This window comes from Bacillus sp. CDB3, assembly GCF_002081505.1.
In the GTDB taxonomy this organism is placed as follows: Bacteria; Bacillota; Bacilli; order Bacillales; family Bacillaceae_G; genus Bacillus_A; species Bacillus_A cereus_AT.
On the sequence record NZ_ALBR01000084.1, the window covers coordinates 1 to 57671 of the forward strand.

The following is a 57671-nucleotide window of genomic DNA, read 5'->3' on the forward strand; positions in this document are numbered from 1 at the left end:
GATTTCCCGGAGTTATCCCAGTCTTATGGGCAGGTTACCCACGTGTTACTCACCCGTCCGCCGCTAACTTCATAAGAGCAAGTTCTTAATCCATTCGCTCGACTTGCATGTATTAGGCACGCCGCCAGCGTTCATCCTGAGCCAGGATCAAACTCTCCAATAAAGTTAGTTTGTCTAGCATCTAAAAATAAAAATTGACGTTTCACGTTGTTTGTTTCGTTCAGTTTTCAAAGAACTTGTCCGCCGCTTCAGAAGCGACTTCATCATATTAACATCTTCATTTTTCGATGTCAACTATGTTTTTTAATTTCTTTTTATCGTTTTCTGCGTTTCCGCATCAGCGACGTTTATTAATATACCATCATGGTTTTTAAATAACAAGTGTTTTTTATAAAAAAAACACAAAAAATTATCTAGCCTACTTTCTTCTATAGAAAGAACCATTATCCTTTCTACTGAAAACATTCATTTTGCTTGTAGACAACTTACTATACACTATCATCAACCAGACAGTATTCCACATAAATTCCTAATCCTTAGCCCTCTTCCTTTTAAATTTTACAATAACCATAACTCTACTCAAGAAGGACAAAGAACCATTTAAATGTAGAGTAACAAAAAACGAGTCCACTATACTAGAGCAAAACTTTAATTAATGCTTCTCTTCAACAATCAGGAATTTCACTTGCATAAATAACGAATTTCCCTTCAAAATATTAACTTAAGATTATTGTTAGAATTTTTTTACATTTAATTAATGAAAAATATCCATTTTTTGTTATATAGTAAGAGAGTGCCCACACAACTATAAATAAACCAATGGAGGAATTATCTTATGGATAGGTTAACAAAGTTTTCATTAAAAAACCGAGCCGCTATTATCATCATGGTTTTTCTCATTTCCATACTCGGCGTTTATTCCGGATCTAAATTACCTATGGAGTTTTTACCAAGCATCGATAACCCCGCAATAACTGTTACGACATTGTCTCAAGGGCTCGATGCTGAAACGATGACCAAAGACGTGACTGATCCTCTCGAAAAACAATTTCGTAATTTAGAACATATCGATGGCATCACTTCTTCTACACATGAAGGGTTATCACGCATCGACATCGCATATACATCCAAGGCAAATATGAAAGACGCGGCACGCGAAGTCGAGAAAGCAATTAATACAATTAAATTACCTAAAGATGTAACTAAGCCTGTAGTTAGTCAATTAAATACTTCTATGATTCCACTCGCTCAAATCACCATCCAGAAGCAAAACGGATTTTCAAAAGCTGACGAAAAACAAATCGAGAAAGAAATCGTACCACAACTCGAAAGCATTGATGGTGTTGCCAATGTTATGTTTTTCGGAAAATCAACTTCCGAATTATCCATCGCACTTGATCCTAACCAACTAAAAGATAAAAACGTAACATCACAGCAAGTATTAACAGTTTTACAGGGAAAAGAAACTTCCACTCCAGCCGGAGCAATTACCGTTAATAAGGAAGAATACAATCTTCGTGTCATCGGGGATATAAAAAATGTAAATGACATAAAAAACATCTCCGTTACACCTCAAGTAAAATTACAAGATGTCGCTCAAATTGAACTAAAACAACATTACGATACAATCTCACACATAAACGGAGAAGAAGGAACAGGATTAGTCATCATGAAAGAGCCGAGTAAAAACGCGGTTGCAATTGGAAAAGAGATTGATAAAAAGATTAAAGATATAAGTAAGGAATATAAAGATCAATATTCTATTAAACTCTTAGCTTCAACTCATGAGCAAGTTGAAAATGCTGTTACTAGTATGGGAAAAGAAGTAATCCTTGGGGCCATTGCCGCAACTCTCATTATCTTAATCTTTTTACGTAGCTTTCGAACAACAATCATCGCTGTCGTCAGTATCCCATTATCTATCCTATTAACACTATTTTTACTCCACCAATCTAACATCACACTTAACATTTTAACTCTAGGTGGCTTAGCCGTTGCAGTTGGACGTCTCGTCGATGATAGTATCGTTGTCATCGAGAATATTTTCCGTCGTTTACAAAAAGAATCTTTCTCTAAAGATATTATTCTCGATGCAACAAAAGAGGTCGCCGTCGCAATTACCTCTTCTACTTTAACAACAGTCGCCGTTTTTTTACCTATCGGTCTCGTATCGGGAGTAATCGGAAAGCTAATGTTACCTATGGTGTTAGCAGTTGTGTATTCTATACTTTCTTCCTTAGTTGTGGCATTAACAGTCGTTCCACTTATGGCTTTTTTACTGCTCAAAAAAACAAAACGTCGCAATTCACATTCTTCACCGCGATATGTCGCTACATTAAAGTGGGCTCTTTCTCATAAGTTTATCATTCTACTCACTTCTTTTTTATTATTTGCAGGATCAATTGCAGCCTACATACTACTTCCGAAAGCGAACATAAAATCTGAGGACGATACAATGCTTTCCGTTAACATGACATTTCCAGCTGATTATGATTCTGAAGCTAAAAAACAAAAAGCCTTTGATTTCGAAAAGAAACTCCTCTCTAATTCTGATGTAACAGATGTTATTTTGCGAATGGGATCTAGCGCAGAAGATGCACAATGGGGACAGACAACTCAAAACAATCTTGCAACTATATTTGTAGTCTTTAAAAAAGGATCTGACATCGACCAATATATTAAAGAATTAAAAAAGGAACATACAGCTTTCGAACCAGCTGAACTTGATTATATAAAAACGAGTTACTCTGACTCCAGCGGCGGAAACAACTTACAATTTAATGTAACAGCTACTAACGAAACAAATTTACAAAAGGCCGCTAACATCGTCGAAACAAAACTAAAAAGCATGGACTCTCTTTCCAAAGTAAAAACAAATATAGAAGAATCTAAAAAAGAATGGCAAATTCATATCGATCAAACAAAGGCTGAGCAACTAGGTTTAACACCAGAATTAGCAGCACAACAAGTATCATTCCTTATGAAGAAATCTCCTATTGGGGAAATCTCAATCAATAATGAAAAAACAACTATTATGATAGAACACAAAAAGGCATCCATTAACAAACAAGAAGATATTTTAAACACAAACATACTATCACCTATTAACGGACCAATTCCTTTAAAAGACATTGCAACTATTTCAGAAAAACAACTTCAAACGGAAATCTTCCATAAAGATGGGAAAGAAACGATTCAAATTACTGCAGAAGCTTCAAGTGAAGATTTAAGTAAAGTAGGCACAGAAGTAAACAAAGCGATAGCTGACTTAGATTTACCTAACGGGGCAAAAGTAAATATCGCAGGTGCTACTGAATCTATGCAAGAGAACTTCGCTGATTTATTTAAAATTATGGGGATTGCAATCGGGATTGTATATTTAATTATGGTTATCACATTCGGGCAGGCGCGCGCTCCTTTTGCAATTTTATTCTCCTTGCCATTAGCTGCTGTCGGAGGCATTTTAGGATTAATCATTTCCAGAACACCAGTTGATGTAAATTCCTTGATTGGCGCATTAATGTTAATCGGAATTGTCGTTACAAATGCTATTGTATTAATAGAAAGAGTCCAACAAAATCGAGAAAACGGTATGGAAACAAGAGAAGCACTATTAGAAGCCGGCTCCACTCGATTACGCCCAATTATTATGACAGCCATAACAACAATCGTCGCTATGCTACCACTTCTATTCGGCCAATCTCAAGCGGGCAGCATGGTATCAAAAAGTCTAGCTGTCGTTGTAATTGGCGGCTTAGCCGTTTCAACCGTTCTTACATTAGTAGTTGTTCCTGTTATGTATGAACTATTAGATAAAATCGGGAGAAAAAGACGCTCCCGCAGAAAAATAAGTACTTCAACAGAAACACCTGATATTTAAACCAAAAGGCGTTATCTTCATAATTGAAGATAACGCCTTTTGTATTCCTCTACCTATCCATAAAGTGAAACTTTAATCAGTGGGGTTTTGTCCACCCCCCACTGATTATTAGCCCGCAACAATCGGGCGTTTACTGCCAGTTCAGCTCCCGTCTAGCTTCTTTGCTCCAGTTGAATTTTGAGGTGGGAGTTTTACCGCCCACAAATAGCGGGATAAATATAATCCATCACTTTTTTACCATACTTCTTTAGTGGTTCTCCAGAATCCACAATAAGATATTCCCCATGTAAAGGCCTTTTACTGCCCGCCAGGCATTTTTGAAATGCTACCTCTGATTCTACTTTTGTAATTTGACTTATCTTACGTTCACGCGTTTGTAACCTACGATTAATTTCTTCTATATTATTAAGATAACATTCAATATATTTATATGTAGCACCATGTTTCTGACATAAATCTATTCCTTTTTTAACCATCCCTTCGTAGAGACACGGACTATCTAATATCACACTGTGCTCTTGCTCCAACAAAAAATCGATCAGTTCCCACTCAATATCATAGGAGATCTTCCCAACCACTGTTGATTCTACACCTTTTTCCTTTAATGATTTTAATAAAGCTGATTTCACGACGTCATGATCTACAATAACAGCACCTGTTAATTTAGCGATATACTTAGAAAGTGTCGATTTCCCAGATCCAGGAAACCCCGACATTTGCAGAAAAAACACTTTCAAATCCCTCCCTATTTTCATCCGAATTTCTATATATCAAGTTACCTATTCGGTCACTCTTCTTCTTTTCCTGCCAACAACAAAATGACCATAAAAAACTCCCTGTTTTATAAACAGAGAGTTTTCATCTTCGACCTATGCCGCTTTTACCTTCTTCGTCGTTTTACTTTTTCTTTTCGTTCCTGTAAAACGTTTGTGTAATATAGACGCTACCAAGCGTGAAATAACATTGAATAGTAATACCATAATAATTAATACAGCTGCAGATTTTGTCGCAATCAACTTCGCATCCGGAATTACTCCTTCAGAATTTAGCTTCCAAATGTGAACCGCTAATGTTTCGGCTGGTCTAAATGGATTTAAAGGATGCGAAGGACTTGAGAAGTCTGCTGCTGAATTTAAAATCGGAGATGTTAAACCCGCCGTGTAAATCAATGCTGCCGCTTCCCCGAATATACGACCCGCCGCTAAAATAATACCTGTAATAATTTGCGGTAATGATGACGGGATAATAATACGAGCGATCGTTTGCCACTTCGTTGCACCTAATCCAAGACTTGCCTCTTTTACATTATGAGGAACTTCTGAAATCGCATTTTCACAAACACGTGTTAAACCCGGTAAGTTTAAAATCGTTAAAGCAAGGGCACCACCCATTACTGTGTATCCCCATCCCGTCATTGTAACGAACACTAACAAACCGAACAAACCAACAACAATAGAAGGTAAAGACGCCATCGTCTCAATACATAAGCGAACAAAACTTAAAAAACGACCTTGTCTTGCATACTCCGCTAAATATATTCCAGCACCTAACCCAAGAGGAATTGATATAACAAGTGTTATAACAAGCATGTAGAAGGAGTTGAATAACTGCGGACCAATTCCACCACCAGCTCTTGTATTACTTGGTTCTCCGAATAAGAAACTAGGATCCCAAAATCCCCATCCCTTTTGCAGAATTTCAAACACTAAGAACACTAGCAAAGCTACAACTAAAGCCGCAACTGCATAAAAGATACCTGTCCAAACTTTATTTACCGTTCTTGCATTCATTATTATCGCTCACCTCTTTGCCCAATCGCTCGAATTACTAAAATAAACAGGAATGAAATAACAAGTAAAATCATCGCTAAAGTCCATAACGCATTGTTCCAAGCTGTTCCGTTCAATGTATTCGTCATATCCATTGTCAGAATACCCGTTAACGTTGCTGTCGGACTATATATTCCTTCTGGTAATTTAATCGTGTTCCCGATTACCATTTGAACCGCTAATGCTTCACCAAAAGCACGCGCTAAACCTAAAACTATACCTGTTAAAATCCCTTGTTTTGCAGCTGGAACAATCACTCGGCTAATCGCTTGCCATTTCGTTGATCCTAAACCGTAAGAAGCTTCCAAGTAATCAAATGGAACAGAGCGAATTGCATCAGAAGCGATACTAGCAATAGTAGGTAAAATCATAATACTTAGCACAATAATACCTGCAATTAAACTAAAACCTACTCCCCCAAACGAATCACGTAATAGCGGCACTAAAATCGTAACCCCTAATAATCCGTATACAACCGAAGGAATACCAACTAATAATTCTAAAACCGGCTTCAATCCTTTATTTCCAAACTTCGGCGAAATTAAATTCATGAATATAGCAAGAGCTATAGCAATTGGCGCACTAATAATAACCGCACCTAACGAAACCACTGTTGAACCTACAATAAAAATCAAAGCCCCAAAGGTTCCTTCGTCAGCATTTGGATTCCATTTTGTCGATGTTAACATCTCAGTAAACGAGATACCACTTTGTGTAAAAGATTGAATACCTTTACCGCAAATAAACGCAATAATAGCTAATGTAATTAAAACAATAAAAATACCACAAAACGTAACAAGCGATCTTCCTATATATTCACTTTTTACGTAATTAATTTGTTTTTTCCCCTTCATCACAGGTCAGACCCCACTTCATAGATTGAAATGAACAGGACTGGCCTTGCAGCCAGCCCCATAAAATTTTATTACTTATTTAATTTAGACATTGGGATGTAACCCATATCTTCTACTTGCTTTTCAAAATCCTTACCTTTTACATAGTCAATGTAAGCTTTCGTTGCTTCTTTTGCCTCACCTTTTGTTACCATGTACTCGTAAGACCAGAATGGATATTTACCAGACGAAATGTTTTCAACTTTCGGTTCAGCACCATCAATTTTCACTGTTTGTAGTGCCCCTTTTTTATCGCCAACCATGTAAGACATTGCTAAATAACTTACTGAGCCTGGCGTAGAATTGATTGCTTGCTCTACTGCACCGTTAGAATCTTGTGTTGTACCAGTTCCATCATTAATTTTCGCGTCTTTCATAACTGTCTTTTCAAATGTAGCACGTGTACCAGATGAAGCTGGACGGTTAATTACGTTGATTTTTTCATCTTTCCCGCCTACCTCTTTCCAGTTTGTTACTTTTCCAGTGAAGATATCTTGTACTTGTTGTACTGTTAAGTTATCAACTTTTACATCTTTATTTACGACAAGCGCGAATGCAATACCCGCAACCTTGTTATCTACTAATTCTTTCGCTTTTTCAGCATCTTTTATTTTATCTGAAGCCGGAACATCGGAATTACCAATTTGTACTGCACCCGATGCTACTTGGTTAATCCCAGTTCCACTACCGCCACCTTGAACTTGAATAGAAACCTTTGAATTTTTCTCCATGAATTTCTTTCCAGCTTCCTCCGCAAGAGGTAGAAGAGCCGTAGAACCAGCCGCTGCAATCGTACCTGATAATTCTTGTTTTGCATCGCTACCTTTAGCAGCTTCCTTATTATCCGTACTTTCTGCTTTTCCACATCCAACTAATGCACCTGCAACAACTAAAGCCGCTAAAGAAAATTTAATACCCTTTTTCATAACCATGTCTTGTACCCCCATTTGGATTATCACTTTTCGAATTCATCTTCTTTCGAACACAAATTCATTGTAGGACAACAATATTATGTGAGTGTTAAGCAATTTTTAAGTTTAAGTAAATAGGGGTAACATCCCGCAAAAGCTAGACACTCCAACATTTATAGTTGAAAAACCCAACAAAATCCACACTAAACATGCATTATTGTAAATTTAATCTTAACAATGTAAATCTAATGTAAATATTTTTCTGCATTTTCCCCTTTAGATTAAAACTACATTTACAATCACCCTATATTTTTAAGTTTTTACACCCTTACTTTATTTACATTGAGAAGAATTTCAGTAATTTTTTTCGGTACAACTAAATAAATTGGAACAATTCTAAAAATAATTGAATATTTTTAAAGTACTAATTGACAGCATCATCCAATGTGGTCTACTATATTACTAACAAAAAGTTTACCTAAGGAAACTTTTTAAACTTAAACTAACAATATAGAGATGAGGTAACTTTTATGGTATCGGCTAATATAAAACCACTTTCTGAATTTAAAACAGGAGAGTTTGTACAAATTGAGAAGATACAATTAGAAGGAACTATGAAACGACGTTTATTAGACTTAGGATTTGTCCCTGGGGCAACGATTAAAGTATTACAACGCAGTCCACTTGGAGATCCGGTCGCTTATCAAGTAAGCAACACAACTATTGCACTACGCAAGGAAGAAAGTTCCCTTATTTTCGGGGTATTAATAGGAGATGATTTCAGATGAGCAAACATCGCATTGCTTTAGCTGGCAACCCGAATACCGGGAAAAGTACATTATTTAATACTTTAACAGGCTTAAAACAACATACTGGAAACTGGACGGGAAAAACTGTTTTAAAAGCTGAAGGGGAATATGAACATAACGGAAGTAAATATACATTAATAGATTTACCTGGAACTTACTCACTATATTCAAATTCTGCGGATGAAGAAGTAGCAAGAGATTATATTATATTTGAAAAACCAGAAGTAACTGTAGTTGTTATAGATGCAACTGCTATGGAGAGGAATTTAAATTTAGCACTCCAAGTGATGGAAATGACGAACAACGTAGTCGTTTGCATTAACTTAATTGATGAAGCTGAGAAAAAAGGCATCGTTATTGATGAAAAGAAATTAGCAAAATCGCTCGGTGTACCTGTAGTTAAGATTTCTGCTCGTAACCGAGTAGGTATTGGGCATTTGCTAAATGTCATCGCTAAAGTAGCAAATAAAAAATTAATTCCAACACCAATTAAAATTTCTTACAGTGAAAAAATCGAAAATATGATTCAGGAATTAGAACCGCAAATTTATAAAGTGTTCGGTGATACGTATCCAGCACGTTGGATTGCGTTACGTATATTAGATGGAGATAAAAATTTCTTAACTACACTTCAAAAACACCATAATGAACCACTTGTAAGGGAGGTCGTAATTAATGGAATCTCACTCAGCCAGTAAGGCTCTTCCTTTAGACTATATTATTCAACATGCACAAGCACTCTCAAAAGAAGATATACGAGATGATATTGTCGGAGATATTTATCGAACATCTGCAAGCATATGTAAAGAGTCTGTTCAATATACAAATACTGATAAATTGTACCGTTCTGAAAAACTAGATAAAATTTTCACATCTCCCATCTGGGGATTCCCAATTATGCTCGGTATTTTATCAATCATTTTTTATCTTACAATCGCAGGCGCTAACGTACCATCTGATATGATTGCTGAGTTCTTCGGATGGGCAGAAGGATATTTAACATCTTGGTTCCAAGCAATGCATGCACCTGAATGGTTACATGGCATTTTAATACTTGGTTTATTCCGCGGTATCGGTGCTGTTATTAGCGTTATGTTACCACCTATGGCAATCTTTTTCCCTATGTTCGCGCTATTAGAAAACTACGGATACTTACCACGTGTCGCATTTAATATGGACCGATTATTTAAAAGATCTGGCGCACACGGTAAACAGTCTTTAACAATGGCAATGGGATTTGGTTGTAATGCAGCTGCCATTATGTCAACACGTATTATTGAATCACCACGTGAACGTATGCTTGCAATCTTAACGAACAACTTCGTTCCTTGTAACGGTCGCTGGCCTATGTTAATTTTAATGGCTTCATTATTTATGGCTGCTGGTTATACAGGTAGTATGCAAACTTTAGTTACTGCTGGCGTTGTAGTTGGAATGGTTGTAATTGGTGTTATTATGACATTAACTGTTTCTTGGGTACTATCAAAAACAGCTTTAAAAGGTGTGCCAACTCACTACACTCTTGAGTTACCACCGTACCGTAAGCCAAAAGTTTGGAATACAATTGTACGTGCAACACTCGATAAATCAATTTATGTATTAAAACGAGCTATCGTTGTAGCTGCCCCTGCGGCTGCATTAACTTGGTTACTTGCTAATATTTTCATCGGTGACACAAGCTTACTTATGTATTTTGTAAACTTCCTAGATCCGTTCGCTAAAATGTTAGGACTTGATGGATTTATTTTAGCTGCATTCATTCTTGGACTACCAGCGAATGAAATTGTTATCCCGATTTTATTAATGTCTTACTTATCAACCGGAGCTTTAACTGAAATAGATGATTTTAACCAAATTAAAAATCTATTCTTAGAAAATGGTTGGACTTGGTTAACAGCGTTAAACACAATGTTGTTCTCACTTCTTCATTTCCCATGCGGAACAACACTGGTTAACATATATAAAGAAACAAAAAGTGCAAAATGGACATTCTTATCGTTTGCAATCCCTACCGTTATCGCAATTATTGTTACATTCCTCTCTACACAATTGGTACATTGGTTAGGACTTTTATAAAAAACAAAGCATACATAGAAGGTATCCCCCTTCACATATGCTTTGCGCGAAAGAAACCTGAAAATCATTCAGGTTTCTTTTTTTCTTTCCACGGCTGCGCTCCATACGTTGTAATTTTTTTATGAATAAAATATATAGTCCCCGGAAGAACCGCCATTAATATCGTGCAACTAATTCCTAAGCCAGTAAACAACTTCCATCACCTTATTTCACTCTTTTCGGTAAGGCTGAACCTGAATGCTCAATTGTCGGATGAACATGAACAGTAACCTCCGCATTACTAAAGTAATTTTCACCTTGATCCCAATTCTTATCTATCTTCTTCCATTCTTTATAATTATGCCGCTTATATACTTCCCCTAACTCCAATACATCTACCTTATATTTTTTTTGAACAAGTTTAATCGATTTTTGGATGCGCTTCTCCATTTCCTCCGCAATGTTTTTCTTTAATCGATTTTCGTTCATAATTTGTTTATGATCACTAAAATGCAACTCAGCTAAAGTCCCGTCCAAATATAAATGAATATCAAACTTCGGTTTTGTAGCATTTTTCGTAGCTACTTTAATCTTTCGGTGCATCTTATGAATTTCATATGTAATAAGCTGACTCTTTTTACGTATAGTAAAAAAACCTCCAATTTTTTTACCTATTATATAATTCATTCCTAATGTTTCTTCCCCACTCAAAATACCTACACACTTATTATCCTTCCCGCGAAACAACGCTGCCCCGTTCATTTGTACCCCTTGTTTTGTTAGTTCGAGAATAGGTAATACGAAACTTCGGTTAGAAATCATCTTTTCCTGTACTTCACCAATTCTTGCAGCCTCAATCATTTGAGCATTTTTCGGAGGATGTTCAGCTAACATATCAATATACTGCGCCGGTAAGTTCTCAGGCTTGGCACTCTGCTTTAAAATAGCTTCTGCATTTTTCTTAGAAACGAACAAACGAATATTTCTTCTCATCTCATGATCGCGAATATATACATCTAACGTATTTTGTAAAACATATGGATTCGCTAGTAAATCTTTAGAAAAAATTATCACTTGTATATGCGGAAAGAATAATGAGCGACTAATTTTTTTAGCAATAATTCGTATTTGCTCAAAGACACTATCTGCTTTCGCACTAACATTAATATAATTTTCACTATCTCCACCGCCTTGGCCACCTTGTCGCGCTAACTTACTGGGAAGTACCATCTGATACGTCCCTTTCATAATTGGATTTGATTTCTTTGCCTTCACAATATCGTAAGCTGCACCTACTACAAATCCTCTTTCTTCTATTTCTTCTAGCTCAGAGCACCCACTTATAGATCCAACTAAAACCATAACCATAATAATATTAAGAAGGTGTTTCATTTCTACCATTCCTTCTTTTTATTTTATATACAATAAAAACTAACAAAGGCGCTAGCACGACAAACCCCATATCTATCCAAGCTAAATAAGTCCCATAACTTGACAATCCCTTCAAATTACTAGGTATCATATTCACCATAAAAATAATCGGGGCACTTACAAAAATGAAAATATGTTTCTTCACTTTCGGAAACATAGCGCAAAATAATAAAGATGCGACGTCATAATACATTGCTGTAGTGTTATAAATAGTAATAATCCAAGTAGTAAAAAAAATGGCATCAAATCTTTCTAAAAAACCTCCACCAATTTCTATTTCTTTGCCTAATTCAATTGTAGGATATGTCAATCCACGGGTTGTCATATACGTAAAAACGCTAATACAAGTTACATAAATTAAAATGTATGACAGCACATTTACCATCACTGCTTTTGCAACTGCCATTGGCGCTTTTTTCGCTGTCTTATCGTTCAACAACACAGCATAAAACAGAGCTACCTCAAATCCGATAAATGTGAAAATAGAATTTTTAACTCCTACAGCATATTGACTTACGTTCGTTTGAAAAGCCGGTAGTAAATTGTTTATTTCCATTAAGTTCACATTCAATAAAGAAAGAAGCACTATCGCAATTAAAACAATTGGTAAGAATAGAACATTTAATCTTAATAAAGCTGCTCTCGATCCTGCTATTCCATAAATAACAACTAATAAGAAGAAGAAAGACAATAGCTGCACTGGTGTATCACTAAATAAATATGTTTGTGAAATAACCGCAATCATTCGCGATTCATATGCTGTCAAAGCTGCAAACGTTAATACTAAAATGCTACTAATTGTGTATGCAACAGGCTTCGTCAAATGCGCACTTGTATATTGAACAAAGTTTTGTTTTGGGAATAAAATAGCTACCCTCGTTACAAACCAACCTAAAACCGCACATATCACTCCACCCAAAAGCAAAATAATCCAACCGTCGGAAAATAAAGTTTGCATAGCAATATCTCGAGGCATAGATAATGCACCTATACCGATAATTGTTGACGATACCGCAAAACCAAGTTCCCGAGACCCAATTTCTTCATCCCCATATTCAAATGGCTTCAATTACTCTCGCTCCTTTGGATGTAGTGTAGAGTCTTTCGTTTGTAAATATTCTGGTCTCTCTTTTAACATTGATTTTGGTAGGCGAACCAATTCTTCTTCCCAATCTTTATAAAAAGCAGGAGCAATAGGTGTTGTATACGGTACCCCAACACTCTTTAAATTTGTAATATGGACCGCAAGTGCAATAAGAGCTAAAATAATCCCGTACAATCCAAAAGCAGTCGCGGCTAATACAAAAACGAAAAGTAAAATCCTAAACGTAATCGTAATGCTATATACAGGAAGTGAAAATGTAGCAATTGCGGTAACCGCAATAATAATTACTAAAAACGGATTTACAATCCCCGCATTTACTGCCGCTTCTCCAATTACAAGACCACCTACGATGCCAATTGTTTGTCCCATCGGTTTCGGAAGCCTAATCCCGGCTTCTCGTATTAATTCCATCGTTAATGCCATCATTAACGTTTCTATATAAGCAGGAAACGGCACCCCTTCTCTCGCTCCCGCAATGGAATAAGCTAGTTTAGATGGAATAAGCCCTTGATGATACGATACAAGCGCTACGTACATGGCAGGTAATAAAACTGCAGCGATACCTGATCCCATACGTAAAACTCTTAGTAACGTTCCAATTATCCAACGCTCATAATGATCTTCTACAGATTGAAAAATATCAACAAACACTAGTGGAGCTATAAGAGCAAATGGTGATCCATCTACTAAAATGGCCGCTTTCCCTTTCGCCAATGCAGCCACTATATTATCTGGTCTTTCTGTATTTAAAAACTGTGGAAACGGCGACAAATTATTATCTTGAATTAATTGCTCAATCGTTCCTGTCTCAAAAATGACATCTGTCACTATTGATTGAAGACGCCGATTTAGCTCGTTTACGATGTAAGGGTTAATAATATCCTCTATATATACTAGGGTTACTTCTTTCTGCGATCGCTTCCCCATAATATAAGAGTGAAACCGTAACTTCGGATCACGTAAACCACGGCGAATTAACATTTTATTCACATTAATATCTTCATTTAACCCAACCCTCGGTCCACGTATTAAATCTTCTGTCACTGGCGGTTCTAAACTTCTTTTTTCCCAAGCTCTACTATTAATTACGATAGCGGTTTGAACATTATCAATTAATATAACTGTATCTCCTGCTAAAACCGCATTTATAATATCTGGAAAAGTCGTCTTCTTACCGACTTCTGCAATAGAAATAAAACGATCCAATAATGTCTGAACCACAGCTGCTTCATTTGGTATTTCTTCATATTGAAGTGTACGAACTACATATTTATAAACATTATCCTTATCTGTCAATCCACATAAAAAAACAACCGCACAACGTGTAAAACTACCAGCAAGAGCAACTTCTCTAATTGTTAAATCATTAGGTGAACCTAACTCATTTCTAATTTCCTTCATAACTTCAAACAAGTTACCTTTTAGCTCTAACAATTTCCCCACCTAACTTCCTTTTTAACAAGTTTTTAGTTAGATTCCGCTAATAGAAGAAAATATATACAAAAAAGAGCTATCTCTTTTCGAAGATAGCTCTAACATACGAATTACTTTTCTACTATTATATTGTCGGTCTTTACAGATACATTTCTTGTGAATCCACTAACTACAAACATCACAATAATGTTAACTAACAACGCGACTATACCTACATTTAAATCTTTCATATACTGCGGGACACCCCGGAACATTGTAGCTATAGTAGAACCAGATAAGGTGATATATGCGACGATTAACAACCCAATTCCCATCCCCGCAATCGCACCTTGTTTCGTAATAATTTGACGAGGAAACAAACTACATACAAGCGCAGGGAAAAGTTGCGTAACTATACTGTATCCCATTAAAAGAAGAGCCCCTATCGTTTCTCCCCCTTTAAATGTAAACAATACTGCAACAAGCGTTACAACAGGTACAAATAACTTAGCTACTTTTGCAACTTGTCTATCTGAAGCAGATGGCACCATTGTTCGGTAAATATTTTTTGCTAACAACGTAGATGCCGCCATAACAAGCATGGAACCCGGAACTAATGCCGTTAACACTCCTGCACTACCAATAATACCAATAAACCATGGATCAAACGTTTGAAGAGCCAGACGGAATAACGAAAGATCTACATCCGCTCCCTTTAACCCTGGAACTTGCAATATAGCAGCAAACCCTGCAAAGAATACGAAAAGCAACACTAAAGAATAAAGAGGCATAATCGCCGCATTTTTCCTAAATACTTTTTCATTTTTTGCAGAGAAAGCCGAAGCGAATGTATGGGGCCACATATAGAAACCAAGAGCCGTTAATATAATAGTAGAAACAAACCAAGAAATACTCATTCCTTCTTCAGGTAAAGATAAAAAACCTGGTTTCGCTGCTTCTACAGCTTCGAACATCGGCTGAAATCCTCCATAATAATGGTACGGTAAATATATACCTAAAAACATAACGATAAATAGTATCATAATATCCTTCAAAGCAGCTGTCCAAGCCGATCCATGTATACCTGAAACCATTACATATATAGTTATAACAATAGCACCAATCCATACTGCAATAACTGGTGATACTCTTCCATAAGATGCTTCCGAAACGATGATCCCTAATCCCTTTAGCTGTAAAACGAGATATGGGATGATAGAAATTACACCAATAATTGAAACAATTATCCCAAGCGTCTTACTGCTATATTTTTTCGCAAAAAAATCGGACTGCGAAACGAGGTTGTGCTCTTTTGCATATTTCCAAATTGGAGGCAATAAGAAATACGATAAAATATAAGCTAATGCACCATACCCTAAAATATAAAAAGTAGGAGCTCCTTTACTATACGCCCAGCCACTTCCTCCTAAAAATGTGAATGTCGTATAAATTTCGCCTGCCATAAGGAGAAAAACGAAAATAGTTCCAAACCCTCTTCCTCCAACTGACCATTGCTCTAAATTCATATCTTTTCCACGTTGTGCTCGAATCCCTAAAAATAGTGCTAAAAATAAGAATAAAATAATGATAAGTAATGCTGTCATTTCACATCCCCCTTATTAGCAGGATCGAACACGTACACAAGCCCCATACAAAGAGACGTAATGAGCACTGATAATAATACCCAAAATAATAGAAAGGGCATCCCAAGTACGTAAGGAGTGACCGAATTTGCAAATACTGGTCCAATCACTAGACAAAAAACTGGAATAAGTGCTAGCACGTGTATTTTCTTCATCTCATTCTCCTTTACTTATAAAATTCATAATGGATGATACAAAGACTTCCATTCCAATTGGTAATGCATCTTCGTCAATTGTAAAACGAGGATGGTGATGCGGATATATAATTCCCTTCTCTTCATTGCCTGCCCCTATAAAAAAGAACGTCCCTGGTGCCTTTTGTAAAAATGCCGAAAAATCTTCTCCTGCCATCGTTGGTTGTAAACGAACAACTCCTTCTCTTCCATACAGCTGTAATGCCGTATGTTCAATAAGCTCTGTAACTTCATAATCGTTCACAACTGGGCGATATCCATACTCATAAGAAAATGTATACTTAGCACCATAAGATTCTGTAATATGTTTGACAATCCGTTCAAGCTTCTCCTTTGTTTCCTCTCTTAATTCATGCCTTAAACTTCTCACTGTCCCCTCAATCTCCGCTTGTTCCGGGATAACATTATGGGTTGTCCCAGAATGAAATTGCGTAACAGATACTACGAGAGAATCTAACGGGTTCGTGAGGCGAGATACAATTTGCTGGATTTGCGAAACAACTTGTGCACCAATGGCGATACTATCAACTGTTTCGTGCGGAATTCCAGCATGCCCACCTTTTCCCTCTATCGTAATTTTAAAAACGTCCGGTGCCGCCATCGCAGGACCATAAATTACACCTATTTTCCCAACCTCTAATGACGCCCACAGATGAGCACCAATAATGTAATCCACACCTTCCATCACTCCCGCTGCGACCATTTCTTCTGCACCACCCGGAAAGTTTTCTTCTGCATGTTGAAATAAAAAGCGAATCTCTCCTTTAACTTTCTCTCTTTCCTCTACTAACTTATGTACTACACCAAGCAATATTGCCATGTGACCATCGTGACCACACGCATGCATTACACCTGGATATGTAGAAATAAAATCAAATTTATTTTCTTCATGAATAGGAAGAGCATCCATATCAGCACGAACCGCGATGGTTTTACCAGGCCGCTTACCAATTAACCTTGCCATTACACTATATTTAGTAGGTCGCGAAACTTCTAAATACGGGATTTTCCGAAGTATGTCGAATACAAATTGAGATGTTTTTTCCTCTTGAAAAGATAACTCTGGATACTTATGAAAATGCCTTCTCCACTCAATCAACTGATTCTTTAATAAAACACGTTCCTTTGCGACATCCATTTCTCTTCTCCCCTTCTTCACCAAGTTAAATGTTATTATAGCGTGAATCTTTAACTTTTAAAAGAATCTTCAGAATTTTCTATATTATAAACTTAAAAATAAAAAGCCATCCAAAAGATGACTTTTTCATTATTACAAAATAGTAATCGCTTGTTTTCCCATTTGCTCCCAAGCTTTCTCAAATTCTGCTCGCGGAACAGCCAAACGTGGATTGTTTTTAAGAGGGTCATTTACATATACAAAGTTTTGATCATATCCAATTACTACTGCACTATGTTCATAATATGTAATTTTCACTTCGCCAGAGCTTGTATTCCATGTTTCAAAACTACTTTCAGCTAGTGGTTTAAACGTTGTATTAATAATGACCCATACTGGAGAACCAGAACTAATTACTTTATATATATCTTGCATATCTCTACCTGTTAAATTAATTACTTTTTCAGGAACATACTTTTCTGCTAAATTAAAAATCGGTTGATTATATACACCGTATCCCGGCTCAGCTTTCGTATAAATATTTCCAACGAATCCCTCATAAGGATTTCCATGCAAACCATTTTGTTTAAATGGGACGCGATGAATTTCACTAGCAAGTTGCATCTTATCTACTTGTATACCTTTGTATTGTAGCAACATAGCCAAACTTGTAACTTCACATCCACGAGGTAATTCTGGTAACTGCTTTATAAACGGAACATTTTCAATCATAGCCGCTTCTTTCATTTCAGATAAAAATTCTAAACGGAACACTTGCACCTTTTGCATAATTTTATCTTTCCCTATAAAAAACGCGGCAGCAAATATAATTCCAAAAACAAAAAGATATTTTAACTTTTTCATTTTAAACAAAACTCCATTAATTATTATTTTACAGACATACCTCTTATCATTGTACCTTTCTTCTTACTAGTTTGCTAGAAAGATTCTGTGAATTATTATTCATAGATATCATTTTAAAATTCTAATTATTTTTAATAAAAAGAAAAAACAATATACTTTTTCAGAATTTTTTGCTAAAATAAAAATCATTAACCTGGTGAAGGAATTAAATTTCTTTCACTAGGTTAATAAACATTCTAAGGTATTTAGTCATAGTTATCTTTTACATACTCAGTTCACAACAAAATAAGCCGAGTATGTTTTTCATCCCCCACTAATGATTAAAAGCCCAGAATGAAATCAAGTTAACACATACAAGAAAATATGGGGTGAGGGGCATATGAACCAACAAGTAGAACAAACAGATTTAAAACGAACAATGAAAAGTAGACACCTATTCATGATCGCACTTGGTGGAGTCATTGGAACGGGATTATTTATGGGTTCTGGACAAATCGTCCATAATGCAGGACCAGGCGGAGCTATTCTCGCATTTTTAGTCGGTGGTTTCGTTATGTATTTAACTATGTTATGTCTTGGCGAATTATCAGTAGCTATGCCAGAAGCGGGTTCCTTCCAAAGTTACGCAAGCAAATTTATTTCACCTGGTTTTGGATTTGTTGTCGGTTGGATGTATTGGTTAAATTGGGCTGTTACAGTTGGAGTAGAGTTAACAACTGTTAGCATTTTAATGAAACGGTGGTTTCCAGACGTTTCTTCTTGGATTTGGTGTGTTACTTTTGCAGTAGTACTCTTTCTTGTGAACGCTTTATCAGCAAAGGCATATGCAGAAGCTGAATTTTGGTTCGCTAGCGTAAAAGTGGCAACGATTGTTATCTTTATCGTTCTTGGAGGAGCGGTTATGTTTGGTCTCCTCGATTTTAATGGAAAGCCAGCTCCAATGCTTCACAATTTCACTGAAAATGGCGGTCTATTTCCAAACGGTGCATTAGCTGTTCTTCTTACGATGATTACAGTTAATTACTCATTCCAAGGAACAGAGCTTATCGGAATTGCTTCAGGAGAAAGTGAAAATCCTGAAAAAACAATTCCAAAAGCAATCAAAAATACAATTTGGCGTACTCTATTCTTTTTCGTCTTAGCAATTTCAGTTGTTGTCGGCTTACTCCCATGGCAAGAGGCTAATCTAGTTGAAAGTCCATTTGTACTTGTATTTGATGTGGCTGGTATCCCTTATGCAGCGGACATTATGAACTTTGTTATTATTACAGCTGTATTATCCGTAGCTAACTCTGGTCTATACGCAAATTCTCGTATGCTTTGGGCGATGGCAAAACAAGGAATGGCTAGTCCAGCTTTTACGAAGTTAACTAAAAGAGGTGTACCACTAAATGCGTTAATTTTCAGTCTGATTTTCGCAAGCCTTTCTTTATTAACAAGTATATTTGCAGCAGATACTGTCTTTTTAATTTTAACTTCTATTGCAGCAATGGCTGCTGTTGTTGTTTGGATGTCGATTGCAGCTTCACAGTTTTTCTTCCGTAGAAATTTCGTGAAAAACGGCGGCGACATAAATGATTTAAAATACCGTACACCACTTTATCCAATAGTTCCAATCGTAGCTTTCTCACTCAATTTCATTACATTTGTTAGTTTAGCTTTCATTCCAGATCAGAGAATTGCTCTTTATTGTGGGATTCCATTTATGATTATTTGTTACATTTTATACCAAGTGAAATATAAAAAAGCTGTCACATTTGAACAGAAAAAAAATATAACTCAGGGAATAAACTAAATATACAAAATATTCAGCTATCTTTCTTATAATAAGATAGCTTTTTTCTATTTCTTGGATATCTTGGTATAACTTTATTTATCTTAAAATTTCCACAATCATGTTTTTCTCTGGAAAATAGTTTACAATGTTATCAAGTTACAAATGATATTCACCTTAAAAAGTGTGCATTTGTGTCTATTTTTTAACAATATGACAAAAACTATTGCCTTCTATAAATTAATAGGTTTATATTGTTTTATTGGCATAGTTTCAATCCAAGGAGAAAGGAGATTTTCAATCGTGCAACTAAAGAAAACGTTTTGGAAGTTGGCTTCACTTCTTCCGTTATCATTACTTCTGTTCCTCGGTGGCTGTGATAAAAAACTCGCAGTATTAAATCCGCAAGGACCTGTTGCAAAAGCACAGTATGATTTAATTGTTTGGTCATTCTTGCTTATGTCATTAATTATCGCAATTGTATTCATTTTGTTTACAGTCATCTTGATTCGTTATCGTGAAAAACCAGAGAATATGGACTATGAGCCACCTGATCAACACGGTAACACATTATTAGAAATCATTTGGACGATTATTCCTGTTATTATCGTTATCGCATTATCGATTCCAACAGTTAAAGCAACTTATGCTTCGGAAGAGGTTCCGCAAGAGTCCAAACATATTAAACCAGTTGAAATTTATGTTACATCTGCAAACTGGAAATGGTTATTTAGTTACCCGGAGGAAAAAATTGAAACCGTTAACTATTTAAACATCCCAGCTGGTGTACCAATTCAATTTAAGCTTACTTCTGTAGGTCCAATGAATGCTTTCTGGGTACCAGAACTTGGTGGTATGAAGTATACAATGGATGGCATGATCATGGACTTATATTTACAAGCTGACAAACCAGGTTCTTACCTAGGTCGTAGCTCGAACTTCTCAGGTGAAGGATTTACTCACATGGAATTCGAAGTTGAAGCAAAAACAAAAGAAAAGTATGACAAGTGGGTAAAAGAAGTACAACAAACTGCTCCTAAACTAACAGAAGATAAGTACAACGAAATTGTTAAACCTGGTGTAGTTGGTCGTATGACATTCTCTAGCCACCACTTAAGTTATGTAGATCCAAAATCACTTGAATATTGTGATTACAACTACTACAAAAACAAAAAATAATAGCTATTATTCCAACAGATTGGAGTGAACACAGTGAAGCTTGATGAATTTTTTGTCACAGGTGACCCGATTATTTACGGAGCTGACGCATCTATCGTTCTTGTGACATTAGCGATTCTTTTCGTACTAACAAAGTACAAAAAATGGAGATGGCTTTGGGATGAATGGTTAACAACTGTTGACCATAAAAAAATAGGGGCCATGTATATTATTTCTGCCGTTATAATGTTATTCCGTGGTGGTATGGATGGTTTAATGATTCGTGCCCAGTTAACATTCCCAGATACAACATATTTAAACGCTGAACACTATAACGGAATCTTTACAACACATGGTACAGTAATGATTCTTTTCATGGCAATGCCATTCGTTATGGGATTAATGAACCTTGTAGTACCATTACAAATTGGTGCTCGTGACGTTGCATATCCGTTCTTAAACGCTTTAAGTTTCTGGTTATTCTTTATCGGAGCAATGTTATTCAACATCGCTTTCGTAATCGGTGGTTCTCCAGACGCTGGGTGGACTTCTTACTTCCCAATGGCGGGTACAGAGTTTTCTCCTGGTGTAGGAAATAACTTCTATGCAATCGCCTTACAGATTTCAGGTCTTGGTACGTTAATGACAGGTATTAACTTCCTAGTTACGATCTTAAAAATGCGTACACCTGGTATGAAATTAATGAAAATGCCAATGTTTACTTGGTCAATCTTAATTACAACAATTATCATTATTTTCGCTTTCCCAGTATTAACAGTTGCTCTTGCATTAATGACATTTGACCGTCTATTCGATGCTCACTTCTTTACGATGGCGAGCGGCGGTATGCCAATGTTGTGGGCCAACCTATTCTGGGTATGGGGTCACCCTGAAGTATATATCGTTATTTTACCGGCATTCGGTATTTTCTCTGAAATCATTAGTACATTCTCACGTAAACGTCTATTCGGTTACAGTGCGATGGTATACTCGATGGTTGCAATTTCTTTACTAAGTTTCGTCGTATGGCTTCACCACTTCTTCACGATGGGTGCAGGTCCAGCGGTTAACTCATTCTTCTCGATCTCGACAATGGCGATTTCGATTCCAACCGGGGTTAAGATCTTTAACTGGTTGTTTACACTGTATAAAGGACGTATTCGTTTTACAGTTCCAATGCTTTGGTCATTGGCATTTATTCCAAACTTCGTAGTTGGTGGAGTTACAGGGGTTATGCTCGGAATGGCAGCAGCTGATTATCAATACCATAACAGCTACTTCCTAGTCGCTCACTTCCACTACGTATTAATTGCGGGTACAGTATTCGCTATGCTTGCTGGATTCACATTCTGGTATCCAAAAATGACAGGTCATATGCTAAATGAACGTCTAGGTAAATGGACATTCTGGATCTTTATGAGCGGATTTAACATCTGTTTCTTCCCAATGTACTTCTTAGGATTAGACGGTATGACTCGTCGTATGTATACTTACTCTGAAAGCCTTGGATGGGGTTGGTTGAACCAAATCGCATCTGTCGGCGCAGTAATGATGGGTATCGGATTCGTACTTCTTTGTTACAACGTAATTTGGAGTGCACGTCATGGTGAACGTGACGTTACTGGAGATCCATGGGACGGCCGTACACTTGAATGGGCAACTCAATCTCCTGTACAACATTACAACTTCGCGAAACTTCCTGAAATTAAAGAAGCTGATGCTTTCTGGTACATGAAACAACGCGGAGAAACAGTTACACCAGCTGCAGAAGACATCAAACCAATTCACATGCCAAGTAATTCTGGTGTGCCTATTATTGCGTCTGGATTCTTCGGTCTTGCAGGTTTTGCATTAGTATTTAGCTGGTTCTGGCTTGCAGCAATCGGTGGAGTTGGTATTTTAGCTTGCTTAATCTATCGTTCATTCGATTATGACGATGGTTACTATGTAAGTGTTGATGAAATTAAAGAAACAGAATATATAGCATGAGAGGTGAAATGACATGGCGGCTTTAGATAAAAGCTTACCTTTGGAATATCAATCCGAGCAAAGCAGATTGAATATCCTAGGATTCTGGATTTTTCTTGGGGCTGAAATTATGCTGTTCGCAACACTTTTCGCCTCTTATCTAGTCCTTGCTGGTCGTACGGCAGATGGCCCAACACCAGCGCAACTGTTTGAAGTTAAAACACTTTTAATTCAAACGCTATTACTTTTAACAAGTAGTTTCACATGTGGTATCGCAATTCACGAAATGCGTAAACACAACCAAAAAGCAATGCTTGGATGGTTCATCTTTACATTACTTTTAGGTGCAGGTTTCCTATTCTTCGAGATCGAAGAGTTCATTATGTACGTTGGTGAAGGCGCAACAATTCAAACAAGTGCTTTCTTATCTGGATTCTTCGTTCTTCTTGGAACGCACGGAGCCCACGTAACAGGTGGTATCATTTGGGCAACTTGTGTTATTATCCAAATTTTAAAACGAGGTTTGACACCAGTTACAGCTCGTAAAGTATTCATTATCAGCTTATACTGGCATTTCCTTGATCTTGTTTGGGTCTTTATTTACACACTAGTTTACTTGAACGGGATGGTGGCGTAAATGGCTCAAAATAACAATCAAGCAAACGGGCATGCCCATAGCGGATTCCCATGGTCACACGTTTTCGGATTTATTTTATCGCTTGCACTAACGTTTCTAGCGTTATACGTGGCACTTTACACAAGCCTGCCTCTTTCAACGATATTAACAACTATCATCATAATGGCAGTTGCGCAAGCATTATTACAATTAATTATGTTCATGCACTTAAAAGAAGGAGAAGGAAGAATTCAAGTTCTTACAATGATATACAGTTTCTTCGTTGCAGCAGCAACAGTTGGTCTTACTGTATGGATTTTCTTCTCAATGTAATTTGCATGAAAAAGACTGCTGAGGAATCTCAGCAGTCTTTTTTTATCCTCTCCCCCTATTACATCCACATTACGGAATTAACAACAGAATCATGAAAAATATACTTATTATGACAAATGTTGAGAAAACTCTTTCTTTATGAAATCGAATCCATATGCGTTGCTTTTCTACCTATTATATGGCTAAATAGGTACTATATTTATTTGAAGGGAGAGAACGCAATGGAACATCATACTTCTGTTCTATCACTTATGGTTGTCGTTGCAATCGCGTTTTCGTTCCCCTTTTGTTACAACGCTTTAAATTAAAAGCACTTCCTGTCGTTGTTGCAGAAATTATCGCAGGAATCTTTGTAGGTAAAAGTGGATTTAACATCATTGAGCCAGATATGTGGCTTCAAGTCTTATCGACACTAGGATTTATCTTCCTAATGTTTTTAAGTGGTTTAGAAATTGACTTTTCTATCTTTAAACAAAAAGGGAAAAAGAATACAACAAACGAACCGAACACATTCCAAGCAGCAAGCATTATCTTCTTATTTATTTTCATTTTATCTTATGCCCTATCGTTACTATTCGTATGGCTAGGATTCGTAGACAATGCAATGTTCATGACTTTAATTATTTCAACTATTTCCTTAGGTGTTGTCGTACCAACATTAAAAGAAAACAACTTAGGAAAAACCGCAATCGGGCAAATCATTTTATTAGTTGCTGTTATTGCCGACTTAGTTACAATGATTTTACTCGCTGTATTCGTCGGATTAAATTCTGAAAGCGGCCAAAGCATGTGGCTTCTACTTCTTCTATTCGGCGCCGGTATTGTAATTTACTTGGTCGCAAGACGCTTTAAAAATATTCCATACCTAGAAAGCTTAAAAGCCGGTAGTGTACAAATTGATACACGAGCTGTTTTTGCACTCATCTTAATATTAGTTGGATTGTCTGAATCTGTTGGGGCAGAAAACATTTTGGGTGCCTTCTTGGCAGGTGTACTCGTATCTCTATTATCACCAAATGACGATATGGTTGAGAAACTCGATTCCATCGGATATGGTTTCTTCATCCCTATTTTCTTCGTAATGGTTGGTGTAAATTTAGAAGTATGGTCTATTTTTAAAGAGCCTTCTAGTATGCTAATGATCCCAATTCTAATTGTGGGACTCTTTATTTCAAAACTGTTACCGTCACTCGTTTTACGAAAATGGTACCCACGCAATATCGTACTCGGAAGTGCTATTTTGTTAACATCAACACTTTCTTTAGTTATTGCGGCTGCACAAATCGGTGAAAAGCTAGGCATCATTAGCCCAAGTTTATCAGCATCCCTTATTTTAAGCGCAGTTATTACTTGTATTTTTGCACCTATATTATTTAAAAAAAATGTTCCCAAAAGTAGAAACACCAAAACCAAAAGTTTCTATTATTGGTGCGAGCAGAATTACCCTTCCGTTATCACTTGATTTAAAACGAGAAGATTATGACGTAACACTGTATATGATACGCCAAAATAAAATAAATGATGAGGAAGCGAAATCACATGACTTCCCTATCGTGAAATTAGACGACATCACAATCGCATCATTAACTGAACAAACAGCATTTAATGCAGACCGTCTTGTTGTTGCAACAAGTGATGATGAACAAAACTTATTATTAGCAGAACACGCAAAAGAACTAGGTGTTGAACATGTTATTGCAAGTGTAGAAGATCCGCTTCTACAAGAGAAAGCAACACAAGAACATATCGCCGTATTCTCAACAATTAACTCTACACGTATTCTATTACGTGCACTTATTGATAAACCAAGTCTTGTTCGCTTAATTACAACAGCAAATGAAACAGTTCGTGAAGTCGAACTACGCAGCAATAAATATAATGGTGTTGCACTACGCCGCCTTCCGTTTTTAGGCGACGTACTCGTCATTCAAATTTACCGTGGTAATAAAGCATTAATACCGCATGGTGATACGAGACTACAACACGGTGATACATTGCTTGTCACAGGTTCAAAAGAACATATCGATACACTGAAAAGCATTTTTTTCCATTTCATATGGTAAAATGTTACTATCATATATTATGAGGATGGATCACATTATGTCTATTGTAACTTTAGCTCTCTTATTATTAGCGGAAATACTAGTTGCCATTATTCTCATCGGTGTTAGCATTGAAATTTGTAGTTACGGATGGAAAAAATCGAATGGAATAAAATACTCTTGCCTCTTACTTGCACTCCTTCTCGGCACTGCTAGCATACTAGGACTTCTCATTGCACCCGCATATTTCTTCTTACAACTTATAGAAAAGGGCCTATAAGAAAGGATGATATTATGATTACAGTGAAACATATTGATGCATCTGAAACATACTTATTACGCAAAAAAATTTTACGTCCTGATCAGTCATTAAAAAATTGTAAATACCTTTCCGACTACGAAATAGACTCCTTTCACTTAGGTGCGTTTCTAAACGATAAACTTATTAGTATCGCTTCCTTTTCAAAAGAACTATACCCAGACTTACAAACTGGTATCCATTATCGCCTACGAGGAATGGCAACATTACCTAACTTCCGAAACCAGCGTGCTGGCACTTCCTTAATCCGTAAAGCTGAACAAATCCTCCAAGAACGTGGTGCAAGCACTTTATGGTGTAATGGCCGAATCACTGTAACAGACTATTACAAACGATTAGGTTTCCATGAGCATGGTGAAATCTTTGAAATTGAACCGATTGGCCTTCATAAAGTACTGTATAAAAGGATATAAGAAAAGCTTTCCGCAATATGGGAAAGCCTTTCTTATATTTCAATCTTCACTTTTTATCTTTTTCATATATATGTATATAAATAAACTAGGAATTAAAAAGCAAGCCAACATAATAAGTCCTGTTATACTAATTTCCTTTATCGAAATATCAGGCGTTGCCACGATACAAATAGCTAAAATTCCAATAACAATACCTACTGGAATTAATAATAGCTTCATAAAATAACTACGCGATACTCCCCCTGTATGCTCATACACTTCCACCGAATTTTTTAAGTTTAAAAAGTTAATAACTACGATTCCGCCCATAAATACCATTAATAAATCTGAAACACTTTCATATCCTGCACCTTGCAAAACGTAGCGATAAAAAACAATACCTAGTATGACGATATTTTGTAAGATGAAAGCTAGTCTAATATGTTTTAACCCCTCAATCATTAAACGTTCATCTTTCACGATTTTCACCCTATCACTCCTTTTCCTCCCAAAACAAATCATTCAATGTTTTATCTACTGCATAACAAATTTTCAAACATAAATCTAAAGACGGATTGTATTTCCCCTTCTCAATTAAACTAATCGTTTGCCTTGTAACGCCTACTTTTTCTGCTAATTGTTGCTGTGTTAAATCTAACTGAACACGTGCGACTTTTATTTTACTTACAGCCATTCATGTTCCTCCTCTACCTTTATTGTAACATATATATTCCATTAAGTAATTTATATTTTACGTAATTGATTTAATTTTCACCTTACTCTACATTAACGGATAGTAAAACGCCCGATTGGTGAGGGCTGATAAGCAGTGGGAATGAACAAAAGCCCCACCGTTTATAGTTTCACTTTATTATACACAAAAAAGGGCCTCTCATAAGAAGCCCCCTTTCTATATCTATATTATAAGAATAAATGACATCCAAATAAAATTGTGAATAAGTATAGTAACGGATGTACTTCCATCCCTTTTCCCTTCGCAATTTTTAAAATTGGATACACTAAAAATCCGATTGCAATTCCATTCGCAATACTAGATGTTAACGGAATACCAACGAAAATTAAAAATGCCGGTAATGCATCTTCGAATTCATTCCAATTAATATCACGAATGCTTTGTGCCATTAAACTACCTACTATAATTAAAGAAGGAGCTGTAATAGCTGCTACACTTGATAAAGAGGCAATAACAGGGCTAAAGAATGCCGTTATAATCGTTAAACAAACGACTACAATACCTGTCAATCCAGTTTTACCACCTGCAGCAATTCCTGCTGACGATTCAATTGTCGCTGCTGTCGGGCTTGTCCCAAAGATAGAACCTGTCGTCCCACCAATTGCATCCGCAATGAACGCCTTACCAAAGCGCTTTTCAGTGTTATCTGTATTTAAACCTGCTTGTTTAATTAAACCGAGTAAAGCACCTGTTGTATCAAATAAAAGTACAAGTAAGAATGAAAAAATAACTCCATATAACCCGTATTGAATTACATCCGAAAATGCATTGATAGGGTTTGAAACAATGATGCCTTCTGGCAAATGTGGCATTGCGACAATGTTATTTTCAAACTTTAATTGCCCTGTAAAGAAAGCAATAATCCCTGTCACAATCATACTAATAAACAATGCTCCACTAACACGTAATACCATTAATACCGCCGCTAATATTAAACCAATTAGAGTTAAAATAACGGCTGGAGAATGGAAGTCACCAATCGTAACTAAGTTAGATGGATGATCAACGATAATTCCAGATAGACGTAATCCAATAAAAGCAATAAATAACCCAATTCCACCTGCAATCGCATGTTTTAAACTGTCAGGAATTGCGACAATTAGCTTTTGCCTAAATGAAGTGAACGATAATAAAAGAAAAATGATACCTGTTACAAATACTGCCGAAAACGCAATGACATATGTAATCCCCTCTGCCTGTTGAACAACAGAATAAGCAAAATACGCATTCATTCCCATAGCTGGAGCAATAACAATTGGATAGTTAGCTAAAAACGCCATACATAGCGTTCCAACAACTGTCGCAATAATAGTTGCCGTAAATGCTTGATCAAATGGTACACCTGCATCAGATAATATTTTCGGATTGATGACAAGAATATACGCAAATGTAAAAAAAGTTGTGATGCCAGCCAAAATTTCTTGCTTCACAGAAGTGTTATACTTTTGTAATTGAAACATACTTATGTACCCTTCCTACACCTGAATTATTATCACACATTCTTTTCTTATTAGTATGTGAGAAAATGTAATACTTAATCTTAACAATCAATAAAAAGAAGAGTCAATATATTCTCTAATAGTTAGAATTTTAAGTTTAAATCTGACAAACTCAGATATAGTACAGTGTATTTTGATTATTTTTGTAGCATAACAGATAGAAATGTTTTATAATTTGAAATAGTTAAATATTTAGTAAACGCATTCAAATATCGTTCACTCTACAGGGGGTATTCTTCTTATGCAGCAAACAAACAAATCTGAAACTTTAAACCGTGGTTTAAAAGAACGACATATTACCTTAATGTCTCTCGGTTCAGCTATTGGCGTTGGATTATTTTTAGGATCGGCTTCTGCTATTAAACTAGCAGGTCCTTCCATTTTACTAGGCTATATGATCGCCGGACTCGTTATTTTTTTCATTATGCGCGCACTCGGAGAAATGGCAATTGAACAACCGGTTGCTGGCTCTTTTAGTAAATATGCAAATGATTACATCAGCCCACTAGCCGGGTATATTACAGGCTGGAATTATTGGTTTTTATGGGTTGTTACTTGTATGGCGGAAATTACAGCGGCAGGAATTTACATGCAGTACTGGTTCCCAGATATCCCGCGTTGGATCTGGGCGTTACTAGCTCTTTTATTAATGAGTGCTTTCAACTTCTTATCTGTAAAAGTATTTGGAGAACTTGAGTTTTGGTTTGCTCTCATTAAAATTGTCACAATTATTTGTATGATAGTAGTCGGTGCTGGGATTATTTTATTCGGATTTGGAAACGGAGGCGTTGCAACTGGCATTTCAAATCTTTGGGAGCACGGAGGCTGGTTCCCAAATGGATTCTCTGGATTACTACTTTCCTTACAGATGGTATTATTCGCTTATTTAGGAGTCGAACTTATCGGGGTTACAGCTGGTGAAGCTCAAAATCCGAAAAAAACACTTGCAAAAGCAATTGATAACGTATTTTGGAGAATCTTATTATTCTACGTTGGAGCTCTATTCGTTATGATGGCAATTTATCCATGGAACGAATTTGGTGAGAAAGGCAGTCCATTCGTACTAACGTTCCAGCAAATCGGTATTGCAAAGGCAGCAGGTATTATTAACTTTGTCGTTTTAACAGCTGCTCTTTCTTCTTGTAACGGTGGTTTGTTTAGTACAGGCCGTATGCTATTTACATTAGCACAACAAAAGAAAGCTCCTGAACGATTCGGCCGTTTAAATAAAAACGGTATTCCTAGTCAAGGAATTATAGCAACAGCAATCGTTTTACTCGTTGGTGTTATATTAAACTATCTTGTTCCTGCAAAAGTGTTTACATGGCTAACTAGTATTTCAACTTTCGGCGCGATTTGGACTTGGGGAATTATATTAGTCGCGCAAATTAAATTCCGTAAAGGATTACAGACTAATAAAAAGGATAAGCTAGCATATAAAATGCCTTTACACCCATTAAGTTCATATTTCTCAATCGGCTTCCTTGTACTTGTACTAGGTATAATGGCCTATTCAGAAGATACACGAATCGCATTAATCGTCGGTCCAATTTGGCTTATCGGCTTGGCTATCGTGTATTATATGAAAGGTTTTCATAAGATTGATGAATCATCTAATTCAAAAATTAGTTAAGTCCACGATCTCTTCCTAATTTACTAGGGAGAGATTTTTTCATTATTCGCGCAAATATTTCTCAATTAAATTAACGTTATCTTTACACTATTTAATATTTTCTACCTTTATTTCCATAGAAAAATCAATTACATTATTAAAGCACATATATTTATTTTTAGGGGGATTCTTCTATGAAGAATAAAAAATGGATTCAATTTTCTTTAGCAACAGCAATCACACTTAGTATAAGGAGTTCCTACATTCCGTCTACTTATGCCGAAAGCTCCGTAGACCCAGCTCCTGAAATTGCTGCAAAAGTTGTAAACCAAAACAATGGGAAGAAAGTATTATTTGATAATACGCACGGGCAAACGGCTGGGACAGCTGACTGGGTTATTGATGGCGGTTTTTCTGATTTCGGAAACGGCATTGCCCAAAACGGATATTATGTAAAAGAACTTCGTAAATCAACATCTATTACATACGAAGATTTAAAAAATTACAATGTATTTATCGTTCCCGAAGCAAATATTCCTTATAAAAAATCTGAGCAAGATGCAATATTACAATACGTGAAAAACGGTGGCAGTATTTTCTTCATTGCCGATCATTATAATGCAGATCGTAATAAAAACCGCTGGGACTCCTCAGAAGTGTTTAATGGATATAGACGCGGGGCATGGGATAATCCAGCAAAGGGCATGTCTAATGAAGAAACAACATCACAAGCTATGCAAGGAGTAGAAAGCTCCGATTGGCTATCCGATAATTTTGGCATTCGCTTCCGTTACAATGCACTTGGTGATGTTTCAGCTAAAAATATCGTCTCACCTGCACAATCATTCGGAATTACAGAAGGCGTTTCATCTGTAGCAATGCATGCCGGCTCTACTCTTGCGATTACAAATCCAAAACTAGCGAAAGGTCTTGCGTATCTTCCAGAAAATCCATCAAAATGGAATAACGCTGTTGATAGCGGCGTTTATAACGGCGGTGGTGTTGCAGAGGGGCCTTATGCTGCAATCGCAAAAGTTGGTCTTGGAAAAGCAGCCTTTATTGGTGATTCTTCCCCTGTTGAAGATGCATCGCCAAAATATGTTCGCGAAGACTCCGGTCAAACAAAGAAAACTTATGATGGTTATAAAGAAGAAAACGATGCTGTTCTATTAGAAAACATAGTGAATTGGTTAGCGAAGCAAGAAACATTTACAAGCTTAGATCAAGTAAGTGGTTTACAGCTTGATGCACCTACAGCTCTACAAACATTTGAACAACCAAGTTTATCAACAGAACCACAACCAGAACCTTGGAGCGCACCAAGTCAAGGTTACCAGTGGTTCAATACAAATACTTTTAAACCAGGTTCATACGGCTATAACGGTGCAGTGACAACGAGTGATTACGTAATTACGCACCCTAGCATTCTACCAAACAATGAAGTGTTCCAAATGAAGATTCAAGTAAATAACTTATTACCAAATACAACGTACAATAATTATTCTTTAGGTATTTTCATAACTGGCGGAACACAGGTAGCAAAAGTTCAAAATACAAATGGCACTTGGCCGTCTTCTTTCGGATATAGCAGTACATTCTCTTTCATAACAAATAACCAAGGATCTGCTGAAAAAATTGTGAACGTACAACTTGATCCAAATACAACTGGACAGGCCACACTTCGTCTACGTCAAAACACAACAGCGAAATATAGTGAAACTGTAACGATTAATAAAAAATAATGAAGAAGGCAATCCACATATGGATTGCCTTCTTCTCACTTCTCTTCTTTTGAGAAAAACATTCTTGAAATAACGATACCTATACTACCAACGATTAAGAATAACACAGCCCTGATCATCATAGACACCTCTGGTAAGTCAAGAAGGAATAACTTCCCTACTGTCACTATTAATACGACTAAGCCCGCATATAATATTTCGTTCATATGTCTATTACGGCCAAACCAAACTGCAAATAAAGCATATACCATCCATAATAATGATACAGATACGCTAATTATACTTCCATCTGTAGAAAGAACTTCACCGATCCTAGTAATTGTAATAAATACAATAACCATTAACGAGTAGAGCGCTATAGAATAAACATATTTACCTAAACTCGCTAACACTTCTTTTGCTTGTATCATGCAATAATAGAACGTTCCTATTAAAATAATATGAGCAACAAACCCTGCTGACATGAACTCATCAAACGGTCTAAAAATCGTCTGTACCATTCCAATCGCATAAATCGTTGCACTTACATACAACTTAATATTTTGCTTTACTTTAATAGCAGTAACCATACCGAGGAAACCTTGTAACAATAATACGATCGCTGCATTCACCAAACTATACTCGTATAAAATCGCTAAACTAAATGACCCCATTGCAAAGCCAAATATTAGATTTGTAAATACAGAATGTTTATTCTTCCTATATTCAAGTACGAACATAGCAGCATGCACAAATGCACTTATAACTAATCCCCACGTTGTAAATTCAGGAATTTGGGAGATAGCTAAAATAAAGAAAACTGCATTTGCACTAAATATCGCCAATCTTACTTCTTGTATAAAATTCCTCTCCGAAAACATATGCCAAAATAACAGCAAATGAATTGTACCGTATACAACCGTTAACTGTACTTGCACATTCTCTACCAATATTGACATAACAACAAAGAAGACAAATAGGACAATTGCCGCAACGACATAAGAAATCATATACAAGTACTTATAACGGTTTCTTAATGCATACCATAATAGGCTAATTGTTAATATCGTCTCATAACTAAAGAAAATATACGTATTAGGAGTCGTACTATTTAACAAGAAAGGAACAAAAAATGCTCCAACCGCCACGAAAATAGCAAGGTATTCCGATCTATATCTTTTCGCTAAATAAATCCCTAAAATAACCCATACAATATTACAGATAAACGCAATACTTGCAGGAATAAACTCATATAAATAATGTGCCGCAAACGTTGTTAAAACAATTCCCGTAATACTTCCTCCTGCTAATACTAGCCCTAATGCTTGCCGCTCTCTTTTAATTTGTATATCTCCTACGTAATACAAACCGGCAGATAGTACTATACCAAACACAACCCGTATCGCTGGTGTTAATAATCCAGCATCTACTCCTGCTTTAAATAACCAAATAACGCCGAGTAGCATAATACCGACAAATATGCGTGGTAACCATGTTTGACAAAACTTTATAATATTAAATGGTTCTGGCTTAAATGCAGATATATCTACTTGTTTCACCTTTGGCTCTTGTATGGACTCCCTCGTCTTAACTACATCTTCTTGTAACTTTTTATTACTTACCGTCTCAATGTATTCTTTCTTTTCCTTATTAACATTTTGTTGAACCTTTTCAATTTCCCTTTGCTTCGCTTTCAAATCATAAAGTGTCTCTTGCATCGTTTCAATTGCCGTTTCGAGTGCTTCTATTTTCTTATTTAAATCTCCCTTCATACGCTCCCCCCTCATTACCGATCATTATTAAACCTATATATTACCAATTATCCTTATCATACTATTAGTCTATTCATGTTCGATACCATTTTTCCCAAAAAAAGAAAGGTGTTTTCCGAAATAGGAAAACACCTCTTACTTATTTTTTCTTATTTATAGCAATACTAACAATTACACCGAGGCAGGAACCTACAAGTGCTGGAGCGATCCAACCTACACCTTCTGTATAAAACGGAAGAATTTTTAGTAGTGGTGTCCATTTATTCATCAGTACACTTTTATTTAAAATATCAATCGCACTAAATAACGCTACGATTCCAATCGTGACCGAATATACGTATACATACTTTCCAATATACTTATGAAATAACCCTAAAATAATAAGAGTTAGGGCAACTGGATAAATAAATCCAAGAATCGGTACTGATACTTTTAAAATTTGCGTTAATCCTAAATTAGCTAAAATCATACTCACAACACTTAATATAAATGCCCACGCTTTATAAGAAACTTTCGGAAATACACTTGCAAAAAACTGACTACAAGACGTAACCAGTCCAATTGAAACACATAAACACGCGATAGTAAAAATAAGGCCTAATAATACTACTCCGCCTTGTCCAAATAATGTCGTCATAACTTGCGCTAACACTTTCGCACCGTTATCAAATGTACCTAATGAACCACTAATTGAACCAACATATCCAAGGATGACATAAATAATAGATAGTAATAGTCCTGCCCCAATTCCAGCAATACTCATATATTTCGCTAAACCTTTATCATCTTCAATACCTTTTGCACGCAAAGCATTTGCAATAACAATCCCAAATATTAGAGCTGCTAACGCATCCATCGTTAAATATCCGTCTAAAAACCCTTGGAACATCGGTGCTTGTCCATAGTTCCCTATTGGCTCTTTCACATCTCCTACCGTTGTAAACATACTCTTTATAAAAATAAGTGCAATCATACATAATAATAACGGCGTCAAAACTTTTCCGAACAAGCCCATTAATTTAGACGGCGATAAACTTAACCAGTAAACAATACTAAAAAAAAGAGCCGTGTAACATAACAAAACTAAGCTACCTGCTTGTGGGAAGAACTGACCTGGTCCCATTTCAAAAGCTAAACTTCCTGCACGTGGTATACCAAGACCTGGTCCAATAAATAAGTACACAATACATGGAAATATAATTGCAAATGAGGAATGAACTCTACCCGCTAACGTTTGAAAACTCCCTGCTTTCGCAATAGCAATAACCCCTAATATCGGAAGCCCTGTTGCTGACATAATAAAACCTAACAATGAAATCCACACATGCTCTCCCGCTTCGTATCCAAGGAAAGGTGGAAATATAAGATTTCCAGCTCCAAAGAACATAGAGAATAACATCAGACTAATAAGCAAAATTTCTTTTTTCTGTAACAATTTCATTTCTTTCTCCTTCTTCAATTTCATCTCGTATGAAATCTATTCCACACATAGGAAAAACGCGATAATCCGCTTCCTTACAAAGAAAACATAGTCCATAGTCTACCACAAAAGAAACACCCATTCTATAAATATTTCCCTTTTCCAATTTCTTCTGAAAAATCAACCTTTATTGACTTCCAATAGTTAATAAAGTAAAATATTAAATATACAAAACTATTCACTTTGTTTTTGTTTGTGTCAGGAGGAAAATTACATGGAATCAACGATACAACTAGAGAAAGAACAACAAAGAAAAAAGAAACATCCTCCCGGTTTATACCTACTCTTCTTTACAGAAATGTGGGAACGGTTTAGTTACTATGGATTACGAGGATTATTAACATTATATTTAACAACAGCTTTAGTAAGTGGTGGTCTTGGGTTTAGTCCCGCTTGGGCACTCTCTATTTACGGGTTTTATACTGGTGCTTGTTATTTCACACCATTAATCGGTGGATACTTAACAGACCGTTTTCTAGGTAGACGAAAAGCCATCACAATTGGTGGTATCACAATGGCGCTCGGTAACCTTACACTATTCGCCTTGCAAAACCAAGTCGGCCTATACCTCGGATTAGCGCTTATTATTATCGGTAATGGATTCTTCAAACCAAATATCTCTACACTTGTTGGAGAATTATACGAAGAGAACGATCCAAAACGTGATAGTGCATTTACAATTTTCTATATGGGTATTAACGTTGGTTCATTTTTAGCTCCACTCGTTTGTGGATTTTTATCAGAAAATTTATTCAAAACAACAGTTGATGGCGTTGTACATTTCGGATTCCGTTACGGCTTCTTAGCTGCTTCAATCGGAATGATTATTGGACAAATTTTATTTACAACACTATCTAATCGCTTCCTTGGTGATATCGGTAAAAAACCATCTCGCGATTTGCAAACGGCTGCTGGACAACAGACAGTAGGAGATACACCGTTAACAAAAAAAGAAAAACAACGTACCGCAGTTATCGTCATTTTAACATGCTTTGTTGTCTTCTTCTGGGCTGGCTTTGAACAAGCTGGTAGTTCGTTAACATTGTATACAAACAAATTTGTAGACCGCTCTGTGTTCGGATGGGAAGTTCCAACATCCTGGTTCCAATCGGTCAATCCGTTATTTATTATTTTACTTGCTCCAGTCATTTCAGCATTATGGGCAAAACTTGCAACTAGAAAAAATGGTGACATGAAAATCCCAACAAAAATGGGACTTGGTATGATCCTACTTGGTATCGGTTATATCATTCTTGTTATCGCTACATTAAAAACAGGTAGTGATGAACATAACATTACAGAAAAAGCAAACTTACTATTTATCGTCTTTACGTATCTTTTCCATACGTTAGGTGAACTATTCTTATCACCTGTTGGACTATCAATGGTTAGCGCACTTGCTCCAGTAAAACTTGCTTCTTTATTAATGGGAGTATGGCTAGCAAGCTCGGGAATCGCCAACATTATAGGCGGACAACTTGCAAGCTTCACAACTTCACTTGGATATGCTGAAGTATTTACAGTAATCGGAGCTGCAGCGATTATTTTAGGTTTTGTTTTATTATTAATTTCTAAGAAATTAGTGAAATGGATGGATTAAAAAAAGATGAGGAATTTTCCTCATCTTTTTTTACGCTTTCTTTCCCTTTTCTATTGCTTGTTCATACAAGCCTTTATATTCACTTGGCACGAAACTCTTATAGAAGAATGAAAGCCAGCTGTCCCCTTTTTTATATCCTTCTTCTCGAATTTCCGCTGCCTTTTTATTTGATTTAAATCCTTCAGTAAACCATTTCTTTAATGTTTCATTCTTTTCATACTTAGCAGGAACTTTTAAGTCGTAGTTTTCAAATGCATATGTATATCCAGCTTTTTCCGCTGCCTTTTTAGCAGACTTATATCCCTTTTCATACGCGGTTTCATATGCTTTCACATATACATCCTTTTCAGTATTCCCAGGTTTCTTTTCAGCTAATTCTTTACCAGCCTTTTCACCAAGTTCCGCTTGTTCTTTTTCAATCTTTTCGGTTCTCTCTTTATTACCTACTTGGAAACCTTCTGCAAAGTTCACCTTAAACTCAGGAGTAATTTGACTATCGTCCATTGTCTCTTGTGCTAACCCTTGCTCCTTACCTTTTTCAAAATGCGCTTTTTTCTGTTCTTCTAAAGACCAAGCTGCAGTATAAGCAGTTGTAAATGCTTGTTTATATGTATCAGATTTTCCAGTTAAATGCCCTTCTGCATTATTTTTCTCTGCTTTAAAATCAGCCTCTCCACTTTTTTGACCTTCAAGCTGCCCTTTTTCCATGTCAGCTTGACGCTGGGCTTCCTCTTGCTTACGTGCCTCTTCTGCTTTTCTTTGCTCTTCGGCTACACGTTGTCTCTCTTCTTCAGCTTTGCGTTGTTCTTCTGCAGCACGCTGTCTCTCTTCCTCTGCTTTACGCTGTGCTTCTGCAGCACGTTGCTTGTCAGCCTCAGCATTGTGCTGCGCTTCTGCTTTTCTTTCAGCTTCTACAGCACCATTATTATTTTGGCTAGGAGCTGGACTCGTTGTACCACTACTAGAAGCTGGTTTATTGTGATAATGATATTCCCCGTACTGCAATCCCCATTTTTCACAATTTGTACGACACGTATGTCCACCATTAGCATCTGTACGTCCTGGATGTGCATAAACAGAAATTGGCGCTACCAATAACGCTACACTTGTTGTTAAAAGAAGTTTTTTTACTTGCTGTTTCACTTTTGTTCCTCCCAAAATCTAGAATCATTACTTTATTATACAAAAATAGAAAAATACTTAAATACCAACTAAAATATTCTTTTATTTCCCAACATTGGATAAAAAAGAAGGTTCACTCTTTAAAGAGTGAACCTTCTTTTTTCTTTATTTCTTCGCCTTCGTTCCTACTAGATCACCCGTAATAACAAAACGCTTAGAATTATCTTTAACAGATACACATGTAATAAGCGTTATCTCATCTTTCCCATGATCCTCTACAACTTCCCATTTATCAGGAGTCACTTCAGATACACCGGTAACAGTATACTCATACTCATTTGCATTGTCATACAAATAAATTTTATCGTTCTTTTTTAAAGTTGATACATCACTAAATAAAACACCTTTTTTTGACATATTATGCCCTGCAAGCGCATAATTCCCTTGTCCCATTACTTGATTTTCTTTTACAGTTGCCGCACCTGATAATAAATTCTTTTCAGTCGACGCTTTTAAAACAGGAAGTTCTACTGAAATACTTGGAATCGAAATACGACCGATTACTTGTTTCTTATCTAATGATGCATTCGCTACTTCTGCCAAGTCTGGTTGATTAATTTTCGAAGCATCTACAAATTCCGTCTCATGCTTTTCATAATCCATCTTTTGAACAGCTTGTACATTTTCAGTCTGTTTCTTTTCAGCCTGATATCCATCATAAAATGGCTTTCCGATTAATACACCACCTACAACAAATAGAAGGATTGCTACTATACTATAAATTCTTTGCTTATTCATATACAATTCCTTTCCGTTACAAAATCTTACTCTATATAAAATGATAAGACAATATTGCTATATGTACAAGTGTAAGCTGAAAAGAAACCTTCTTGCTTCAGCAAGAAGGTTTCTTTTTTAGACTAATTTATTTCTGTACAGGGATACATAAAAGACTGTCATTTGAATAAAAAGCATGAAAAATAAAATATATAATGGGTATCCAGGAATATATAAATTAGCTACAGGAGAAAGTGTTAAAAATCCAATAGCAATAACTATTCCATACCAGAATGAAACAAATGTTGTCCGGCATGCCTTTTGTGTAATTGCTTTTTCCCGCTCGTCTTCTTGTGGAAATAATAACGGGTACATCCAATAAGAAAGAGCTTTATGTTTCTTCTTTTGAACTTTATAAAAAACCGTCGTTATAATAGCTACAATTGTTAACACTCCTAATGGCATCATATTGATTGTTACTTCAAACGGTAATTTCTCAGTTTCAATAATATTTGCTAGCTCTATCCAAGCATAATAGAGCTCAATAAACGCCCAAAAAGCTATCATAAATCTCAGCACATTTAAGATATAAGAAACCCCAATTCTATTCATCCTCTTCCCCCTCCTTATTTAAAACAAACACATCTTCCATCTTTAACTCGAATACATCACAAATCGTAAGTGCTAATAACAACGAAGGAACATAATCCCCTTTTTCAATTGCAGCGATCGTTTGTCTCGTTACTCCAACCTTTTCTGCTAATACACTTTGTGTGAAATTAAAACGAGCTCTTAATTCCTTCACTCTGTTTAAAATGGTCAAATTTACCACCTCTCACCATTATTGTATGATATTCTTAACAAAATATAAACTCAACTTAACATTGTTTCCGCAAAAAAATCCAACTTCACTTGTTGTGAAGTTGGATTTTTATTTAGTTTAAAATTGTAATTTTAACAGTTCTTCTACCCCAAGCATTAGCTGTTGCAGAATCTGGCATTAATAAATCGATAATATGACCTTTAATTGCACTACCCGTATCTCCAGCAATTGCTGTTCCATAACCTTCTACATATACAGTAGATCCTAATGGAATAACTGCCTCATCTACAGCAATTAATTTCATATTGGGATTTGCAGTCAAGTTATGCCCCATCTTAGATTTTACAGTTTCACCCGCTTTATAACCATTTTCAGATGGATCAGCTGTATAAGCAGTTGCTGTTACATAAAATTCTTTTCCACCTTGAGCTGGTTTAGGGTCTGGCTTAGACTCTGGTGTTGTATTTTTTGCTACAGGCTCTGCCGGCTTAGCTGCTGCTGCCTTCGCTTTCGCTAGCTCTTCTTGCTCAGCCTTTGCAGCTGCTTCCGCTTTTGCACGCTCTTCTGCTGCAATTCTCGCTGCTTCTTGTTCACGAGCAATTGTTTCTTGTACTGTTTTCATATTTGACTCAATTTTAGCTTTTTCTTCTGCTGCTAAATTAAGTTGGCTTGCAATCGTATTATATTTAGCTTGAACTGCTTGTAAGTTATCTTGACGCTTTTTCAAGTTATCTTGCAACTCAGCTTGTGCTTTTGTTAATTTTTGTTTATCTACTACTAAAGATGCTTCTTTTTCGTCAATCTCTTTTTTATCTTCTTCAATTTGACGAAGATCTTGTTCTTGTAGACGTAAAATTTCTTTATCTGCATCTAAAATTGTAGATACCGCGTTCATACGTTGTATAAAATCAGCAAAGTTTTTTGATTCTACAACAACCTCTACTACTAAACTCGTATTTGAGCTATTTTGAACAGAAACCATACGTTTTTTCATAATGTCCTTACGAGCAAGGACTTTATCTTCTAAAACGACAATATCTGCTTTTTTTGTTCAATCTGCTTATGTGTTTCATCGATTTTACGTTGAATAGCAGCTTGATCCTCTTTATTTTTTGCAATTGTATTATTTAAATTATGTAGTTCATTTTCGATACCTTGAATTTCTTTACTAACAGCTTGCTTCTCTTGCTCTTTCTTTTGCATATCTGCATCGTTTTGCTGCAATTGCTGTTGCATGTTGTTAAGTTTCTCGTCGTTTGACTCTGCTTTTACAGCGACTGTACTAGAAAGACCTATGATTCCTGCTAATACTAGACTACTGATTCGCTTAAAATAGTTCATAATCCGACTCCCTTCTTATACAGTTATACATGATTTATTTTACAGTTTGTTTACAAAACCATTAAATACAGTTTATTTTTCATGACAAAAAAAAGAGAATTATGAATAAAATGTAATAGATTCTTAAATATTTAACAATTCCTATATTTAAAAATTATAAAAGATGCTAAAATCCAAATATAGAAAAATTAAAAATCCTAAAGGCGGTTGAATTAAATAAAATGTTTACTCAAAAGAAATCACTCCAACATAAAATTGATCAACTAGAAACTCATATACATGAACTAGAAACACAGTTAAAACAAAAAGATGTGGAAAAACAAGAAATTATATCCTCTATCCATAATCGTGTAAAAAGTGTTATGCAAGAGCACGAACTTGTAAATAACCAACATCATACACTCCAAAACTTAATTCAACAATTGAACGCATGCTTTGAAAATGTTTCTATGCGTACTACACATTCCAACGAATTAAATAACGAAATGCTACAAAAAGAGCAAAACTTAATTCAAGCTATTGAGGAAATTATCGATTGCTCTAATGAAGGAAAAGAATCCGTTCATCGCTTACTCATTGTAATTAATAAGTTAGGTGAACAATCTCAACGTACTTCTAATAGTATGAATCATTTAAGTGAACGCTCTAAAGAAATTGAACAAATTGTAGAAGTGATTCAAAACATTGCAGCACAAACAAATTTACTAGCGTTAAATGCAAGTATTGAAGCTGCACGTGCTGGAGAACACGGTAAAGGATTCGCTGTTGTTGCTAATGAAGTAAGAAAACTAGCAGAAAGCACAGCTGAAAGTACAAAAAACATCGGCAACTTAACGAAAAAAATTCAAGAAGAAATTGAAAAAGCATATGAAAATACAAAAGATAATTTACATTTAGTTGATGAAGGTGTAGAAATGAGCTCTGATACTAACGCTAGAATCGAAAATATTTTAATTATGATTCAAACATTACAAAGTGGCGCTACAAATGTTATTAAAGCTATCGAGAACCAAAAATCTTGTAATGATGATATATTACGAGAATTTGAAAATACACAACTAATGTTCCAAAAGTTAAATACTACTATTATGAATCATATTAATGATGCTGAAAAAGTTGATGTCCAATTATCAAAAAGCATTCAAGAAATAGTTGTTTCTCAGTAATATAAAAAATCCCCTATGACGTAGTAGGGGATTTTTTATATTATTTCGAATGTTATTTTCTTCTCAATATTCGCTCTCTCTTTTGTTATAATAAAAAAGTTGTTTCTTTCGACTAATACACAAGGAGGATGTTATGGAACAATTTTATTACATTTTAAAATATTTAATTCTTGGTCTATTCCAAGGACTAACAGAACCAATTCCGATTTCTTCAAGCGGTCACCTCGTTTTAGCACAGCATTTGCTAGGACTAAAAATAGAAGGGTTTAGCTTTGAGCTACTTGTTAATTCAGCTTCATTATTAGCTGTATTACTTATTTATAGAAAAGACTTAATTCGTCTAACAAAGAATGGTCTATCTTATATATTTACAAGAGCAGAAGATGCAAAATCAGATTTCTTCTTTATTATTTACCTTGTTATTGCAACCATTCCAGCAGGTGTAATTGGAGTTTTATTTAAAGATTATATCGACCAATATTTAAAAGGTGTTAAAATGGTTGGGATTTCCCTTCTTATTACTGCTATCGGTCTTTGGATTATTCGAAACTTGCGTGGACGTAAAAATGATGGCGATCTTTCTATGAAAGATGCAATCATTGTCGGTCTAGCACAAGCTTGCGCACTAATTCCTGGTATAAGCCGATCAGGTGCTACAATCGTAGCAGCAATGTTACTTGGTATGAAGCAAGAAACAGCACTTCGCTTCTCATTCTTACTATACATTCCTGTTAGCTTAGGTGGTTTATTGTTAAGTATTACAGACATTGCAAACGATCCAAATTTAGATACATTATTTGTGCCTTATATTGTTGCTTTCATCGCAACATTCATCATGACATATATTTCATTAAAATGGTTTATGAACATTATGGCAAAAGGAAATTTAAAATATTTCTCTTTCTACTGTATTATCGTAGGTATACTAACTATCATTTTCTTATAAAGTGAAATTTTAATCAGTGAGGGTTTTGTTCATCCCCCACTGATTATTAGCCCTCACCAATCGGGCTTTTACTGCCCACAAATAGCGGGATAAAATGACCGTTAACACTTTTTAAAGTAAGCCATCCTATTCAAATAGGATGGCTTACTTTTTTATATTTCAATTTCGAATACCCTTTGTTATTTACTTTGAATTTTCTGAATAGTATAATATAAATTATTCCCGTTACTTTTTCTTACTATAAAGAAAATAAAGTGACACTTTATTTAGCCCTCACCAATCGAGATTTTACTGGGTAAAACTTCTCTCTTCTAGCCCATTTTTTTACTACTATCGAAAAAGAGGTGTTCGTATGTTTATCGTTACTAAACTTATTCATATTAAATATGGCTATGAAAATGAACTATTTCATTCACTTAAACAGCATTCTCCATCATATGGAACACAAGGCTTTATTAACATAGAATTTTCACAGATGCATCTTATAAATAATAGAGCTGAATATATGGTTCGCATGCTATGGAAAACTCAACAAGATTATCACGAATGGCTTTCTCAAAGAAAGAATGATGAAACGTGGAAACACCAAATACAAAATTATATCCTTTCTTCAAAATCCAATGCTGCCTATATGTAATAAACTTTCTTTTCCTGACAATAAAAGCGAATAACATGTGTATTTTTTGAAATAAATCATATGTTAAGCGAATAATAATAAAATTTCGTTTTGTATTATCATCATGAACAAAAAATCTGTTCCCCCTCCTGAAAACGCCATGCACTTTCAAAAGTCGTAATATGATCCCCACTTACAGAAAAAAGCTCATATCGCATCTCTTGTATCCTCTCTCAACTTGCATAATCACAGTATTCTTATATTAAATTTTACATAACTTAATTCATGTAAAATTTGTAATTCTTTCTATTTCGAAATATTTTAACTTTGTTTTAAAACCTTTTTAGCGCTATAATGATAAACGAATTTTCATTGAAAGGAGTTTCATTTTGACTGCATATTTATTTCCAGTAAAAACAGCATTTATTTTATTTCCTTTTTTAGCAATGTTTCTCTTAATCCCTTTTTTAATATTTAATTATCGAAAATATGGTTATTTAAATAAATGGCGCTCATTTATTTTATACTCTTTATTACTCTATTTATTAAATGCCTATTTTCTCGTTATTCTACCATTACCACAAACGTATGATACTTGTAGTCTACAACCGGCTAATACACAACACATGCAACTCTCGCCATTTTATTTCGTACAAGAGATTAGTAATCATACATCAGCACTTTTAACGAAACCAGCTACGTACTTTCATCTATTAAAAGAATCTGCGTTTTTACAAGTAGCTTTTAACGTTCTACTAACCGTTCCATTTGGTATTTACTTGCGTTATTATTTCCGACGTAGTTTCTTGCAGACTATTTGCATTTCTTTATGTCTTTCACTATTTTTCGAACTAACCCAAGTGACTGGACTATACGGTATTTATAATTGTGCATATCGCCTATTTGATATCGATGATTTATTTTTAAACACACTAGGTGGCGTAATTGGCTTTATCATTGCACCAATATTTACGTACTTCCTTCCGCAAGCAAACGAGTTAGATAGTCATATTGATTTGGAAACGAAACCAGTCGGATTCGTTCGTCGCTTTATCGCGATGCAAATTGATTGGATTTTCTTATCTATCGTTGTACCTGTCATTAAAAACAAAGGAAATTCTTTCTTTGTTTCTAATATTCAATCTTACACGAACATATACGAACTCATTTTCATAACGTGTTCGATCTTTATTTACTTTATTATCATTCCATACTTTACGAATGGAAAAACAATTGGTAAAGCATTGCTTCGTATTTACGTGAAAGGAAAATCAGATCGTATTACTATGAAGGAACTATTCATCCGTTACGGTATATTCTATTTCGTTTTAGGTGGAATCAATTATATTCTTTCTAGTAGCTCTATCTTAAATCTTACAGAGCCTTTAGTATTGCTGGTTACATTGTTGTTCCAATTCGTTATTAACGGTCTATTCATTATTCATGTTTTATTGCATGTATTTAGCCAGGATAAATTACTATTTTACGAGCATATCAGTCATACAAGAAATGCAATTACACTAAAAAAGCTGACAAATGATTATTTGTCAGCTTTTTTTCATACTCATGAATAACTTTTCTGCATAAGGATTTAAAAACATTCCCGTTACATCTAGTGACTTCCTCACCTTTAAAAACGAATGAAATTCTGGATATATATACTGTAATTGTTCATACGTTAATGTATGCATTTTCCCCCAATGTGGGCGTCCTTCATACTTTCGAAAGATTTGCTCCACCTCACCAAAATAAGCGGCATATTTCATACCTTTATACATATGAACGGCAATATATGCCGAATCCCTTCCGTACGCTGGGCTGAGCCATATATCATCACCATGCACATAGCGACATTCAATCGGGAAATGCACTTTATACTTTTTCTTTTCAATAAGATTTGAAATTTCTTCAACAGCAACCCTCATAAACTTTGAAGGGACACTATACTCCATTTCATAAAAAGGAACTGTACGCGATGTAGCAAATACTTCATAACTTGGTCCAATGATTTTTGTATTCGGTACAGCCTTGGCTGATAATTGGCTTACTCCTTTACTAATAGAAGGAAACCACTTACACCCTTTAGATAGTAAAGAAAAAATCCTATTTTCAAGTAATTCCACCTTGAGTTTATGCCACTTCAAATCAGTTCCTTTACTCGTTGTTTCATTTGTAAATTTCACTTGTACTTCATCTGAATAAGGAAAAACGAAAAATTCAAAATGACGATTTCGTTTATATTCTTCCAGTTTATCCATTACGGTAGAAAAAGACTGCTTTTCACTTTTGTAAACAAGTGAGTACGCTGGAATAACTTTCAGTTTAACCTTCACAATAATACCGAGCATTCCAAGTGATAACTGGAACGCTTTCCAGTATTCATAGTTCTCTTCTTCAGAGCAAACAATACTCTCGCCTGTAGACAAAACTGCTGTAATTTCTAGCACTTGTGTTGATAAACTCCCAAATGTAACACCGGTCCCGTGAGTCCCCGTACTAATTGCTCCTGCAATAGATTGCGAATCAATATCTCCTAAGTTCTCTTGTGCATACCCTTTCGCCTCAAGTAATTTCCCTAAATCATGTAGTTTTGTTCCCGCCCATACTTCTACGGTCATCTTCTCTGCATCAACATTCGTGATTCCCTTCAATTCATCCAAAGAAACTAAAATTTCTTCTGTTTGAACCAAAGGTGTAAAAGAATGTCCTGAACCAACAACCCGAATTTTCTTTCCCTGTTCTCTTGCAAGTCCTACAACTTCTACTACATCTTGTAGACTTTCTGGGTACATCGTATAATGCGGAGTTCCTTCTACATTACCTGTCCAATTTCTCCATTTTTGTCCCTTTACAGAAAGCATTGGCTATCCCCCCGATATGTTGAATACTCCCCAACAATTTCCCCTTGTTTAATGCAATACAACACAGGAAAACGTTCACATAATTCCCCAGCTTTACTATGGCGAAACAATATAGTATCCCCTATATACAATTGTTCCTCATCGTTATAGTAAACCGGTGTTTGCACTTCACCAGCGCCTTCTAACGCTAATAGTTTTGCACCATGCGGTTTCCAAACCTCGGGCTCCTTCTCTTTACCAACTGCACCTGAAGCAATATACCCACCTCCTAGGCAAGTATAAATATGTGGAGCTGGTTTACGTACAATTGGTACAGCAAATCCAACGGCTGGTTGAAATTTTACTTCTTTATAATAATCAAACAGTTTCGGAGAGTAAAAAGCGGATCCTACAGTAATTTCCGTAACTGAGTTATCTTGCTCAGTTGTTTTTATACTCCCCGTTCCGCCCCCATTAACAAACCTTAGTTCAATACCAAGGTTTTGTATTTCTTTTACGATATTCCCTCTTCTTTCGTTAATTTCTAGCACCGATTTCTTCTTTAAATACGAAATAAGTTTATTTTGAAGCCTTTGTTTTGGCATATCATCTCCCACTCCAGCAATTTGTGCTTCATATCCCATTACACCATCCAATATTAAATATGGTGATGCCTTCACCTTTTCTACTATTTTTAAAGCGCTCTGGACATCTTTAACTGGAGATCTTCTCACACCAAAATGAAATTGAAAAACACGACTACTCATATCAATATCTAAACAAACTCGAAAACACCCACTAGATTCCACAGCAATTTTTTCTAAATAAACAATATGTTCTTCACAATCCACCATACAAGTAATAATGATCCCTTGCTTTGTAAGTAAACTAATTTCATGTAAAGTTCTTTCATCATAAGCAGGATATCCTAGCAATAAATCATTAAATCCTTCTTCAATTAAAAATAAAGCTTCTCTAGGTGAAAAACACATAATACCTTGAAAACGATCATTTTCAGCTAAAATCTTTTTCATAATTGGAACAGAACGTAATGATTTACTCGCTATGCGAACCTTTTTATCACCACTTAGTTCAATAACTGATTGAATATTTCTCCCTAAAGCTACTTCATCTAAAAATGCACACGGTAATGGAAGCTCTTTAAAAATGCTTCTATCCACATCGTTCTCTCCTCTTCTATATATGTCTTATACATATTGGAAAGAAAGATTGATTTTCCTGTTTTCAAATAAAAAAAGTTTCTTCTTCACGAAGAAACTTTTTTGACTACTTCATAGAAATAGTCGCCTCTACTGGATAATGATCGGAGTAATCATTATATGTATATTTTTTGAACCATGACGTAACAGTCCATTGTGGCGATTTCGGCTGTAACACCTTATTCTCTATATACGATGGATTCGCATGGTCCTTACTTGTAATAATATAATCTAAATACTCGGCAGGGCTATCGGGGAAGTTATATTTCGCAATACTGTTTGTCGTTGCATCCCAAGTTGTAGTATGTCCCGTATAAGATGGAATAGAAGCGTGCAATGTTTTGAACATGGATGCGTACTCTGAGTCACTATTGTTCTCAGCATTTATTTTATTTACATTCATATCACCACCAATTAACACATACTCGTTATTTGGTATATTTTTATTTTTAATAAACTCTTGAATTTCTTGTAGCTGTTTTGTACGTACAGATGCTGGCGAAGTGTTTCCACACATACTATCTTCAGCTTGTAAATGCGTCCCAATTACATGCACGAAACGATCATTTTTCTTAACTTTTGTGTATACAAATCCTTTATTTGATAAGTTATCTGGTCCACAGCCTTTTTCGAATACATATTGAATCTTTTCAACAATTGGCCATTTACTCACAATCGCTACACCTCCATCTTCAGGAGTCGAAGATGAATAGTTGCCTAACGTCTTATCCCACTCGCTTCCACTACTACGACCTAATACTGCCGTTTGATTTGGATATTCTTTCTTCAAATTTCCTAATAAGCGATTTGAAGCACTATTATCAAACACTTCATTTAATATAACAACATCTTGATTCTTTATATAATCTGCCGCTCCAATTAAATCAGCACGCTGACTTTGCCCCAGTTGGGATATAGGTTTGTTGATAGCATGTACACATTATGCGTCATAACTTTTAACGTACCATTTTGATTTGTGGACATTTCTGCTTGAACGGAAAATCCACTATATAAAGCTGCTAGACTCATTCCAAAGCTAAGTACAACTTTTAACAATTTACTTTTCACGAGTCATACCTCCATGTATTGTATAGTGATAAAAAGGCCAAATACTCTATTCTGAGATTTGACCTTTCTCCAATACTTAACGATTTCCGTACGTATCAAACCAAAGCTGAATATATCCAGCTGTTACACGTTGCGCTTCCGTTAATCGCTTACCAGTCATTGGTGTAACTTCAGCACGCCATTTATCCGCATAACTTTGTGATACAGCAGCTTTTACAAACCAACTTTTCGTATTACTATTTACAATGCCAGGGTAATCTTGCTTCGCAGCCACTGCCGCCCCATGAATCCAATCTTCAGGGTTCGTACCTTTCCAGTTCCAATATCCATTTCCGTCCGTTACTTTGTAATTATCTTTAATTGTATCTACAAAGTTTTCATATTTAGAATGGAATCCTTGTGGATAAGAAATATTCGTAAAGTTTGCTGCATGCATCGGTTGATTTACATCTCCTAAATAATGAAGAGATAACCCTAAATAGAAGAATGCTTGTTTCATATCTTTATTTTTATAAGATTCACCAGCTAATTTAAAATACTTTGCTCCAGTTTCCTTCGCTTGCTTTGCAAGTGGAATGTATGTACTTCCATTGTCTGGATCATAGAAATGCGACGCAAATGTACTATTGTCATAATAAGGATTTTCATAATCAGCAGAATAAATGCCATTTTCTAAATCTGTGCGCCATTCATTTAATAGTGCAACTTGATCTTGTTTTACAATTGTCGTATTACGGGACATAATATCAATTGCACGATTCACGATCCATAAATGAGAATTTACACCTTCTGAGTGTTTATCTTCAGCGGACCACTATTGAATAATCTGTACTCTATTCCCTCCATCATTTTCATGTGCAAAAGCTACATTTTGTAACGGAGCTGCTAACGTAATAGCTGCTGCTAAAGCAAGCACTTTCTTTTTCATATGAAATCCTCCATTTTATAGTTGAGTTATTGTAAATATTTTGTTTGGATCCTACGATGTCTTTCGGTTAACCTATGACTAGAATATCCCACCTTCACCGAATTTCTATTATTTAATAGAAATATATAAATGTTCATATCACTATAACTTTATACATAGTGAACGTAATGAATGAATGCACTTACATTGTAATAAAGTATTGTTAAGCTACTGCAAATACTTGTCTAAACTAATGTAAAAAAAGAGTAAAGCGATTGATTAATCGCTTTACTCTTTTTTTCTTTTCGATAATATACTTGGCAGTTGCACATTAACTGCCAATTTATGAATAAATCCAAACACTAATCCAATCCCGATAAATATGTATAAGATCGTAAATACCTTTCCAAAATCAGTTTGCGGACTAAAATTCCCATCACCGACAGTCGTCAACGTAACCACACTAAAATATAGAGCGTCAAGAGGACGTAGTCCTTCAACTGTACTATAAAAAATCGTCCCCGATGTTAATGTCAAAATTGTTAATACGAATAACACTTGAAACTCTTTATCTTTCCATGCCCGTAAACAAGCTCTTAACATCCGTTTCAATGTCAACATAAATGAAAGCATTGGACTTCCCCTTCCTAACAAACATACCTTTAGTTAAAGGAAAGTCTATCACCTTTCAGTATAGAAAAAAAGTAGCCCTTTTCTATTTCTAGAAAAGAGCTACTTTCTTCTATTATATATTATTTAGGTGAAACAAGAATTTTCACTTGTGTTTTATCTTTTACAAGTGCTTCAAAGCCTTCTTCAACAACTTGGTCCACTGTAATTTTTTTCGTAATTAATTTCTCTGCTTGAATTTGGCCAGAGCTAATTAATTTAATAACAGCTGGGAATATATGACGATATCCAAGAATACCGATAACTTCTTTTTCTTTTAATACAAGGTTGTTCGGAGTAATTGTCGCATCTTTTTCCCACACACTAACAATTACTGTCTGACCTTCAAAGCTTGTACTTTCAATCGCTTGACGAAGTACAACTTCAACACCTGTTACTTCAAAGCTCACATTTACACCTAAACCATTGGTTAAGTTGCGAATTTCTGCTAGTACATCTTGAGTTGCTGGGTTTAATACATAATCAGCACCTGCTAATTTCGCTAACTCTTGACGTTCTTTAGAAAGTTCAACTGCAATAACAGGAGTTGCTCCTGCTGCTTTTGCTGCTTGGATTACAAGAAGTCCAATCGGACCACAACCAAATACCGCTACAGCTTCTCCCTCTTTTAATTTACTTTGACGTACTGCATGAACTGCTACTGCTGCTGGTTCTACAAGCGCACCTTGTTCATACGTCATTTCGTCTGGAATATGATGAACCATGTCTTCTGGTACTACTGTATATTCAGAGAAACCACCACCGTCTCCACCAAGACCGTGGAAAACAAGTTGTTCACAAACATTGTAATGTCCATGTTTACAAGCTTCACATTTACCACAAGAATAAATTGGTTCTACAACAACGCGGTCTCCCACTTTATGAGATGTAACGCCTTCACCGATTTCTACTACCTCACCGCTAAACTCATGACCTAAAATAACTGGTGCTTTCACATGTGTTAATGGGTGCTCTTCTGTTGGAATAAAAATTGGTCCTGCTAAATATTCATGCAAGTCTGTCCCGCAGATACCACACCATTTAACTTTAATTTTCACTGCTCCTGGTCGTACAGTTGGTTCCGGTACTTCTTCTACTCGTACATCACGTTGATTATGCCAAAGTAATGCTTTCATTTTAAACATCCCTCTCTATGTATATACTTAACCTGGTGAAGTTTACAAATCTATTATAGTACTTCTATCCATATATTTCAAAAAAACAATCTCATTTTCACTAATTTTTAACAAATAACGTTCAATATTTTGTCACTTTGTACTTTTTTCCACATCTGTTAATTCAATTTCATTGCAGTTGAAATTAGCATTATGCCATAATAGCATAGGAGAGGTGAATATCGCTTGAAATATTTTATTTACTTTATTGTTATCGTAGCGTTTTTAGATACATTTTCACAATTACCTATTATGAGTACTTTCGCTCAAAGTCTTGGAGGAACCCCTCTTGTTATCGGACTAGTTGTCGGTATGTACTCATTCGCTAATATGATCGGTAATATTATTGCTGGAGCCGCTGTCGATAAATTCGGCGCAAAAAAAATCCTTTATATAAGCATGGGAATTACGAGTTTCATAGTCTTGTTATACACCGTTGTTCAAAGTGGTGAACAACTATTAGTTGTGCGCTTTATGCACGGTTTTAGTGACGGATTTTTAATTCCTGCTGCCTTTACATTTTTATCAAAGCAAACGAATTCAGCAAGGCAAGGTAAGGCAATGGCTCTATCTGGTGCTGCTGTTGGAACAGCTGCAATCGTAGGACCTGCTTTTAGTGGCATTATGAAAGCAACAGCTGGTATAGAGTGGGTGTTCATTACTATTTCTATTTTAATGGTCCTTGGTACAATCGTATCTCTATTCTTCTTACCAAATAACGTATCAAGAAAAGATACATCAAGAACTCAAATGATGAACAAAGAAGATATGATTGAACTATTGAAATCAGAACCGTTATTACAAGCATATATTGGTGCTTTCACACTAATGTTTTCACAAGGGATTGTCACTTATATGTTACCAGTAAAAGTTGAGGCGTTAGCACTTAAAGCATCTACAACAGGCATGATGTTAAGTGTATTCGGAATTACCGCTATCCTCTTCTTCTTACTGCCAACAAATCGCATTTACGATCGATTTAATCGTTCAAAACTAATGCTAATCGGGATTGCAGTAATGGCACTAGCATTATCTTTACTCGGATTATTTACAACAAAAGGCATGCTCTTTATCGTTATGATGATTTATGGAATTGGGTTCGCTATCCTCTTCCCAGCAATTAATGCTTTACTTGTTGAAAATACGACAGATAATAATCGCGGGAAAGCATTCGGTTTGTTTTATGCATTCTTCTCGTTAGGGGTTGTTGCTGGATCCTTTACAGTTGGAGTAATCGGAGCATCACCTAGCGCTAGCTTCGTTATCGGAACTGCATTCTTGTTAACATTTGCTGGAATGATTTTTGTAAGAAGCAAAGTAAAAAAGACAATGATGGGTTAATTCCATCATTGTCTTTTTTTCGCCTAATATATATTACTTTTGCATATAACCAAGTAATACTGTAAATAAACTTATGTATAAAAGCAATACTACATTCTTCCTTTAAAAAAGAAGGTCCATAAATACCAACAATACTTCGACAATTTCCTCGGAAATATTTCTTTTACCCACATAATTTGCTACACTATATATGAACAGACGCTTGTATTACATAAGCTGAAATAATAACTTACTGTACAAATATAAAAGCACATTCTTCATATGAAGAATGTGCTTTTACTTTATTAACGCCTAATCCAAACAGCACCTGCTGACTTATCCTCTGCCTGTCCAACAACTTGGAATTTAAGTCCAAGGTTTGGAACTTTTCGTCCCGCATCAGCAATTTGCTTATTACTGTATACCTTTGAATCATCAAACGTTGTAACACCTTGTAATCCAGTATAATTAAACTGTCCTCGTGTAAATGAATTTACACTCCATGAAGGTGTTTGATCAAATGAAAATGCAGCATCTGCAATTTGAATTCCAGTATTACCGTATGCTGGTTTCCCGCCTAAATTTCCAACAATCGCTTCTGGATGAGAATCTACAACACCAAGGAAGCCTTCACCTGGATGTAACCCAACCCAGTTATCTTTGAAACTATCATCTGCATACCAAACGACAAGACCTGTATTATACACCGGACCTTTTCCCGCTTTTAATCCATTATCTGATCCGGCATAGTTTCTCCACTCTAGATAATAATAATGGGGTTTCTGTTCTGTCCCATCAGAAACAACGAATCCATTTAACTTCATTTTAGATTGTCCTTCTGCGTCATCTGAAAATACTACTTGTCCATCAACTGTTACATTTACATTATCCATTGCGAAACCTTTATATGTTAAAGCTGGATCTGTAATATAGTCGAATTGTAGTTTAACTTTCTTCCCTTTAAATTGACTTAAATCATATGATTTATCAACCCATTTTCCATCTGTTGTATCTCTATCTTCTTGGACTATGTTTTCTCCCAATCTATCAATTAATGTTTTCGTTCCATCTTCAGTTACAGCATGTACTTCGATGAAATCACACTCTGCTTCTAGTTCATAATTCGATTTATAATCAAATTTTGCATTAGTTCCTTTTGTTAAATCGAAGAATGGTGTTTCTAATGTCGTATGAATATCATCGCCTCTTGTACTATAGTATGCACGTTTTCCAAATCCAGGCTTAATTGTTTCAATACTCTTACCTGGTAAGTTAACACGTACGACACCTGGACGATTTGATTTCGTAACACTTTGATCAATATATGTAGGGACTCCTACACCACTCTTAATTTTATCGTAATCTACTTCTAAAATTTTTGCCCAGTTTCCACCCATATTCTTTTGTAAGAAGTCTTTATTTTGTGGTGAAAAACTAGTTGGCTCTGTCCCTGCGATTTTTCCTGTCCAGCTACCTCCACTCATTAATGACCAAGCTTCAACAGGTGATCCATTTCCAGTATAATTCGTATCATACTCATCTGGTAAACCAAGGTCATGTCCAAATTCATGTGCAAACACACCTACTGCACCGTCTTCTGGTTCAATTGTGTAATCATGAGCCGCTACTTTTCCACCCCAATAAGGTACTTTAGATGTTGTTCCTTCAATCGCTACTGGATCCCTTGCTAATTTAGATCGATGTGACCAAATTGCATCATCTCCTAATTTACCACCGCCAGCTTCTTGACCAACACCGGCATGAATTACCATTAAATGATCAATTACACCGTCCGGTTCATTAAGATTGCCATCGCCATTTGTATCATAGCGGTCGAACTGATCGAATTGTGATAAATCTAATCCTTTATCCGCTGCAGCTTTTAATGCTTCTTTCACTAAATCACGCGCACCTTTTGGTCCTTTATTATCGTGACCGCTACTACCATCAGCACCGTAATCAGCAGCTTTACCTGGAACAGTTAACCACTCTGTTACATACCCATCTGTCGTATAACTGCCACCAGACTGTTCTTCATAATATTGCTTAAATGTTTTTACTTTCGAACCATCAAATAATGTGTAAGGCTCATTACCAAATAACATTTTTTGATAATGTTCCCTACTAAAATCTTTCGAGTACATATAACCCGGTGTTTGCTCAATATTATTATGTTTATAATCACTAAACTCAACGAGTAACACTAACACTTTATCCGTACGAACAGGTCCATTATATGGAGCTTGTTTCGCCTTAGAAGTTGGAACTTTCCCATCTAATTGCTTTTTATTTGGCTCCGGCTTTTGATCAGGGCTCACATTTTTTTCAGCTTTCTTTACCTTCTCTTTTTCCTCCATCTTCTTCTCTTTTACCTTTTTTACGAAGTCAGATGCTTCTTTAGCAGTATCCTCTGGAAGAATTTCTTTATTTGCTTGATCCCCTTTTTTCTTTTCAATATATTGCTCTACAGCTTTTTTCGTCTCTTCTTTAGAAGATGCTGAATTAATTGTTCCTCGTTCTTTCAATGCTTCCGCTAAACGATCTTCTTGAATTAAATTATGATCAATTGGCGTTGTAGACATATTTTCTTTTGCTTTCACTGGCGTTTCTGCGTATGCTAACGGAGCACTCCATACAGCTGTGCATCCGATGATTGCCGTAATTGCTAATGACGACAACACTTTAAACGGTGCTTTTCTTCTCATTCTATTTCTCTCCTCTTATAAAACTTAAAATTCAGATAAATAAGTATGTTTTAATTGAAATCCCTGCTTTCTGCCCTCCATATATAAAAAGGCATAATTCTATAAACGTTAAGCTTTCTGTTATAGAATCATGCCCTCCAGTTTTCTGGTCAGACCCTCTACCTTTTTATGTAAAAATACAAAAAGTAAAGAGTGATTTGTATATATTAAATAGCTTATATTAAAAATTTTAAAGGTAATATGCAAAATTGCATGAAGATTCCCTTAAATAAAAAAGAACCCAAGTTAATTAAACTTGGGTTCTCCATTTCGTATTATTTCTCTTGTGTTTTCTCCCAATCAGCTAAGAATTTCTCAATTCCTTGATCTGTTAATGGGTGCTTCACTAATGAAGCAATTACGTTTGCTGGGATTGTTGCAATATGTGCACCGTTTAATGCTGCGTCTGTTACATGAACACTGTGACGTACAGATGCTGCAATGATTTCTGTTTCAATGCCGTGAATTGCAAAGATTTCTGCGATTTGACGAATTAAGTCCATACCGTTATGACCGATATCATCTAGGCGACCTAAGAACGGTGAAACGTATGTCGCACCAGCGCGAGCTGCAAGTAATGCTTGAACTGCTGAGAATACTAATGTAACGTTCGTACGAATTCCTAAATCTGAGAATGCTTTTACTGCTTTTAAACCTTCTGTTGTCATTGGAACTTTTACAACAACGTTTGGAGCGATTTTCGCTAACTCTTTTCCTTCTTCAATCATTTTATCAGCCTCTAAGCTAATTACTTCTGCACTTACAGGTCCTTCAATAAAGCTGCAAATTTCACGAATACGCTCATGGAAATCTACGCCTTCTTTTGCTACAAGTGATGGATTTGTCGTTACTCCAGCTACTACACCTAATGCATTTGCCTCTTTAATTTCGTTAATGTTTGCTGTATCAATAAAAAATTTCATTTGTTATTCTTCCTTCCTAATTTTCATTTTATATTTATTTATTTTTTCTTAATAAGCTCTAATTCAATCGGAATAAATTTGTCCACTTTTTTACCTTGTGTTATCTCTTTCGCTGTTTCCATCGCCTTCTCTCCGATTAATTCCGGTTTTTGAGCGACTGTCGCTGCCATGCGCCCATCTTTAACCGCTTTTACAGCATCGTCTGTTGCATCAAATCCAACAACAACCACATCTGTTTTACCAGCAGATTTCAATGCCTCGAGTGCGCCTAATGCCATTTCATCGTTATGAGCAAACACTGCTTTTATATCGCTATTTGCTTGCAAAATATTTTCCATAACGGATAAACCTTTTGCACGATCGAAATCAGCTGCTTGTTTTGCTACTACTTTTAAAGACTTATCAGCTACGTTATGGAATCCTTTCCCACGCTCACGAGCAGCAGACGATCCAGGGATTCCTTCTAACTCAGCAACATTTGTTCCTTCACCAACTAATTCCCGAATGTAATCACTAGCCATTTGACCACCTTCTACATTGTTGGAAGCAATATGAGAAACAACTTTACCTGAATTCGCAACTCGGTCTACTGTAATAACAGGAACATTGGCTGCATTAGCTGCACTTACCGCTGAAGCGACAGCATCTGAATCGGTTGGATTAATAACAACTACATCGACACCTTTTTGAATTAAATCTTCAACATCGTTTGTTTGCTTCGCTGCATCATTTTGTGCATCAACAGCAATTAATTCAATGCCGCTATCTTTTGCTTTCTTTTCTGCACCTTTTTTCAACGTGACGAAAAATGGATTATTTAAAGTTGAAAC

The 57671-nt window shown here is 35.8% G+C and carries 46 protein-coding genes, 1 rRNA gene and 6 pseudogenes (1 of these 53 running past the window's edge); 20 read left to right on the forward strand and 33 right to left on the reverse strand.

What is annotated here, in order from left to right; genetic code table 11:
* Positions 1-163 (reverse strand): 16S ribosomal RNA (locus CDB3_RS20605); the annotation flags it as partial.
* 672 nt (positions 164-835) lie between these two features.
* On the opposite strand from CDB3_RS20605, the gene CDB3_RS20610 reads away from it, so the two are divergent.
* On the forward strand, positions 836-3880 hold the full coding sequence (locus tag CDB3_RS20610) for an efflux RND transporter permease subunit (protein WP_128855774.1): 3045 nt from the start codon (positions 836-838) through the stop codon (positions 3878-3880).
* Positions 3881-4071: 191 nt separating this feature from the next.
* Here CDB3_RS20610 and CDB3_RS20615 read toward each other — a convergent pair whose 3' ends face one another.
* From CDB3_RS20615 to CDB3_RS20630, 4 genes are all read right to left on the reverse strand, one after another.
* Positions 4072-4611, reverse strand: a complete 540-nt coding sequence (locus CDB3_RS20615) for a P-loop nucleotide/nucleoside kinase family protein (RefSeq protein WP_128855775.1) — start codon at positions 4609-4611, stop codon at positions 4072-4074.
* 138 nt (positions 4612-4749) lie between these two features.
* On the reverse strand, positions 4750-5670 hold the full coding sequence (gene pstA / locus CDB3_RS20620; RefSeq protein ID WP_128855776.1) for a phosphate ABC transporter permease PstA: 921 nt from the start codon (positions 5668-5670) through the stop codon (positions 4750-4752).
* A gap of 2 nt (positions 5671-5672) precedes the next feature.
* Positions 5673-6563: a phosphate ABC transporter permease subunit PstC gene (pstC, locus tag CDB3_RS20625; protein ID WP_128855850.1), complete on the reverse strand. Its 891-nt coding sequence runs from the start codon at positions 6561-6563 to the stop codon at positions 5673-5675.
* A 71-nt stretch (positions 6564-6634) separates the two neighbouring features.
* Complete coding sequence (locus CDB3_RS20630) at positions 6635-7534, reverse strand: phosphate ABC transporter substrate-binding protein PstS family protein (protein WP_128855777.1); 900 nt, start codon at positions 7532-7534, stop codon at positions 6635-6637.
* Positions 7535-8043: 509 nt separating this feature from the next.
* Here CDB3_RS20630 and CDB3_RS20635 point away from each other — a divergent pair.
* The 3 genes from CDB3_RS20635 to CDB3_RS20645 are packed head-to-tail and all read left to right on the forward strand — an operon-like array spanning position 8044 to position 10398.
* Positions 8044-8301, forward strand: coding sequence for a FeoA family protein (locus CDB3_RS20635; protein ID WP_128855778.1), 258 nt, complete (start codon positions 8044-8046; stop codon positions 8299-8301).
* Positions 8298-9020, forward strand: a complete 723-nt coding sequence (locus CDB3_RS20640) for a FeoB small GTPase domain-containing protein (protein WP_128855779.1) — start codon at positions 8298-8300, stop codon at positions 9018-9020. The genes CDB3_RS20635 and CDB3_RS20640 overlap by 4 nt, the downstream gene beginning before the upstream one ends.
* Positions 8998-10398, forward strand: coding sequence for a nucleoside recognition domain-containing protein (locus CDB3_RS20645; RefSeq protein WP_128855780.1), 1401 nt, complete (start codon positions 8998-9000; stop codon positions 10396-10398). The genes CDB3_RS20640 and CDB3_RS20645 overlap by 23 nt, the downstream gene beginning before the upstream one ends.
* Before the next feature lie 64 nt (positions 10399-10462).
* On the opposite strand, the gene CDB3_RS32500 is transcribed toward CDB3_RS20645, so the two are convergent.
* From CDB3_RS32500 to CDB3_RS20680, 8 genes are all read right to left on the reverse strand, one after another.
* A complete protein-coding gene (locus CDB3_RS32500) occupies positions 10463-10591 on the reverse strand; it encodes a hypothetical protein (RefSeq protein ID WP_097832907.1) in 129 nt (42 codons plus the stop codon).
* 11 nt (positions 10592-10602) lie between these two features.
* Positions 10603-11769, reverse strand: coding sequence for a Ger(x)C family spore germination protein (locus CDB3_RS20650; RefSeq protein ID WP_128855781.1), 1167 nt, complete (start codon positions 11767-11769; stop codon positions 10603-10605).
* On the reverse strand, positions 11753-12877 hold the full coding sequence (gene gerLB / locus CDB3_RS20655) for a spore germination protein GerLB (protein WP_128855782.1): 1125 nt from the start codon (positions 12875-12877) through the stop codon (positions 11753-11755). Before gerLB ends, CDB3_RS20650 begins: the two co-directional genes overlap by 17 nt.
* Complete coding sequence (locus tag CDB3_RS20660; RefSeq protein WP_128855783.1) at positions 12878-14356, reverse strand: spore germination protein; 1479 nt, start codon at positions 14354-14356, stop codon at positions 12878-12880.
* Positions 14357-14457: 101 nt separating this feature from the next.
* Positions 14458-15930 carry a sodium:solute symporter family protein gene (locus tag CDB3_RS20665; RefSeq protein WP_128855784.1) on the reverse strand — a complete coding sequence of 491 codons (1473 nt, stop codon included), beginning with the start codon at positions 15928-15930 and terminating at the stop codon, positions 14458-14460.
* Complete coding sequence (locus tag CDB3_RS20670; protein WP_087983279.1) at positions 15927-16124, reverse strand: DUF3311 domain-containing protein; 198 nt, start codon at positions 16122-16124, stop codon at positions 15927-15929. The genes CDB3_RS20665 and CDB3_RS20670 overlap by 4 nt, the downstream gene beginning before the upstream one ends.
* 1 nt (position 16125) lies before the next feature.
* Positions 16126-17301: an amidohydrolase gene (locus tag CDB3_RS20675; protein WP_128855785.1), complete on the reverse strand. Its 1176-nt coding sequence runs from the start codon at positions 17299-17301 to the stop codon at positions 16126-16128.
* Positions 17302-17433: 132 nt separating this feature from the next.
* Complete coding sequence (locus tag CDB3_RS20680; RefSeq protein WP_128855786.1) at positions 17434-18144, reverse strand: C39 family peptidase; 711 nt, start codon at positions 18142-18144, stop codon at positions 17434-17436.
* Between the two features lie 379 nt (positions 18145-18523).
* Between CDB3_RS20680 and CDB3_RS20685 the strand changes: the two genes are divergently transcribed.
* From CDB3_RS20685 to CDB3_RS20720, 8 genes and pseudogenes are all read left to right on the forward strand, one after another.
* A complete protein-coding gene (locus CDB3_RS20685; RefSeq protein ID WP_071735679.1) occupies positions 18524-19939 on the forward strand; it encodes an amino acid permease in 1416 nt (471 codons plus the stop codon).
* Positions 19940-20221: 282 nt separating this feature from the next.
* Positions 20222-21097, forward strand: coding sequence for a cytochrome aa3 quinol oxidase subunit II (locus CDB3_RS20690; protein ID WP_071743721.1), 876 nt, complete (start codon positions 20222-20224; stop codon positions 21095-21097).
* A 33-nt stretch (positions 21098-21130) separates the two neighbouring features.
* Entirely contained in the window at positions 21131-23065 is a 1935-nt protein-coding gene (qoxB, locus tag CDB3_RS20695) for a cytochrome aa3 quinol oxidase subunit I (RefSeq protein WP_128855787.1), read from the forward strand.
* Between the two features lie 13 nt (positions 23066-23078).
* On the forward strand, positions 23079-23681 hold the full coding sequence (gene qoxC / locus CDB3_RS20700; RefSeq protein WP_002174913.1) for a cytochrome aa3 quinol oxidase subunit III: 603 nt from the start codon (positions 23079-23081) through the stop codon (positions 23679-23681).
* Positions 23682-23993 (forward strand): cytochrome aa3 quinol oxidase subunit IV, encoded by a 312-nt coding sequence (qoxD, locus tag CDB3_RS20705; protein WP_071743723.1) that lies wholly within the window; start codon positions 23682-23684, stop codon positions 23991-23993.
* 221 nt (positions 23994-24214) lie between these two features.
* Positions 24215-26056: pseudogene (locus CDB3_RS20710) on the forward strand (monovalent cation:proton antiporter family protein).
* A gap of 1 nt (position 26057) precedes the next feature.
* On the forward strand, positions 26058-26315 hold the full coding sequence (locus tag CDB3_RS20715; RefSeq protein WP_128855788.1) for a DUF4022 family protein: 258 nt from the start codon (positions 26058-26060) through the stop codon (positions 26313-26315).
* 14 nt (positions 26316-26329) lie between these two features.
* Positions 26330-26767 (forward strand): GNAT family N-acetyltransferase, encoded by a 438-nt coding sequence (locus tag CDB3_RS20720; RefSeq protein ID WP_128855789.1) that lies wholly within the window; start codon positions 26330-26332, stop codon positions 26765-26767.
* Positions 26768-26806: 39 nt separating this feature from the next.
* On the opposite strand, the gene CDB3_RS20725 is transcribed toward CDB3_RS20720, so the two are convergent.
* The 3 genes from CDB3_RS20725 to CDB3_RS20735 form a co-directional block, all read right to left on the reverse strand.
* Positions 26807-27235: a hypothetical protein gene (locus CDB3_RS20725; protein WP_128855790.1), complete on the reverse strand. Its 429-nt coding sequence runs from the start codon at positions 27233-27235 to the stop codon at positions 26807-26809.
* Positions 27236-27239: 4 nt separating this feature from the next.
* The gene (locus CDB3_RS20730) at positions 27240-27440 is read right to left on the reverse strand and encodes a helix-turn-helix transcriptional regulator (RefSeq protein WP_000301182.1); all 201 of its coding nucleotides are present in this window, start codon (positions 27438-27440) and stop codon (positions 27240-27242) included.
* 227 nt (positions 27441-27667) lie between these two features.
* Complete coding sequence (locus CDB3_RS20735; RefSeq protein WP_071743728.1) at positions 27668-28960, reverse strand: NCS2 family permease; 1293 nt, start codon at positions 28958-28960, stop codon at positions 27668-27670.
* A gap of 280 nt (positions 28961-29240) precedes the next feature.
* Between CDB3_RS20735 and CDB3_RS20740 the strand changes: the two genes are divergently transcribed.
* The gene (locus CDB3_RS20740) at positions 29241-30632 is read left to right on the forward strand and encodes an amino acid permease (RefSeq protein WP_128855791.1); all 1392 of its coding nucleotides are present in this window, start codon (positions 29241-29243) and stop codon (positions 30630-30632) included.
* 173 nt (positions 30633-30805) lie between these two features.
* On the forward strand, positions 30806-32353 hold the full coding sequence (locus CDB3_RS20745; RefSeq protein WP_128855792.1) for a DNA-binding protein: 1548 nt from the start codon (positions 30806-30808) through the stop codon (positions 32351-32353).
* 35 nt (positions 32354-32388) lie between these two features.
* Here the strand turns inward: CDB3_RS20745 and CDB3_RS20750 are convergent, their stop codons facing one another.
* Entirely contained in the window at positions 32389-34104 is a 1716-nt protein-coding gene (locus CDB3_RS20750; protein ID WP_128855793.1) for a DUF2339 domain-containing protein, read from the reverse strand.
* 139 nt (positions 34105-34243) lie between these two features.
* On the reverse strand, positions 34244-35545 hold the full coding sequence (brnQ1, locus tag CDB3_RS20755; protein WP_256869899.1) for a branched-chain amino acid transport system II carrier protein BrnQ1: 1302 nt from the start codon (positions 35543-35545) through the stop codon (positions 34244-34246).
* Between the two features lie 253 nt (positions 35546-35798).
* On the opposite strand from brnQ1, the gene CDB3_RS20765 reads away from it, so the two are divergent.
* Positions 35799-37184 carry a peptide MFS transporter gene (locus CDB3_RS20765; RefSeq protein WP_128855796.1) on the forward strand — a complete coding sequence of 462 codons (1386 nt, stop codon included), beginning with the start codon at positions 35799-35801 and terminating at the stop codon, positions 37182-37184.
* A gap of 30 nt (positions 37185-37214) precedes the next feature.
* Here CDB3_RS20765 and CDB3_RS20770 read toward each other — a convergent pair whose 3' ends face one another.
* The 5 genes and pseudogenes from CDB3_RS20770 to CDB3_RS20790 all read right to left on the reverse strand — a co-directional run bounded on the left by CDB3_RS20770 (position 37215) and on the right by CDB3_RS20790 (position 41247).
* On the reverse strand, positions 37215-38327 hold the full coding sequence (locus tag CDB3_RS20770) for a YHYH domain-containing protein (RefSeq protein WP_128855797.1): 1113 nt from the start codon (positions 38325-38327) through the stop codon (positions 37215-37217).
* Between the two features lie 144 nt (positions 38328-38471).
* A complete protein-coding gene (locus tag CDB3_RS20775; protein ID WP_128855798.1) occupies positions 38472-39104 on the reverse strand; it encodes a class A sortase in 633 nt (210 codons plus the stop codon).
* 117 nt (positions 39105-39221) lie between these two features.
* Complete coding sequence (locus CDB3_RS20780) at positions 39222-39695, reverse strand: DUF2178 domain-containing protein (RefSeq protein ID WP_071772219.1); 474 nt, start codon at positions 39693-39695, stop codon at positions 39222-39224.
* Complete coding sequence (locus CDB3_RS20785) at positions 39688-39906, reverse strand: helix-turn-helix transcriptional regulator (protein WP_002167109.1); 219 nt, start codon at positions 39904-39906, stop codon at positions 39688-39690. The genes CDB3_RS20780 and CDB3_RS20785 overlap by 8 nt, the downstream gene beginning before the upstream one ends.
* 112 nt (positions 39907-40018) lie before the next feature.
* Positions 40019-41247, reverse strand: a pseudogene (locus CDB3_RS20790) (PcsB-like coiled-coil domain-containing protein).
* A 647-nt stretch (positions 41248-41894) separates the two neighbouring features.
* Here CDB3_RS20790 and CDB3_RS33150 point away from each other — a divergent pair.
* From CDB3_RS33150 to CDB3_RS20805, 3 genes and pseudogenes are all read left to right on the forward strand, one after another.
* A pseudogene (locus CDB3_RS33150) lies at positions 41895-42413 on the forward strand (methyl-accepting chemotaxis protein); the annotation flags it as partial.
* A gap of 133 nt (positions 42414-42546) precedes the next feature.
* Positions 42547-43359 (forward strand): undecaprenyl-diphosphate phosphatase, encoded by an 813-nt coding sequence (locus CDB3_RS20800; protein ID WP_000434777.1) that lies wholly within the window; start codon positions 42547-42549, stop codon positions 43357-43359.
* 352 nt (positions 43360-43711) lie between these two features.
* A complete protein-coding gene (locus CDB3_RS20805) occupies positions 43712-43996 on the forward strand; it encodes an antibiotic biosynthesis monooxygenase family protein (RefSeq protein ID WP_097832887.1) in 285 nt (94 codons plus the stop codon).
* Here CDB3_RS20805 and CDB3_RS20810 read toward each other — a convergent pair.
* Positions 43987-44193, reverse strand: a pseudogene (locus CDB3_RS20810) (hypothetical protein). The gene CDB3_RS20805 and the pseudogene CDB3_RS20810 sit on opposite strands and share 10 nt — an antisense overlap.
* 171 nt (positions 44194-44364) lie before the next feature.
* Here CDB3_RS20810 and CDB3_RS20815 point away from each other — a divergent pair.
* On the forward strand, positions 44365-45549 hold the full coding sequence (locus CDB3_RS20815; protein WP_128855799.1) for a VanZ family protein: 1185 nt from the start codon (positions 44365-44367) through the stop codon (positions 45547-45549).
* Here CDB3_RS20815 and CDB3_RS20820 read toward each other — a convergent pair.
* The 6 genes and pseudogenes from CDB3_RS20820 to bdhA all read right to left on the reverse strand — a co-directional run bounded on the left by CDB3_RS20820 (position 45523) and on the right by bdhA (position 51815).
* Complete coding sequence (locus tag CDB3_RS20820; RefSeq protein WP_128855800.1) at positions 45523-46836, reverse strand: D-arabinono-1,4-lactone oxidase; 1314 nt, start codon at positions 46834-46836, stop codon at positions 45523-45525. The two genes, CDB3_RS20815 and CDB3_RS20820, sit on opposite strands and share 27 nt — an antisense overlap.
* The gene (locus CDB3_RS20825; protein ID WP_128855801.1) at positions 46824-47996 is read right to left on the reverse strand and encodes an amino acid deaminase/aldolase; all 1173 of its coding nucleotides are present in this window, start codon (positions 47994-47996) and stop codon (positions 46824-46826) included. The genes CDB3_RS20820 and CDB3_RS20825 overlap by 13 nt, the downstream gene beginning before the upstream one ends.
* Positions 47997-48102: 106 nt before the next feature.
* Positions 48103-49103 (reverse strand): annotated as a pseudogene (gene sph / locus CDB3_RS20830) (sphingomyelinase C).
* Between the two features lie 76 nt (positions 49104-49179).
* Positions 49180-50031, reverse strand: a pseudogene (gene cerA / locus CDB3_RS20835) (phospholipase CerA).
* Positions 50032-50298: 267 nt separating this feature from the next.
* Positions 50299-50643 (reverse strand): potassium channel family protein, encoded by a 345-nt coding sequence (locus tag CDB3_RS20840; RefSeq protein WP_002114144.1) that lies wholly within the window; start codon positions 50641-50643, stop codon positions 50299-50301.
* 119 nt (positions 50644-50762) lie between these two features.
* Positions 50763-51815 (reverse strand): (R,R)-butanediol dehydrogenase, encoded by a 1053-nt coding sequence (gene bdhA / locus CDB3_RS20845; RefSeq protein WP_000645832.1) that lies wholly within the window; start codon positions 51813-51815, stop codon positions 50763-50765.
* 225 nt (positions 51816-52040) lie between these two features.
* On the opposite strand from bdhA, the gene CDB3_RS20850 reads away from it, so the two are divergent.
* Positions 52041-53195: an MFS transporter gene (locus tag CDB3_RS20850; protein ID WP_128855802.1), complete on the forward strand. Its 1155-nt coding sequence runs from the start codon at positions 52041-52043 to the stop codon at positions 53193-53195.
* A gap of 284 nt (positions 53196-53479) precedes the next feature.
* Here CDB3_RS20850 and inhA2 read toward each other — a convergent pair whose 3' ends face one another.
* The 3 genes from inhA2 to rbsB all read right to left on the reverse strand — a co-directional run.
* Entirely contained in the window at positions 53480-55879 is a 2400-nt protein-coding gene (inhA2, locus tag CDB3_RS20855; protein WP_128855803.1) for a M6 family metalloprotease immune inhibitor InhA2, read from the reverse strand.
* A 314-nt stretch (positions 55880-56193) separates the two neighbouring features.
* Positions 56194-56841 (reverse strand): fructose-6-phosphate aldolase, encoded by a 648-nt coding sequence (fsa, locus tag CDB3_RS20860; protein WP_000667666.1) that lies wholly within the window; start codon positions 56839-56841, stop codon positions 56194-56196.
* 38 nt (positions 56842-56879) lie between these two features.
* Positions 56880-57671 carry the 3' portion of a ribose ABC transporter substrate-binding protein RbsB gene (gene rbsB, locus CDB3_RS20865; protein WP_000758996.1) on the reverse strand. Its footprint extends 132 nt past the window's final position, so 792 of the gene's 924 nt are visible here — the last part of the coding sequence; its start codon lies off the right edge, out of view; the stop codon is at positions 56880-56882.

Excerpts from the sequence above, each read along its gene's own strand:
- CDB3_RS20635 (WP_128855778.1), top strand. The coding sequence starts at position 8,044 with ATGGTATCGGCTAATATAAAACCACTTTCTGAATTTAAAACAGGAGAG.
- qoxD (WP_071743723.1), top strand. The coding sequence starts at position 23,682 with ATGGCTCAAAATAACAATCAAGCAAACGGGCATGCCCATAGCGGATTC.
- qoxC (WP_002174913.1), top strand. The coding sequence starts at position 23,079 with ATGGCGGCTTTAGATAAAAGCTTACCTTTGGAATATCAATCCGAGCAA.
- CDB3_RS20730 (WP_000301182.1), bottom strand. The coding sequence starts at position 27,440 with ATGGCTGTAAGTAAAATAAAAGTCGCACGTGTTCAGTTAGATTTAACA.
- CDB3_RS20765 (WP_128855796.1), top strand. The coding sequence starts at position 35,799 with ATGGAATCAACGATACAACTAGAGAAAGAACAACAAAGAAAAAAGAAA.
- CDB3_RS20750 (WP_128855793.1), bottom strand. The coding sequence starts at position 34,104 with ATGAAGGGAGATTTAAATAAGAAAATAGAAGCACTCGAAACGGCAATT.
- CDB3_RS20775 (WP_128855798.1), bottom strand. The coding sequence starts at position 39,104 with ATGAATAAGCAAAGAATTTATAGTATAGTAGCAATCCTTCTATTTGTT.
- bdhA (WP_000645832.1), bottom strand. The coding sequence starts at position 51,815 with ATGAAAGCATTACTTTGGCATAATCAACGTGATGTACGAGTAGAAGAA.
- CDB3_RS20670 (WP_087983279.1), bottom strand. The coding sequence starts at position 16,124 with ATGAAGAAAATACACGTGCTAGCACTTATTCCAGTTTTTTGTCTAGTG.
- pstA (WP_128855776.1), bottom strand. The coding sequence starts at position 5,670 with ATGAATGCAAGAACGGTAAATAAAGTTTGGACAGGTATCTTTTATGCA.
- CDB3_RS20630 (WP_128855777.1), bottom strand. The coding sequence starts at position 7,534 with ATGGTTATGAAAAAGGGTATTAAATTTTCTTTAGCGGCTTTAGTTGTT.
- CDB3_RS20665 (WP_128855784.1), bottom strand. The coding sequence starts at position 15,930 with ATGACAGCATTACTTATCATTATTTTATTCTTATTTTTAGCACTATTT.
- CDB3_RS20735 (WP_071743728.1), bottom strand. The coding sequence starts at position 28,960 with ATGTTTCAATTACAAAAGTATAACACTTCTGTGAAGCAAGAAATTTTG.
- inhA2 (WP_128855803.1), bottom strand. The coding sequence starts at position 55,879 with ATGAGAAGAAAAGCACCGTTTAAAGTGTTGTCGTCATTAGCAATTACG.
- CDB3_RS20640 (WP_128855779.1), top strand. The coding sequence starts at position 8,298 with ATGAGCAAACATCGCATTGCTTTAGCTGGCAACCCGAATACCGGGAAA.
- CDB3_RS20805 (WP_097832887.1), top strand. The coding sequence starts at position 43,712 with ATGTTTATCGTTACTAAACTTATTCATATTAAATATGGCTATGAAAAT.
- pstC (WP_128855850.1), bottom strand. The coding sequence starts at position 6,563 with ATGAAGGGGAAAAAACAAATTAATTACGTAAAAAGTGAATATATAGGA.
- CDB3_RS20650 (WP_128855781.1), bottom strand. The coding sequence starts at position 11,769 with ATGAAACACCTTCTTAATATTATTATGGTTATGGTTTTAGTTGGATCT.
- CDB3_RS20780 (WP_071772219.1), bottom strand. The coding sequence starts at position 39,695 with ATGAATAGAATTGGGGTTTCTTATATCTTAAATGTGCTGAGATTTATG.
- CDB3_RS20685 (WP_071735679.1), top strand. The coding sequence starts at position 18,524 with ATGAACCAACAAGTAGAACAAACAGATTTAAAACGAACAATGAAAAGT.
- brnQ1 (WP_256869899.1), bottom strand. The coding sequence starts at position 35,545 with ATGAAATTGTTACAGAAAAAAGAAATTTTGCTTATTAGTCTGATGTTA.
- CDB3_RS20610 (WP_128855774.1), top strand. The coding sequence starts at position 836 with ATGGATAGGTTAACAAAGTTTTCATTAAAAAACCGAGCCGCTATTATC.
- CDB3_RS20680 (WP_128855786.1), bottom strand. The coding sequence starts at position 18,144 with ATGAAAAAGTTAAAATATCTTTTTGTTTTTGGAATTATATTTGCTGCC.
- fsa (WP_000667666.1), bottom strand. The coding sequence starts at position 56,841 with ATGAAATTTTTTATTGATACAGCAAACATTAACGAAATTAAAGAGGCA.
- CDB3_RS20720 (WP_128855789.1), top strand. The coding sequence starts at position 26,330 with ATGATTACAGTGAAACATATTGATGCATCTGAAACATACTTATTACGC.
- CDB3_RS20645 (WP_128855780.1), top strand. The coding sequence starts at position 8,998 with ATGGAATCTCACTCAGCCAGTAAGGCTCTTCCTTTAGACTATATTATT.
- CDB3_RS20745 (WP_128855792.1), top strand. The coding sequence starts at position 30,806 with ATGAAGAATAAAAAATGGATTCAATTTTCTTTAGCAACAGCAATCACA.
- CDB3_RS20675 (WP_128855785.1), bottom strand. The coding sequence starts at position 17,301 with ATGGATGTCGCAAAGGAACGTGTTTTATTAAAGAATCAGTTGATTGAG.
- CDB3_RS20840 (WP_002114144.1), bottom strand. The coding sequence starts at position 50,643 with ATGCTTTCATTTATGTTGACATTGAAACGGATGTTAAGAGCTTGTTTA.
- CDB3_RS20740 (WP_128855791.1), top strand. The coding sequence starts at position 29,241 with ATGCAGCAAACAAACAAATCTGAAACTTTAAACCGTGGTTTAAAAGAA.
- CDB3_RS20715 (WP_128855788.1), top strand. The coding sequence starts at position 26,058 with ATGTTACTATCATATATTATGAGGATGGATCACATTATGTCTATTGTA.
- CDB3_RS20800 (WP_000434777.1), top strand. The coding sequence starts at position 42,547 with ATGGAACAATTTTATTACATTTTAAAATATTTAATTCTTGGTCTATTC.
- CDB3_RS20820 (WP_128855800.1), bottom strand. The coding sequence starts at position 46,836 with ATGCTTTCTGTAAAGGGACAAAAATGGAGAAATTGGACAGGTAATGTA.